Below are 55,209 nucleotides of genomic sequence, written 5' to 3'. Positions count from 1 at the left end.
CAGCGGCGTTTCTCCGCAAGGGATCCCGGCTTTGTTGGAGCGGCATTTTCCGATTGCTTCGTTGCAGGTACAGCAGGTTGAGACGGCGGCTTCCTCCTGACGCTCATGCTGATCCCCCCACGGGCGAGCGGATTTCCCTTGACTTTTCGCTTAATTTTCACTGGTGGCGGGCCACAATTGATGTCCTCACCCCCGTCCCCTCTCCCTCAGGGAGCTATCCCTCACCCCCGTCCCCTCTCCCTCAGGGAGAGGGGAGTTAGGGAGACGCGTTCGCGACAGCGTTGCGCAGCAATAGCGATGTGACGAGAGGTTTTATTGCTGCTTGAAATAAAGGGGTGCAGCAGGAGTTTCCCTGGGGTGAAGCGAGATCCTGATGGCTAGGTAGTACAAGGGATCCTTTCTATGTGATGCTACAAACAGAGGCAGGCTAGGAGAGGGAACAGACCTTGCGGGTGGGGATCATCGGCACCGGCTACGCGGCTCGCTCACGGGCTGAGGCCTTGCGCAAAGATGGGCAAGTGGAGATTGTGGCTGTTGTCGGTCGATCCCCCGAGCGGAGTGCTACTTTTGCCGCCGAGTTTGGGGCTGTTGCCTATTTCGACTGGTCTTCTCTCTTCCGCGAGCAGCGGCTGGATCTGGTTTTTGTCAGCACCATCAATCGGGATCATGGGGCCATTGCCCGCGCTGCGCTGGAAGCAGGGATCCACACTGTCGTTGAATATCCTCTTGCCCTCAGCCTTGCCGAAGCCCGGTCGCTGGTGCAATTGGCAGCTGAGCGGCGGTTGCTGTTGCACGTGGAGCACATCGAGCTCCTCAGCGGCATCCACCTGTTGCTGAGGCGGGAGCTGGAAGGGCTGGGCAAGTTGTTTGCCGTCCGCTACATCACCCTCACCGCCACCCACCCCGCCCCCGACCGCTGGACCTACTGGCCTGAACTGTTTGGCTTCCCCCTCATGGGGGCTGTCTCCCGCATTCACCGCTTGGTGGACTTGCTGGGCAAGGTGGAGCGGGTGAGCTGTCAACTGCGCTACGACGGGCCGGATTTGCCCCAGCGCTACAGCAGTTGCTACTGCACAGCCCAACTGAGTTTTGCCAATGGGTTGCTGGCAGTGTTGACCTATGGCAAGGGAGACTCTCTGTGGTGCTCGCAGCGGCTACTGGAGTTCCACGGCCAGCGGGGGGGCCTGCTGATCAACGGCGAAGAGGCGATGCTGTTGCGCGCCGGCAGTGCCCACCCCTTGGAGACGGGATCCCGCCACGGCCTGTTCGAACAAGACACCCGCATGGTGTTGGATCACCTGCGCCAGGGCAGAGCTCTCTACATTAACACCGAGAACATGCTCCATGCCCTCGCCGTGGCCGAGGCCGCCGAGCGATCCGCCCAAACCCAGCAGGTTGTCCATGTTCAAGATGAGATCCCAACTTGAAAGTGCCGGTGCAAGTCTGGTAGAGAGGAAGTCGCCGAGCGCTTCCAGAGATAGGGTCTGGTCTCTCCCCTCTCCCCCTGGGAGAGGGGCTGGGGGTGAGGGAGAAGAGTCGAGAACTTGAGTGGAAGTGCGTTGTCCCAGTCTCAATTGAAATGGCTATGGCTCCCCTCTTCCTCCGCCAAAAGGGTCGGAGGTGAGATAAGTCAGGGATAGAATCTGGCACCACCCAGTTGGCTGGGATTTGAACAGCCCTAGCCGCTCAGCTCCCAAACACGCCGACAATGCGGCGCATGGCTTCTTCCACGTTGGCGCGGCTGTTAAAAGCCGACAGGCGCAAGTAGCCCTCGCCGGCGCTGCCAAAGCCAGAGCCGGGAGTCCCCACCACATGGCAGGTGTGCAGCAGCTTGTCGAAAAACTCCCAACTGCTCAGCCCAGTGGGCGCCTTTACCCAGACGTAGGGAGCGTTGACGCCGCCGTAGGCCTGGATCCCGGCTTTGGCCAACTGCTCGCGGATGATGCGGGCATTCTCCAGGTAAAACTGCACCAAAGCCCGCACCTGGGCCTGCCCTGCCTCAGAATAGACGGCTTCTGCCCCCCGCTGCACGATGTAGGCCACGCCGTTGAACTTGGTGGACTGGCGGCGATACCACAGGCTCCAGAGATCCACCCAGGAGCCATCGGCAGCTTGGCCCCGCAGCGACTTGGGCACCACTGTAAAGGCGCAGCGGGTGCCGGTAAAGCCGGCTGTCTTGGAAAAGGAGCGGAACTCGATGGCGCATTCCCTTGCCCCCGGGATCTCGTAGATGGAGTGGGGGATCCCAGGCTCCGTAATGTAGGCCTCGTAGGCGGCATCGAAGAGGATGAGCGAGTTGTGGGCGCGGGCATAGTCCACCCAGGCCTGCAGATGCTCCCGGGTTGCTACTGCGCCGGTGGGGTTGTTGGGAAAGCAGAGGTAGATGACATCGACTTTTTGCTCGGGCAGGCTGGCGGTGAAGTGGTTTTCCGCCGTCAGCGGCAGATAGACCAGGCCCTCGTATTCGCCCCGCTCGTTGGCCGGCCCCGTATGGCCCGCCATCACATTGGTGTCGACGTAAACCGGATAGACGGGATCCGTGATGGCAATGGTGTTGTCGTGACCGAGGATATCCAGGATGTTGCCGCAGTCGCACTTGGAGCCGTCGGAGATGAAGATCTCAGAAGCGTCGATGTCGCAGCCGCGAGACTGAAAATCGTGCCGGGCAATGGCCTGGCGCAGCCACTCGTAGCCCTGTTCTGGGCCGTAGCCGCGGAAGGTAGCCCGCTCCCCCATTTCCTCCACGGCCCGGATCATGGCCGTCCGGCAGGCCTCCGGCAGCGGCTCGGTAACATCGCCAATGCCCATCTTGATAATTTGGGCTTCCGGATGGGCGGCAGCAAAGGCCTGTACCCGCCGGGCGATCTCGGGAAAGAGATAGCCGGCCTTGAGCTTGAGGAAGTGGTCGTTGATCCTGGCCATAGGGGTTTGTAGAAGAAGAGGTCATCGGCTTTTCAGTGTAGCTGTTCGCGCTCTAAAGCCTACGGCCCACTCCGTGAACGGGCAGAATCCATAACAGGTTCCGGGCAAAAACTCTGCCTCTGAGTGCTACCCTGGCAAAAGTCCTTGGGAGAGCGAGGATGCAGCAGCAGAAAGGGTGGGCGCTGAGTCTACTGGCAATCTGGGTTTGGCTGAGCTGGGGGATGGGGGTCTGGTCTGCTCCTCTTTGTCAGGATCCCATCTTGCTGCGGCAGATCTTGGCAGCTCTGGGCCGCCCGGACGCGGTGGTGGAGGAGGTGGCTCTTTTTGATTCGGATCAGTGTCTTGTCCAACTGGTATTGGATCGCCAAGGGTTGAGGGGATCCCTCCCTCCCGAAATAGGCCGATTTCGCCGGTTGCGAGCCTTGTCCCTCAGCCTCAACCAACTTTCCGGCCCCATCCCGCCCGAGCTGGGGCAACTGAGCCAGTTGGAAAACCTGTTTCTCGATTACAACGAACTTTCCGGCTCCATCCCACCCGAGCTGGGGCAGTTGCAGAACCTGCGCGGCCTGTTTTTGGATCACAACCAGCTCTCTGGGTCTATTCCCCCCCAACTGGGCCGGCTGATCCGCCTGGAAAACCTCATCCTGCAAAACAACCGCCTCAGCGGCTCCATTCCCGACCAACTGGGCCAGATGAGCTCCCTCAGAGGCCTGTTTTTGGATGGCAATCAACTCTCCGGCCCCCTTCCCCCCCAACTGGGGCAACTGCGCAACCTGGAAAACCTCTACTTGTCGGACAATCGCCTCAGCGGATCCCTGCCCCCCGAGCTGGCACAACTGACCCAGTTACGGGATCTGCGCTTGGCACGCAACCAACTCACGGGAGAACTGCCGACCTTTTTGGCGGAACTGCCCCGGCTGGAGCGGTTGCAGATCGAGGGAAACGCCGGCCTCTGCCTGCCGGCTGCCTTGTCCAAGTGGTTTGCCGGCCTCAACCAAGGGGACCCTCTGCCGGCTCCCATCTGCTCGCGGTAGCTTTCTCGGTTGTCCCTCACCCCCAGCCCCTCTCCCTGAGGGATCCCTCACCCCCAGCCCCTCTCCCTGGGGGATATCCCTCACCCCCAGCCCCTCTCCCTCAGGGAGAGGGGAGTTAGAGCGGCGCGTTCGCGACAGCGTTGCGGAGCAATAACGACGTAACGAATCGTTTCATTGCTATTTGCAATGACTATAACTGTTTGAAATGTCCATAGACTTGACGTCCCGGCTGCCGCGCCATTCTCAAAACACTGCAGATGTTGTCCTGCGGGAGACACTCAAGTTGCCCGCGGGCTATGGGGCTTAGGGCCTGTCATGCTCAAGTGCGGAGCTGATCAGCTTTTCCGGGGTGGAGGGGGAAAGCTGGAGCGACGACCAGGCCACACCTGCTCGGTGGGCCACCACCACACCAACGGCCTCCAGATAGGAAGCTACCGATACACAAGGGATCCCCAACTGGCGGGGGTGCACCTGCATCACGGTGGTGTTTTCCTCGACGGCAATAAACAGCGGCGGGCGGGGACGGCTGGCCAGGTGCAGCAATCCAGGCCCGCCAAAGGCGGTGGCCGGGGCGATGACGCTATCTACCTGCTCTGCCGTCAGGTCGCCCGGCTGGGGAGTTTTGACGAATTGGGGAGCGTAGCTAAGGCCCACCAAAACCGAGGGCAAAAAGGTAAACCCCACCTCTTCGGCGGCAGCGCGGGGGTGAACCGGCTTAGGGTCTGGATCGGGGTAGAAGGCGGGGGCGTGGGCACAAGGGATCCCCAGCTCTCGCACCACCAGGTGGCTGAGGATGGCCTCTGCCCCAGCCAAGGGATCCACCCCCCTCCCCTGCTGGTACTGGCTGAAGTCGAGCTGGTCGGGGAAGCAGGCCACCACGGCAATGGCCTCTGCTCCCAGGCGGACCAGCTCTTGGGCAGTCTCCAACAGAGCATCAGGCTGGGCCAGGGATCCCTGGCTGGCCCCGGAAGGGGAAGAGCAGACGGAAACACCCAGGGGTCGGCCGGTCAAGCGCCAGGGGCCGATGTTAAGCCCTAAGGTGGCCTGGGCAGCCTGCAGCACGTGCAGGTGGCGCTGTTGCAGATCTTCCGGAATGCCGGCATCCAGCACTACCCCGACGCGGTTTTGGCGCACCGGCCTCAAGTTCCACACCCCGGCACAAAATCGATCCAGGCCGTACCCTTCGACGTAGAGCACATTCCCCATCGGCCAATACAAACTGGCCCCGTTTAAGACATTGGGGTGAGTGATGACCCGCTCCGCTGCCGCGGCCAAGACGCGGGCAATGGGCAGGGCATCCCCGGCAAAGCCACCTATGCGGGCACCGATGCCGGTGGGGACAAGCAGCAGCGTGGTGTAGGAATGTGGGGACATTGCTTGCGGATCCCGTCCCGCCGATGCGAACGGATTTGATGTGGATTCAGAACGCTTGCAACAAAAGCTGTTGCGCCAGCGCCTCGGCCCGACGCACACAATCTCCCAACGCCACGCCATCCAGGTAGTTGGCGCACACCCACACACCTGGGGTTTGGGACGCCAGGTAAGCTTGCAACTGGGCCATCCGCTGCCGATGGCCAAGCGTGTATTGTGGGATAGCCCGGGGCCACAGGCGCTCTCCCAGGCGGATGGGCTCGACAGGTCGGGTGAGCAGGATCTGGCTCAGCTCTGCGTGCACAATCTGCGCTCGCTCTTCAGGGGAAAGTGCTGCAATGAGCGGGTCGGTGGCCCCGCCGATGAAGCTGAGGAAGCAGTGATAGCCCTGGGGAGACCGCTCTGGGAAAAGGCAGGAGGCCCAGATGGTGCCCAGGGTGCGCAAACCCTGGGAGCGCGGGATCAAATGGCCAAACCCCCGCAACGGCTGCGGCAGAGCCTCTTGGGGATAGGCCAAAGCCACCACCGCCACCGGCGGATAGGGGATCCCGGCCAAGAGCCGGCTGGCTGGGGGGTTGAGCTCCTGCAACAGCGAGGCAGCTTCAGGCGCGGGAAGAGCCAGCACCACCTGCCGGGCAACCACCCAGCGGGATCCCTCGGCGGTCTTAAAGCCCACCCAATAGCCCATCTCATCCCGCTTGAGCTGCACAGCCCGCCAGCCCAGCCGCAGGCTGTCCCCCAGCTTTTGGGCTATCGCTTCCGGCAACTGCTGCAGCCCTTGGCGCAGGTTGCCCAGTTGGCCACGTTGGGGTGGGGGCTGGATGGCCACAGGAGAGGGCTGGGGTCTGTGGCGCAAAGCCTGCAGCGCGCCGGCAAAAAGGCTGCCGTAGCGCTCTTCCAAGCCGGCCACGCGGGGAAAGGCGGCCAAGGCGCTGAGCTGATCCGGATCCCCCGCATACACCCCTGAGGTGAAAGGTTCCACCAAGCGTTCTGCCACCTCGGATCCCAGTTGTCGCCGGAAGAATTGCCGCACCGTTTCCTCGCGCCCTGGCGGCGGCGGGACAAACCCCAACAACCCCTGCAAAGCCCGCAGCTTGCCGCCCACGCTCAACAGCCGCGAGCCAATGGCTGCAGAAGGGCTGAGGGGCACCGGCAGCAGCTCTTTCTCCCAGTAGATGTAGCGGGGCAACTTAGCATCCGCCAGCACCAGTTGCTCGGCCAGGCCCACCTCGGCAATGAGGTTGAGCAGAGGGGGGACGGGGGTAAAGCTGTTGGGGCCTTCTTCCCAGCGGTAGCCGTTTTTGGATTGGGTGGAGATGCAGCCGCCGACACGAGGGCTGGCCTCGGCCAAGAGCACCGACTGAGCGGAGCGGCCCTGCCGCAGGCGTAGCGCCAGGGTCAGGCCGCTGATGCCCGCTCCAATGACCACCACCTCAGCCCGTTCCCACAAGTGGGTCAGAGGCTCAGTTGAGGGATTGACTGCCGCTTCCAAGCTGTCCATCATCGCGGTTCCTATGGGTTTCCTGAAAGCAATCAACGCAGCACGCGAAACAGGCTGGGGATCGCGGCCACCTGGGGAAGCTGTTGGATCTCGGCCAGCGCCTGCCGACAATCGGCCTCGCGGACGGTGTGGGTGAGGATGACGATCTCCGCCTGCTCCTGGTGACACTCTTTTTGGGTAATGCTCTCCAGGCTAACCCGGTGGCGGCCAAAGCAGGTGCCGATCGCCCCCATCACCCCCGGCTGATCCTGGGCCAACACCCGCACGTAAAACTCCGACTCCAATTCCGCCAGCGGGAGCAAAGCGGCAGCCCTGCCGAAGAACCCCCATAGAGGATTGGGCAGATAGGCCCCGGTTTGCAGGTGGGCCCGGAGGGTGAGCAAATCCCCAACCACGGCGCTGGCGGTCGGCCCCTGTCCCGCCCCTGGGCCGGCGAGCACCACCTGCCCCAGGGGATCCCCCTGCACCCAGACGGCGTTGTCCACGCCGTGGACGTTGGCCAGCGGGTGGGTAACCGGCAGCAGAGTAGGGTGGACGCGCACATCCAAGGCCGTCTCAGATCCCTGGGCGGCGGCCCTTTGGGCGATGGCCAGGAGCTTGAAGGTGTAGCCCCACTCGCGGGCATAGCGGATGTCGGTGGAGCTGATGTTGCGGATCCCTTCGCAGGGGATGGCTTCCCGCGGCACCGCCACCCCAAAGGCGAGGCCGGCCAGAATGGCGATTTTGTCGGCGGCATCCCACCCTTCCACATCGGCGCTGGGATCCGCTTCCGCGTAGCCGCGGGCCTGGGCCTGGGCCAGCGCCTCGGCAAAGGAGCTGCCCTGCTGGGCCATCTGGCTGAGGATGAAATTGGTGGTGCCGTTGACGATGCCCCAGACCGCCTGGATGCGGCTGGCCCGCAGGGAGTGTTGCAAAGCCTGCACAATGGGGATCCCGCCGCCCACCGCCGCTTCCAGCAGCACCGCCACCCCGGCCTGGGCGGCAGCTTGAAAGATCTCTTCCCCATGGCGGGCAATCACCGCTTTGTTGGCCGTGATCACCGGCTTGCCGTGGTCAATGGCCTTCAGGATCAGGCTGCGGGCCGGCTCCAGGCCCCCCATCAGCTCGATCACCGCATCGATTTCCGGATCCGAGACGATCTGCTCCAGATTGGTGGTCAAGCGCTCAGGTGGGATCCGCACTTGCCGCGGCTTATCCAGGGAGCGCACCCCCACTGCCGCAATCTCGACCGCCTGTAGGAGAGGGTGCTGCGGTTGCTGCAGCATTTGCACAACACCCGTGCCGACCGTGCCCAGCCCCAATAGCCCAACTCGATAGACCACAACCGCTCCTCTTGCCTGCTGCCGACCTTGAACCAGAAAACTCCCCTCACCACTACTACGATAAACGGTGCCGATCACCCAGGAGTCGGAGTCTAGCATCTGTCCCCTATGGCACCCACAAAGTGATAGGGGGGCAAAGGGGGGCTCCAGTCCAGTTGCCAATCGGGGTGCTGCGCCAGCCAGGTTTGGGTAAGCTGGGCCGCCGTTTCCCGTTCGGCAGGGGTGAGCAAAATGTAAAGCCGCAAGCGTTCGCCCGGCTGGGGATCCCCCTTTTGCACAGGCCAAGTAGAGGGCCAAAGTTGCTGCAGGGCCGCCAGCTCCTGCTCTTGCTGCGCTTGGGCTTGCTGTTGCTGCAAATAGGCTTGCTTGCGGGCCAACAGATAGGCCGTCCCGCTCAGAGATGGCTGCGGCTCCGGCTGGGGCTGAGGCCGAATCCTTCCCTTCAGACAGTACTCGGCCCTTCCCCCAATGGCCGCGAGGACCTGTTCGTACTCTGCCTGCCGCGCCAGCAGATGGGATCCCAGCTTTTCTGCCGAGAGAAAGCAGGTGCCAAAGCGCAGGGGCAGCAGCGGCATCTGGGCAAACAGCCGGCAGAGCACCTGATCGTGGCGCAGGGCAGAACGCACCAGCACCTCATCCGAAGCTTGCAACGCCTCTGGATCCCGCATCGGCTCCACAGCGGCGGCAATTCGGCTCCCCACCGGGGCAAACACCTGTACCGGCTGATGGATCCCCTCGGTTTGCCGGATGAAGGACAAAAGCTGCGGATCCGGCTGCGGGAAGAAGGCATAGGTGTAGAGAGGGCTGACAACGCTCTGCCCCTTGCCCTGCACTTGGGGTTCCGGCTGGGCTGAGAAGGTCATGGGCTGAGGATGAAGGAAGATAGTCTTTCCTTCCCAGTCTACGCAACCTGGATCAGGCTGCAGAGCGTTCACGGTCGGCCCGGAGATAAGGTAAACTAGCTGCGCACCGGTTCTGCACAGGGCTGTGGTGTTTGGGGCCGCAGCAGGGCCTGGGTTTCAGGCGGGCTCTCCACCCCAGTGCTCCCAGCAGGTGAGGCCATGACCAGCCGCCCAGACTTCAAACCCTTTGAAAAGGAAGAGACCGAACGACTGCGGGATCTGCTTCCCGCCTCCTTCCGACCCTTGGTCAGCGTCGTGCCCAACTTCGGGGGTGAAGCCCTGCTGGTCTCCCGCCGCAAGGCCCCTTGGCAGCCCCAGGGCACGATCGCCATCGATTTTCGCCGTTGGCAACAGATCCCACGTCCCCAGCGGGATCTGTTGTTTCTGCGCGAGGTGGGTTGGCTGGGCAATCGCAACTGGCTGCAGCCGGGATTTTACCAGTCGCTGGCTTTGCTGGGGGGCATCACCACTGTGGCGGAGCTCTCTTTGCAGCACCCTTTTTCCGCTCTCTTGGCGGGTGGCATCACAGCCCTCTCGATTCAGCAGATCTGGCAAAACCTGAACCGGGAGAGCGCCCATTTCGATGCCGATGAATTTGCCCTGCGCCGCGCCCAGTTTCGCGGCTACAGCCGCCAAGAGGCGGCTCAACACCTGGCGGATGCTCTGGAACAGGTTCTCAAGTTGGATCCCAGCGATATCCTGACGGCGCTGCGGCTACAACGGCTGAGAACCATTGCCCGCAACCTTGCCCCCTCAGGCGGAAACTCCTGAGACCAGTTGCACTTGAGTGATGGCCACCCGACCGGAGAAGCAGATGTCGGTATCGGCTTGGGGATCGCGGGCGCGATCCGCATAGCGGCCCTGATAGCGAAACCACAATGACTCTACCCCATTGTCTTCTGCCTCCACGGCGTAATCGAGGGGCAGAGGTTGGGTACAGAGGGGACAGTAAACCCGCTCCGGCAGAGGGGATCCAGGTGGCAGGTGGGGCAAGTTGACATTCCAAAACGCTCCGCTGGGCAGGGGTTGTTCCATCAGCTCCGCCAAAATGGCACAGGTCCAGCGCCGCGCCTGTTCCCAGTCGATGGGTTTGCCCCCTGCTCGGTATTGGGAAATGGCGATCCCCGGGATCCCACGCAGCGCCGCTTCCCGCACCGCTGCCACCGTGCCGGACAAGTACACATCCGTTCCCAGGTTTCCCCCCTCGTTAATGCCGGAAAGCACCCAATCTACGGATGGAGCCAGTTTGAATAGGGCCACCCGCACACAGTCGGCAGGGGATCCCTCAACGGCAAAGGTGCGCTCGCCGCGGGCAGAGGCCCGAAACGGTCGTCGCGTCGTCACCTGGTGGCTGCAGCCGGAAAGCTCCTGGTGGGGGGCCACAATCCAACAGTGTTCTTCTGCAACAAGGGAGCCGAGGGCCAGCTTGAGCTGGGCCAGCCCCGCCGCCTCGATGCCGTCATCGTTGGTCAGCAATACCTTCATCCGGATTTCCTCTGCCGGCAACTTCTTGGGTTAATCTAATCGCAAGTCTCCAGCGCAAATCTGGAGATCTGGGGTGCAAAAGCAGCAGGGATCCCGTTCTTCTTTTACCCTATCTTTGGGAGGTCAGCCTTCCCCTTGCCGCATCCATCAACCCATCATAAGGAACTGACACCGGAGGACTGCGATGACCACACGGGTAGCCATCAACGGATTTGGTCGCATTGGGCGGGCTTTCTTGCGGGTGCTGCTGTCTCAGCCGGAAAGGACTCCGTCCCCCGACCGGGAGCTGGAGGTGGTAGCCGTCAACGATCTGACCGAGCCGGAAAACCTGGCCTATCTGCTTCAGTTCGACTCGGCCTATGGGCGCCTGCCCCAGACCGTCAGCGCCGTGGATGGCCACTTGCAAATCGGCAGCCACAAAGTCCGGGTTTTGGCAGAACGGGATCCGGCCCAACTGCCTTGGAAGGATCTGGGGGTTGACCTGGTGGTGGAATCCACCGGCTTATTCACCAAACGAGATGGGGCCGCCAAACACCTGGAGGCCGGCGCCAAAAAAGTGATCATCTCTGCTCCCGCCAAAGGCCCCGACCTGACGGTGGTGATGGGGGTCAACGACGACCAGTACGACCCGCAGCGGCACCACATCGTCTCCAACGCCTCCTGTACCACCAACTGTCTGGCGCCGTTGGCTAAGGTCTTGCTGGATCGCTTTGGCATCGAGACAGGCTTTCTCACCACCTGCCACGCCTATACCGCCACCCAGGCCATCGTGGATCGTCCGGATCCCAAGGACTACCGGCGGGGCCGCTCGGCGGCGGTGTCGATTGTGCCTTCCACAACCGGGGCGGCCACGGCAGTTGCCGAGGTTTTGCCTGCCCTGAGAGGAAAGATGGACGGGCTGGCGCTGCGGGTGCCCACCCTGACCGGCTCGATCGTGGACTTTGTGGTGCGCACCGAGCAGCCCATCACCAAAGAAGCAGTCAATCAAGCGTTTGTCGAGGCGGCAGAAGGCCCGATGCGCGGCATCCTGGCCATTGCCCCACCGCAGATCGTATCGGCGGATATCGTTGGGGATCCTCACTCCTCGATTGTGGACTTGGAATCCACCCTGACCCTGGGAGATCGCACGGTGAAGGTGCTCTCCTGGTACGACAACGAGTACGGCTATGCCGCGCGGCTGGTGGACCTGGCCGCCAAAATCGGGGCTGCGCTGTAGGCGGCCATCAGTGGTTTGTTACGTCCATCCCTAACTCCTCAGGTGGGCCGAGCCACAGCAAGAGCACCATCGCCGGAGCGGCTGTCATCGCTGTAATCAAATAGAACAGCGGCCAATTGACCGCAGCCGCCAAATAGCCCGACATGGCCCCGGCCAAGGTTCCTCCCACGGCAAACACGCTGGTGAGCAGAGCGTACTGGGTGGCGCTAAATTGCCGATCGCAGAGGCTCATCAAAAAAGCCAGGAAAGCAGCCGTGCCCATGCCCCCGGCCATGTTGTCGAAAAGGGTTGCCCCCACCAGCAGCGGATAGTTTTGCCCCACCAACCCAATGGCTCCCAGGCCCAAATTGCCGATCCCCTGCAGGGCCGCGAAGATGAACAGACAGCGGTAGGTGCCGGCGCGGCTGACCCACTCTCCCCCCACAAAAGCCCCCACCAAGGTGGCCAACAAGCCTATCCAACTGCGGATGATGCCCAGATCGCTGGTGCTGAACCCCGTCTGCAACAAAAACGTGGGGGTCATTTGCCCCGCCAAGCTATCCGGCAACTTGAAGCAGACCACGAACAGCAGGATCGCCCAGGCCAAGCGGTGCCGCCAAAAAGATTGAAACGGCTCGATAATGGCCGCCCGCAGCGAGGTAGGTTTGAGGGCACTGTTTTCCGGCTCGGGGGCCAAAAATGAGGTAACCACCCCAATCGACATTAGCAGCGCCATGATCCCGTACACCTGCCACCAGGGCAAGTAGTCCGCCAAGATCAAACTCACACCACTGCTGACCAGCAGCGCGATGCGATAGCCAAATACGAAAATGGCTACCCCTGCCCCCATCTCCCGCTCTGCCAAAATGTCGGTGCGGTAGGCGTCCACCGCGATGTCCTGAGAGGCGCTCAAAAAAGCCACCAGGAACCCCACCAGAAAGATCGGGCGGGTGAAAACCGTGATGCCCGGCCAAGTCTGGGCCAGCTCCTCCCAGCCCAAGGTTTCTAGCCAGGTTTGGGTGGGATCTTGAAAACCCAGCAGCCCGATGCTGAGCAGCAACAGCACCTGGGTCAGGGCCATCCACCCCCGCCGCCGACTGCCCCGCAGGGATCCCGGTGCCGGCAACAGAAACCGATCCAGAATAGGCGACCAGAGAAACTTGAACGAGTAGGGCAAATTGAGCAGGTTAAACAAGCCGATGGCAATGGTGGTCAAGCCCGCTTGGGTCAGCCAGGCATTGAGGGTGGAGTTGATCAACAGCAGCGGCAAACCCGACGAAAACCCCAGCAGCAGCAAAGTGCCCATCTTGGGGCTGCCGTAGATACCCAACATCCGCCTCAGGACGCTTGTCTCCACCTCCATCCTGGCCAGCCCTCCCATTTCTTCTCAGGGATCCCTGAATTGCCGGTTACTCTAGCAGGTGCCCTGGCCGGCGGCGATCGCTGCTGCTGGGCAGAAGCTCCCTCCCGTTGCCGTAGCAGGAGGGAGTCCTTCTCGGGAAAACCTACAGGCTACTGCGAATCACAAACGAGTAGTTGCTGCCGGGTTCCAGCAGATAGTCCGATTTTTCCAGAAAACGGCTCAAGGGCTCACAAATCAAAGCCCGCCCCACAGAAGGTTCCACCTTCAGCTCCCCGGCCCGAAAGCACCAGCAGAAGCGCCAAACCCAACCGTTGGCGTTGACTTCCCCTTCGATGGCACCCTCCTGCCAAGAGCGGCGGGTAATCTGCACATGGGCGGTGGTTTGAGGCAGTCGGCTCATCCGGCATCTCCGACGGGATCCCTTGTAGGGTAGCGCGTGACCCTCCCGCTGCCACCAGCAGGTCGAACTTGGGCCATGAGGCATCCGGAGCTCCACGCCATTCAAAGTCTCCCAACTGCCTGCTGTGGGGAAAAGCAGCCAGGAACTAGCGGGCGGCAGTTGCAAGAGCCTTCGAGGATTTTTTCTCCGGCTTCTCAGCCGCAACTTCCGCTAGCAAAGCCCGCAGGCTGGGAAAAAGGAAGTGGTTCTCCTCGACATATTGCGCACCAAATAACCCCTTCTCCGCCCAAAAAAACCGATCAATCGTATGCTCATTGCGCCGTACCAAAATCAGCGCAGGCGGCTGAATAGAATTTTCCTGAATATATCTGCGAGCAGCAGTTACAGACTTCTCCTCACCACTGTCCAAATTAAATTGAGGGATATGATCTAAAATCTTGCGCCCTTCCAGACGACGGCGGCTCTTACGCTTTCTTCTCCTAACCAATGTAAGCCTCCTGTAGAGGGATCACCGAACAACCGCAAAGGGAATATATCAGCACTGCTTAAGAAAATCAATAACTTTTACCCATTTTTGTTATTCTTCTTTACAAGAACAATAAACCATGAACCAGCAACTTCCTTTTGCTCGGCGGGAGGGCAACTCGAACACCAGCCCCAAACTCCCATGGGGAAGCGTCCTCTGAGTGAAAATCCCCAAAAACTGCCTGCGAAGAGAGCTGACAAGTTGAGTGGTTGCTAGGCTTAATCTTGAAGCGAATCCACTGCCTCTGGCAACTGTAGAGAAAATCAGCTGCCAACGCAGGAGACTCTCATCAAATCTGAGCTCCAGCTTAACATTAGCAGAAACGGTGCTCAACAGAATATATACCTAAACTCAGTTTCAAATCAACCTCTTTTGGGTTGAAGTGCTGAGTCAGTTGCCGACTTTGCCAGTTTGGAACTGCTCGACCGAGAAGAGGAAGGGTCTGCTCTCGGGCAGTGTACTAAGACTGTACAGCTAACTTCTTGTTTCTACAAGAGATCCACAGCAGATCCATATAGCCCTCTCGCGGGTCTGTCCTGAGTGCCCAGCCAAGGGGTGAGAGGTTCTGGTACCGTAGGGATTGGATCCCGATCCAAGTGACCGGCAAAGAAGCTTGATGAGTTTGCTGGGTTTCCAGGACTGCGCTGAAGCGATCAGACGGAACACAGGCATCTTGCTAGCCTAGCTTTAGCTGCACCTCAAAGGCTCGGGTAAACCTCGTCTAGGTCTAGGGAGTTTTGGGCATGATGAAATTCGCATTGCTGGTGGGTCTGGGACTCAGCTTGGGATCCCTGCCGGTTTGGGCACAGGGAGCAACCCCGCTGCCCAGTCCTGCTGCGACTGCTTCTCCGACTGAGACCCCCGCAACTCCCAGCCCTCTGGCATCTCCGACTCTGACCCCAGAGCAAGTCACCGATGCTCAGGTGGAACAGTTGGTGCGGATTTTGTTGGAGTTGGATCCCCTGATTCGAGAAGCCAGCGCCCAACTGCGGGAAACCCAGAACGAAGAGGAATATGAGCAAATTATGCAGCGCACGGAAACCAAAGCCAGCCGCATTGTCGAGCAGCAAGGGCTGACGGTGCTGCAATACCGCGAATTGATGACCTTAGCGAACGAAAATCCTGCCCTCAACCAGCGGGTTCGCGTGCGCTTGCAAGAAGTTTTGCAAGAATCCAAGCCGGCCACCCCAACACCTACACCCTAGGCTGAGCCGGCTTGTCTTGGTCAAGGGCAGAGAGAACCAGAGGCAGCCGCAAGGTAAAGTAGGTGCGATTTGCCTCGCTGCTGAGGTGAATGCTTCCTTGCAGCAGGTGCACCTGCTGTTGCACAAGGGCCAGCCCCAGCCCCGTCCCCCCTTGTCGCCAGGGATCTGCGCTGGGCACCCGATAGAACTTCTCAAAGACTCGCTTTTGTTCTTCTGGGGGAATGGTGACGCCGGTGTTGAGGATCTGGATTTCTAGGTGATCGGAATGGTTGGTGACCTGTAGGCTGATCTGGTGCTCGGCAGGGGTAAATTTACAAGCATTGCTCAGCAATTCGGCCAGCACCGACTTGAGCACCTCCGGCAGGGTAGAAATGGCGGGCAGTTCGGGAGGGATCCCAAGGCTGAAGTGCTGATGGCGGCGGTAGGCATCTTGAGCGAAGGGCTCCGCGATTGGGGGCAACCACGCTTGCAACGCCAACCAGCAGGGCTGCTGTGAGCCGTTCGCGTTAGCAGGACGGAGTCCTTTGAGCACCTCCAACCGCTGCAGTTCCAGCAGATCCTCGACCAGTTTGATCTCCCGCTCACATTCGTTGTCCAACACTTTCAAGTACTGAGAGATCTTGGCCGGATCCGGGGATTTGGCAGCACCCTGGTCAGGCAGCAGGACAGCGCTGAGCAGGCGGATGGCCATTTTCATGTTGGCAAGAGGGGTGCGCAGCTCGTGGGACACCGTGCTGAGGAAATCATTTTTTAGGTGATCCAGCCACTGCAATTCCTGCACCTGCCGATCCAGTTGGGCAGTGCGGTCTTGTACCTTTTCTTCCAGGGTGCGGTTGAGCTCCTGGATCTGTTGGAACAGTTCTGCCTGCTGAATGGCGATGGAGAGGTGATCGGCCAAGGCCAAGATCAGATCCTGACTGCTGGCTAACCAGCCGGGGCGCGTTGTTTTCAGTTGCAGACACAAGCTGCCCCACAGGGTGAGGTGGGCCGGGCCAAATGCGGGGCTTTCGCCGCCGTAGAGGGGTACCAACAGCCAACTGCCGGGATAGGCTTTGGCCATAGAAGCAATGTAGGCCCAACCTTCAGCCTGGTCGGCTGCTTCCAGCAACACTACCTTCCCTTGCTTCAACTGTTGGGCAATGGGGCTTTCGGCATCGGGAATGAGACAGCCCAAATAGTGATTCGGCTGAGTGGAGTACTCGGAGATGATGCGCCAATGCTGTTGCTGAGGCCGATAGATGCTGATGCTCACCCGATCCGCCTCCAGCAGATGACAAATCTCACGGGTGGCCACAGCAAAGATCTGATCCAACTGCAAAGCAGCGCGAATGGCCCGCACAACCCGGTTCAGAGCTTGTTCGCGGGCCGCCTGTTGGCGCAGGTTTACCAGTGTCTGACGGCCTTTGAGCAGGTAGCGGATGCGCTGACGCATCACGGGCCAGTAAACGGGTTTGGTCACGTAGTCGCTGGCTCCGGCAGCAAAGGCTTTGTCGATGGAATCTTGATCCTCGAGTGAGGTGATCATCAAGCAGGGCAGATCCGCATCCAAAGCCCGTAGTTGGCGGCAACACTCAAACCCGTCTAAGCCGGGCATGAGGGCATCCAGGAGGGCTATCTGGGGTTGAGTTTGAGCAAAAAGCTGCAAGGCTTGCTCACCGTCTTCGGCCTCCGCCACCCAATAGCCCTCATGGCTCAACAAAAGAGCCAAGTACTTTCGTATGAATGGGTCATCGTCCGCCAACAGTACCGTCGGCGAAACATTTGGCAATGGGCGTTCGGAATTGAGAACAACTGGGGATTGCACAACATTCACTCCACAAAGTTGGCCGCTGGCCTGCGAAGCACTTAGGCTTTTTGCGCACAAACCGATCCCTACCCTGACTTCAGCCTAGTCCATCAAAACCGCCAGGGCAAGCGATCCCTGGGATAGGCCTGTTAAAGAGCTCCAACAGCAGCCCTGGCCGTTCCCCGGTGCTGAGTTGCCGGAGTTACTTGCCATCCAACACCTCTAGGATGGCCTTGGCGGCGCGGGCGAGAACGCCGGGTTCTCCCAGGGCCGCCCGCATCGCGGCATAGTCGGCTTGCAGTTGGGCTTGCTTCCGGGTCAGCAGCTCCAGCGCCAGTTGGGCGATCTGCTCCGGCTGGGCCTGCTCCTGTAACAATTCCGGCACAATGGGGCGCATCAGCACCAAGTTGGGGGGAGACATAAAGGGCACCGACACCTTCAGCCAGTGGCGGGCCAGCCAAAAGGTGAGCGGGTTGAGGCGGTAGATCACCACCTGTGGGATCCCCAAGATGGCCGTCTCCAAGTTCACCGTGCCGGACTTGGCCAGCACCAAGTCAGCCGCTGCCAAAGCAAGGTGATGGGCTTTGTGGGGCGAGAAGAAGGGCAGGGCTTGGGGATCCAAAAGGGTGAGGTTGAGCCCAAGACGGCGGGCAGCCCGGGCAATCGGGGCGGCAAAACGGGGCGAGGCCAAGGGCACCCAAAACTGCGCCTGGGGCAGGTGAGCTTTCAACAACTGAGCTGCCTGGAGCAGAACAGGCAAAACCGAGCGCAGCTCTTGCCGCCGCGAAGCCGGCACCACCACCACCACCGTGGCTTCAGCCGGGATCCCCAACTGGGCTCTGGCTTGAGCACGGCTGGGTACAGCGGCCAGAATATCCAACAGGGGATGGCCCACATACTGCACGTGGGCTCCTGCTGCGGCGTAGTAGCGGGCTTCCTCAGGGAAAATCGCCAGCATCAGCCGCATCTGCTGGGCCAGTTGGTAGGTAAGGCGGCTGTTGGGCGACCAGACCCATTCCTGGGGGGCAATGTAGTACACGGCGGGGATCTGCCGCCGCTGCAGCAGAGGGGCAATGCGGCTGTTGACGCCGATGTAGTCCACCAGCACAGCCACATCCGGCGGGTCTTGGGCCAAAAAGCGGCGAATTTTCCACTCTGTCCAGAGGGCAGGGCCGACGAAGGGGAGAGCTTCCAGGATGCCGATGGAGCTGATCTCGGTGGTGCGGTGCAGCAGCCGGGCTCCGGCAGCAGCCATCTCCTCTCCCCCGACCGCGGTGATGCGCAAGTGCGGGCGTTGGCGCAGCAGTTCGCGAATGAGATGGCTGGCCTGCAGATCCCCTGAGACCTCGCCTGTGCACACAAACAGATGGCTCACCTGCGATCCTTAATCACCCAGCTCTGGCAACTCTTCCCCTCTCCCGCGTAGGGCCGGCAGGGGTCCACGCCGTTGGGGTTGGGAAAGGGAATCTTCCAAAAATTGCAGCAGGTGTTGTAAAGATCCCGTCTCATCCACCCATTCTTTGCCCTGCAGGGAACAGATGCAGCACCCCCCCTCGCTGCGGAGGCTGCTGCGCAGGGTTTGCAGCGCTTTTTCTAGGGGCAGACCAGAACGGTATAGCAGCCGATAGGCTTGCCGCAAGGCCGGCAGGGATCCCTCCATCCCTTTGGCTCGCCGCAACCCCACCAAGTTGAGGCCGCGAATGCGGGCCGGATGCCCTTCCACCAACAGGTAAGGCGGCACGTCGCGGTCCACCCGGCTCATTGCCCCCACCATGGCCAGGCGCCCGATGCGGGTGAACTGGTGGATCCCAACCATACCGCCGATGCGGGCTTGCGACTCGATGTGGATGTGGCCGGCCAAGGAAACAGCATTGGTAATCACCACCTGATTTTCGATGACGCAGTTGTGGGCAACATGGGCGTAGGCCATCAGCAGGTTGTTGTCGCCGATCAGGGTGGCCTCCCCCTCATTGGTGGCCCGGTTGATGGTGACGAACTCGCGGATGCGGTTGCCTCTGCCGATCACCACCTGAGAGGGCGCGCCGCTGTACTTCAGATCCTGCGGCTCCGTGCCCAGCACCGCTCCCGGAAAAATCTGGTTGTCCTCGCCAATGTCTGTCCAGCCATCGATCACCACGTGGGCCCCCACCACCGTGTTGGCACCAATGCGCACATGTTCGCCAATAACTGCATAGGGGCCAACCTGAACCGTCTCGTGCAACTCAGCTTTCGGATGGATCACCGCCGTGGGGTGGATGCGTGAGCGGTGCGGCGCACTTGCAGAAACGTTGGGAGTGGATCCCGCTGAAGCCAACGAACTCATGTCCAACCTAGCCAGCAACTGTGGTTACGCTCCCAACCCTGCGAATGATGATTGAGGTTCGGGGGAGATCAGACACTGCCACCTCAACCTTGCGCAGCAACATGTTTACCCGATCTGGACGGGAATGAGCCATCTCCCTATCTCAACACTTTAGCAGGGTCTCCTGGCGACAAGTCGCCGCTGCGCCGTTCGCGCTAGCGGGACGGAGTCCTTTGACAGCCGCGCCCAGAGCCTTCCTCGGCTGGCCGCTGTGATCAATCCACCAAGGAGAACATCAGCTCCCCTTCGGTTACCAGTTGCCCTCCTACCTGAGCGCGGCAAAACATTTTGCCGATGCGTTTTTGCCGGATGGTGAGCAAATCGGCAGAAAGCAGCAGTTGATCCCCCGGCAACACCGGACGGCGAAAGCGAACGCCATCGATGCCGGCAAAGAGGGCCAAGCGCCCGGCCACATCGGGCAACTTGGTCAACACGATCCCCCCCAGCTGCGCCATGGCCTCGACGATGAGAACGCCGGGCATGATCGGTCGGTTGGGGAAATGCCCCTGGAAAAAGGGCTCGTTGAAGGTGACGTTCTTCAGGCCCACCGCCCGTTGCCCAGGTTGGTACTCCACCACGCGATCCACGAGCAAAAAAGGATAGCGGTGGGGCAGGATCTCTAGGATTTGCTCCGTTGTGAAGACGGGGGGAGCGGTTGCCAACTGAGCAGCTGCTTCAGCCGAGAGGAGAGGAGGAGGAGAGACATCAGAAGACATGGTAACCCACAGAACCGGAAGACAAACCTTAAAACCCGCATGGGAGAGCCTTGAAGCAGAAGCAAGGCCGCACAGAGAAATTGCAGCAGGCCCAGGAACTTTTCACCCATCCCAGAAGCCGGGCTCCCTCTCAAAACGAAGAGCGAGATTCCACCCCACCAAGGGGATCCCTTGGTTGCTCTTGAGCTGGCTCCACCTGCAGGGATCCACTCTGGAGCAACTGCTCGGCCAAACGGTGGTGCAGGGCGTGGCCCGCCTTGTAGGCCACAATGTGCCCCTGCAAGCGGCAGCCCAACAAGCTGAGATCTCCTAGTAAATCTATCAGCTTATGGCGCACCGGCTCATCTGGGAAGCGCAACGGCCCCAACCACTCGGTTTGGCTGCAAACGATAGCATTTTCCAGGCTGCCCCCCTGGATCAGCCCCTGTTGGCGGGCCCGCTCTACGTCCTGTTGGCGGGCAAAGGTGCGGGCCGGCGCGATGGACTGGACAAAATCCGCCCTGTTCTCCCGCCAGCTCAGCCACTGTTGGCCAATGGGGCAATCGGCAAAATCGATGCCATAGGTAAAGCGAGTGACGGGGTGGGGCAAGGCGCTGACAAAGGCTTCCCCTGCCCAGACGGTAACCGGCTCCCGGATCACCCCCTGTTGTGCCGGCTGGTCTTGGGCCAGGATCCCGGCCTGGGCGATGGCCTGCACAAAAGGTAAGGCAGAGCCGTCCAAGAGCGGCAGCTCCGGCCCCGCCACTTCGATGCGGCAGTTGTCGATGCCCAAGATGTAGAGGGCGGCCAAGAGGTGCTCCACCGTCTGCACCTGAGCAAATCCCTGCTGCAGCAAGGTGCAGAGAGGGGCAGGAGCCAGGGATCCCAAGCGGGCCGGGATCTCAGGGGATCCCGGTTGATCCACCCGCACAAAGACCCGACCGCTGCCGGCAGGGGCCGGATGCAGGCTACAGCGCACGGGCAGACCGGTGTGCAGGCCCACCCCTTCCAGGGCAATGGAGCTGGCCAAGGTGTGCTGTTGGTCTCTCATAACTGCTCCCCGCTCCTATGGCAGACGCTCTTGGCCCTGGTCGAAAACGCGGTAGTACAGCTCCCGGTAGCCCACCCGCAGGCTGCTGCTGGCATCCGCCAATTTGGCTTTGCGACTACCGTAGCTGCTGAACACCTCGTAGGTATCTCCCTCAAAGAAAAAGGAGGAAACATCAGAAACCTCTTCGCCGCCCAGCAACTGCCAGCGTCCCTCCCGAAACCGCAGCCGGTAGTGGGCCCTGTCCAAGCTGCCGGAGGGGCGGTCGAGGGTGGCGTCGATGCGGCCCTCGTACTCTGGCGACTCGGCTCCTGCCACAGGCCGCACTTCTACCGAGATATCGCGGTAACGGCAGTTAGGACGGCTACACAGGCGGATCGAGCGCATCGCCGCGGCAATTGCTTCCAGCCGTTGTCGCGCTTCTACCAGAGACTGAGAGGATGGAGCCACCTGCGCCGGCTCTGCTGCCGTGGAGAGCAACGAATGGGCAGCCAACGCCGGGGATCCCCAGCAGCATCCCACCAACACCAGACAAATCAAGCTCAGCCAACAGCGGTAGGCGGATCCCATCGGCACAATCTTTATGACAAGATCTAACTCCTCTACTTTAGGGGATCCCTATCTGCGATTCCTTCTGAGCAATGCCGACATCGTCCCACTGGGCTCAAGAGCAATTGGCGCAGGTGCGCATCGTGTTGGTGCAGCCGGCTGGGCCGCGCAACCTCGGCGCCATTGCCCGTGTAATGAAAAACATGGGCCTGCGGCAATGGGTGTTGGTGGATCCCCAATGCGATCCCCTCGACAGGGAAGCGATCACCATGGCCGTGCATGCGGCAGACCTGCTCCATCAAGCCCAGACGGTGCAAACCTTGGCTGAAGCCCTGCAGGGGTGTGTGCAAGTTTTCGGGACAACAGGGCGCAGCCAAGCCTACCCCCCCGAATGGCAAATCCAGTCCCCTCGCCAAGCCTTCCCCGCCTTGCTGGCTGCCGGCCCTGCTGCCCTTGTGTTTGGCCCCGAAGATCGCGGCTTGAGCAACGAGGAGCTGGCCCTCTGCCATCGCCAGATCCAGATCCCCACCGATCCGGTTTACCCGTCTTTAAATCTGGCCCAGGCGGTGGGCATGTGTTGCTACGAGCTGCGCACCCTCATCTGCCAGAACCCTCCCCCCGCCCCTTCTGTGCCCCTCTCCCAAAGGCTCGTTCCCTTCGAGCTGCTGGAAGGCTTTTTTGGACATTTGGAAGCGCTCTTGCTGCAGATCGGCTACCTACACCCCCACACCGCCCGCCGCAAAATGCTCAAATTTCGCGCCCTGTTCCAGCGGGCCGGCTTGACCGTGGCCGAGGTGGCCTTGTTGCGCGGCATCCTACGGCAACTGCAATGGAGCCAGGGTCAGACAAATCCCGTCCCGCCGACGCGGCCAGATTTCACCGGGATCCCACTCGACTGCTAGAGCTTAAGGGCGGCCCGAGGATCGTAGGATTGAACCCGCTGCAGCTTTTCGTAAAGTTCCCGTTCCTCATCAGAGAGACGGGTGGGCAAATGGATCTGCACCACCACGTAAAAATCCCCCCGTTCTCCGTTGCCCTTGGGGAAGCCCCTTTCCGCCAGCCGCAACTTTCGCCCCGGCTGCATGCCAGGCGGGATCCGCAGCTTCACCACCCCATCCAGGGTGGGCACCTCCACCTGGGCACCCAAAACCGCTTCGCTGGGACTGATGGGCAGATCACAGTAAACATCGAATCCCTCCAGGCGATAGAAGGGATGGTCTTTCAGCTCGATCTTGAGGTACAGATCGCCGGCGCCGCCGTTGGGGTTGGGGTGGCCTTGGCCGCGCAGGCGAATCCGCTTCCCTGGCGTAATCCCTGCTGGGATGTTGACCTCGAGCACGCGATCCCCGCCCACCCGCAGGCGGCGCTTACCCCCCTCGAAAGCTTCAGGGATGGTGAGCTGAATGGTGGCCTCAGCATCGTAATTGGCGTTGTCGCTGGATCCGGAAAAGCCGCTGCTGCGGTTTGTGCTTTGGCTGCGCACTCGGCCCAGCAGTTGATCGATAAAATCTTGAAAATCGTCAAATTGGCTGAAATCGACACCCCCCCCACCAAATCCAAAGTCTTCGTTGAAGGGGGCATCGGCAAAAGGGCTGCCGTAGGGCTGGCTATAGGTCTCCCGCCGGGAACGGAACCCACCCTGCTGATAATATTGGCCAAATTGGTCGTATTGCCTGCGTTTGCCGGGATCCGAGAGAACTTCGTAGGCTTCGTTGATCTCCTTAAACTTCTCTTCGGCGGCTTTGTTGTTCGGGTTAACATCCGGGTGATATTTCCGGGCCAAGCGCCGATAGGCCTGCTTGATCTCGTCGGCGGTGGCCGTCTTGCTGACCCCCAGAATCTTGTAGTAGTCCTTGAAGTTTTGCATGGAGGCGTCCGCAGGCAAATTGCTGAGAATGGGCAAAAAACCAAGCAGTTGGCTTCCGACCCGTTGACGAAAAGAGAAGAAGGCGGGCTAGACGCCATCGCCTATCCCGTCCTTCCTCATTATCGGTGCTGTGGATAAGGAGCCCCAGAGGGATCCCACTGCCGTCACTTGGTCTCGGTGAAGTCGGCGTCGATGACGTCGTCGCTGCCGCCAGAGGTCGTCCCAGAGGTGGAGCTGGAAGCGGCGCCGGGCTGTTGATAGAGCTCGCTGCTCATGGCGTAGAGGGCCTCCTGCAGCTCCCGCTCTTTGCTCTGGATGGCGCTGTCGTCCTCCCGTTGAATGGCGTCCCGCAGCTCCCGCACCAAGGTCTCGATTTGGCTGCGCTTGCTGGAGGAGATCTTGTCGCCCAGCTCCTTCAACTGCCGCTCGGCCTGGTAGGCCAGCGAGTCGGCCTTGTTGCGGCGCTCGATTTTCTCGCGGCGGGCGCGGTCTTCGGCAGCGTATTTCTCGGCTTCGGCAATCATCCGCTCCACCTCTTTGCTATCCAGCGTGGAGGCGCCGGTGATGGAGATGCTCTGCTCCTTGCCGCTGCCCTTATCTCTGGCCGTCACCTTGAGGATGCCGTTGGCGTCGATGTCGAAGGTCACCTCGATCTGCGGCACACCGCGGGGAGCCGGCGGGATCCCGTCCAGCTTGAAGCGGCCCAGGGACTTGTTGTCGCGGGCCAGCTCCCGCTCCCCTTGCACCACGTGGATTTCCACCGAGGTCTGCCCATCTTCGGCGGTGGAGAAGATCTCCGACTTGCGGGTGGGCACGGTGGTGTTGCGCGGGATCAGCTTGGTGGCCACGCCGCCCAGGGTTTCCACCCCCAAAGACAAGGGGGTGACATCCAGCAGCAGCACATCTTTAACTTCGCCCGCCAGCACACCGGCCTGGATGGCAGCGCCCACGGCCACCACCTCGTCGGGGTTGACGCTCTGGTTGGGCTCTTTGCCCAGCAGCTCCTTCACCAGCCGCTGCACCGCTGGAATGCGGGTGGAGCCGCCCACCAATACCACTTCGTTGATGTCGGCCTTGGTGAGCTTGGCATCCCGCAGGGCCTGCTCCACCGGCCCTTTGCAGCGCTCCAGCAGGTCGGCGCAGAGGTGTTCAAACTGGGCGCGGGAGAGCTTCAGCTCCAGGTGCTTTGGACCATCGGCAGTGGCAGTGATGAAGGGCAGGTTGATGGTGGTCTCGGAGACACTGGACAGCTCGATCTTGGCTTTTTCGGCGGCTTCCGTCAGCCGCTGCAGGGCCTGCCGGTCTTGCCGCAGGTCGATCCCTTCCATTTGCTTGAACTGCTCAGCCATCCAGTCCACGATCTTCTTGTCGAAGTCGTCGCCTCCCAACTGCGTGTCGCCACTGGTGGATTTCACCTCAAAGACCCCATCGCCCACCTCCAGGATGGACACGTCGAAGGTGCCGCCGCCCAGGTCGAAGACGAGGATGGTCTCGTTGTTGCGCTTGTCCAAGCCATAGGCCAGAGAAGCCGCCGTCGGCTCGTTGATGATGCGCAGCACTTCCAAGCCGGCGATCTTCCCGGCATCTTTGGTGGCCTGCCGCTGCGAGTCGTTGAAGTAAGCAGGTACAGTAATGACGGCTTGGGTAACCGGTTGGCCCAGGTAGCGGCTGGCATCATCCACCAGCTTGCGCAACACCATGGCCGAGATCTCTTCGGGGGCAAATTCCTTGTTCAAGCGGGGTGCATACAACTTGACATTGCCCCGTTCATCCCGCCGCACCTGGTAAGAGACCCGCTTGGAATCGGCATTCAGCTCATCGTACTTGCGCCCGATGAACCGCTTGACCGAATAAAAGGTGTTTTCGGGGTTGAGCACCGCCTGGCGGCGGGCCATCTGCCCTACCAGGCGCTCTCCATCTTTGGTGAAGGCAACCACCGAGGGCGTGGTGCGAGTGCCCTCGGCATTGGCGATGACGGTGGGGACACCCCCTTCCATTACGGCGACAACCGAGTTGGTTGTGCCCAAGTCAATTCCTACAACTTTTCCCATCGGCTCCTTGTTCTCCTCTTGTTCAAGACATTACCTCGGCTACCGCCGCCAGGCTGTATGAAGTAGCTTGGGCAGCCAATCCGTGAAAATTCAGCAGGTATTTAGCTGTTTCCTAGGCTGATCCTAACCAGCAGGGCATTGCGGTCAGGGCGAGAATGCCGCCCATTTCTGGCAACTGGAAGGCAGAGCAGTTACGGATCTCCGTACCTGCCGGGACCTTGCTTCCAGGGCCGCTTGGGGCAAGGGCGGCTAGCTCTGGATAAGCTGCAGGGCTTCCAGGCTGCGGGCCACAACGGTTTCGGCCAGGGGCAGGTAGCCCATTGCTTCGGCCAGAGCCTGTCCTTCGCTGAGGGCCCAGCGCAGCACCGCCCGCAGGGCAGTGGCAATAGCGGGATCCCGGTACTGGCGGTAGGCCAGGATCCAGGTGTAGGTGACGATGGGATAAGCCCCGGCGCCGGACGGATCCGGCTCAAAGGCCCGCAGGTTCTCAGGCAGCTCGATTTCGCTCAGGGCCAGGGCCGAGGCTGCGGGGGTGGGGAGGACAAACTCGCCGCGGCGGTTTTCCAGGGCCGCCACCGATAGATCCAGGTCGCGGGCGTAGACCGATTCCACATAGCCGATCACCCCTTCGCTGTAGAGCATCTGGGCGCTCATGCCTTCGTTGCCCTTGACCCCAATGCCCACCGGCCACTCCAGGGACATGCCGACACCAATCTCGGCGGCCCAAGCGGGGTCGATGGCGGCCAGGTGGCGGGTAAAGGTGTCGGTGGTGCCGCTGCCGTCGGAGCGGTAGCAGACGGCGATGGTCAGGTCGGGGATCTCCAAATCGGGGTTGAGGGCCAAAATCTGCGGATCCCGCCACTGGGTAATCTGGCCGCGGAAGATCTGCACCAAGACGGAGCGGGATAGCTTGAGGCCGGAGCGGATCCCGGGCAGGTTGTAGCCGACGGCAATGCTGCCTGCTGTCATCGGGATCATGACCACGCCCCGCTTCACCTCGGCAATCTCGGCATCGGTCATGGCCACGTCGCTGGCGGCAAAGTCCACCGTCTGGTCGATAAATTGGCGGATCCCGGTGGCACTGCCCACCGGCTGGAAGTTGATTTCCACTTTGGGATCCACCTGGCGGTAGTCGGAAAACCAGCGCAAATACAGAGGGGCCGGGAAGGTAGCCCCAGCCCCGTTGATCAACACAATTTCCCCGGAAGACTGGCTGTCGGCGACGGGGACAGCATCGCCGGCTTGGCCAGAACGGGATCCCTGTTGGCAGGCGCTTAGGCCGGCAGCAGCCAGCAACGACAGCAGCATTTCTCGACGGCGGCAGCGGGGCAGTTGAACCATGGCTGAGGCGCTCCAAGCTCTCCGCCCCGATCCTTAGTCTTGCCCACGGAGTTCTGTCAAGGGCTGCCATCGTTAGCTCTGGCAAGCACCAGAGGGGTCAACTTCCCGCAAAAGTCGGCTTCTTCTCTTCACCAACTGGTCGCCGATCCCCGCAGGGTTCGCTGCGCGCTTCGGCAAAAACGGGGATCCCAACTCTGTCTTTGTCTCAAGACGGAAAACAGAGCTTGCTCGAGAAAAACAAAGAAAAACAGCGAAAGAAAGAGAATGAAAGAGTTGAGTTCTGCAGCAACCGCAGAGGGATCCCCAGGCCAAAGCCTTATCTGGCAAGGCTTAGCCGGTTTCGGGCCGGATCCCCCCTGCCTTGGAAAAATCTTGACATATCTTGGAATAGAGCAATATATTGTGGATTCTGTGCAGAAATCCTGCGCTGTTTACATCTCGGTATCTGGGGGACTACTATGCCGACTTTGACTCGTTCTCCCTGGACACTGCGAGACAGCGAAAAGCTCTATCGCATCTCCGGTTGGGGGGATCCCTACTTCCGTATCAACGCCGCCGGTCATGTGGAGGTAACCCCACAGGGCCTACAGCAGCAGGAACCTGGCATCGACCTGTACCACCTGGTGATGGATCTGGTGGCGCGGGGTTTGCAGTTGCCTTTGTTGATTCGCTTTCCCGAGATCGTGGCCGACCGCATGCGGCGGCTTTGCGAGAGCTTTCAGCAGGCCATCGAGCGCTTTGGCTACCCCAACGTCTATCGGGGGGTTTACCCGGTCAAGGTGAACCAGCAGCGCCACCTGGTGGAAGAGGTGGTCAAGCACGGTCGCGCCTACCACTTTGGGCTGGAGGCAGGCTCCAAGCCGGAGCTGTTGATTGCCCTGGCTCTGCTGGATACGCCTGGGGCTTTGTTGATCTGCAACGGCTACAAAGACCGCGATTTTATGGAGACGGCTCTCTTGGCCCAGCGGCTGGGGCGCACCCCCATCATCGTCCTGGAGCGGCTGCAGGAGCTGGAGCTGGTGCTGCAGGCTGCCGAGCACCTGGGCATTGATCCCATCCTGGGGGTGCGGGCCAAGCTCTCAGCCCAAGGGATCGGGCGTTGGGGCACCTCGGCTGGGGATCGGGCCAAGTTCGGCCTCACGGCCACGGAGATGTTGCAGGTGGTGGAACGGCTGCGGGAGGCCGGCAAGCTGCACTGTCTGCGTCTGTTGCACTACCACATTGGCTCGCAGATCTCGATGGTGAGCGTGCATGGGCGGGCCGTGCGGGAGGCCAGCCAGATCTACATCGAGCTGGTCAAACTGGGGGCGCCGATGGGCTATCTGGATATCGGCGGCGGCTTGGGGGTTGATTACGACGGATCCCAGTCCACCAGCCATTTCTCCCAGAGCTACAGCTTGGAGGATTACGCCGCCACCGTGGTGCAGACGGTGCTGACCACCCTGCAGCCGCACGGGATCCAGCCGCCGGTGCTGGTGACCGAAAGTGGGCGGGCCCTGATGTCCCACCAGTCGGTGCTGGTCTTTGACGTGCAGGATGTCAACGCCGCCAGCCCCTACCCCATGCCCACCCAGCTCACGTCCGATGCCGAGGTGATCCAGAAGCTGAACCAGCTTTACTACCAGATCCAGCCGGAGACCCTGGTGGCCGACTATCGCCGCTGCCAGGAGCTCAAAGAAGCCGCCCTGCGCCAATTTACCGAGGGATCCCTCAGCTTGCAGGAGCGGGCCGAGGTGGAGCGGATGTTCTGGAACTGCTCCGACAAGATCTGCACACTGGCCTACGAGCAGCACCAGGCGGGGCAGCCGGTGGCCGTAGATCTTCTAGATCTGGACGAGATGCTGGCCAGCATCTACTACGGCAATTTCTCCCTCTTCCAATCCCTGCCGGATAGCTGGGCCATCGACCAGGTGTTTCCCATCATGCCCATCCACCGTCTGGACGAGGAGCCGCGCCAATGGGCCACCTTGGCGGATCTGACCTGCGACAGCGACGGCAAGATCAACCGCTTCTTTGGCGAAGACGGGCAGATCACCTCGGTCTTGCCGCTGCACGATCCCGATGGGCAGCCCTACCTGCTGGGGGTGTTTCTGGGGGGCGCCTACCAGGAGATCCTGGGGGATCTGCACAACCTGTTTGGCGACACCAACGCCGTGCACATCCGCACCCGTCCCGGCGGCTACCAAGTCACCCAAGTTATCAAGGGGGACACCATCGGCGAAGTGCTGAGCTGGGTGCAGTACAACAGCGAAGATCTGGTGGAAACCCTGCACCACGCCACCGAAGCCGCCCTGCAACGGGGGCAGATTAGCCTGGATCAGGCCCGCGCTTTGCAGCAGCACTTCGAAGACAACCTGCGGGCCTACACCTACTTGCACCGCTAGCCGGTCAGAGACGGCCCCAAAGCCCAGGTCAAAACAGAAAAGGATCCCGGTTTTGGGCCGGGATCCTTATGCTGCCTTTTTTCTGGTCAACTCAAGAAGATTCGGCACAATGGGGAAAGCCATTTCACCCTTACCAAGCAGTTGAGGACATCGCTATGGCCTACAAACTCTGGATCGACGGCCAATGGGTCGATAGCCAAGGGGGGGGCTTGATGACCATCGAGAACCCGGCTACTGGCGAGGAACTAGCAGAGGTGGTGGATGCCAGCCCGGCCGATGTGGATCGGGCGGTGCAGGCTGCCCAGACGGCCTTTTACGATGGCCGTTGGTCGAAACTCACGCCTGGCGAGCGCTCCCTGGCCCTCTGGAAATTGGCGGATCTCATCGAAGCTCGCGCCGCCGAATTGGCACGTGTAGAGTCGGAAAACACCGGCAAGCCCTACGAGCTGGTGAGCTTGGGGGGAGATTTGCCGTTTGCGGTCGACAATCTGCGTTTCTTCGCTGCCGCCGCCCGCGACATCCATGGCTTCAGCGCCGGAGAATACGCCAAGGGTTACACCTCGCTATTTCGCAAAGAGCCGGTGGGGGTGTGCGCGCAAATTACCCCCTGGAACTACCCGCTGCTGATGGCCGTCTGGAAGATCGGCCCTGCTCTGGCTGCTGGCTGTACGGTGGTGCTCAAGCCTGCTCCCACCACCCCTCTGACCACTCTGATGCTGGGGGAACTGATCGCTGAAGCCGGGATCCCGCCGGGGGTTGTGAACATTGTTACCGGGGGCAATGCCACCGGCCAAGCTTTGGTGGAGCACCCGCAGGTGCGCATGGTCAGCCTTACCGGCTCTACCGCCACCGGCAAGCAGGTGATGCGCACCGCCGCCGATACCCTGAAGCGGGTGCATTTGGAGTTGGGGGGGAAAGCGCCCTTCCTGGTTTTTGCAGATGCTGACGTGGAAAGCGTGGCCGCCAAGGCCGCCTTCGCCGCCACGTTCAACACCGGCCAGGACTGTACGGCAGCCACCCGCGTCTATGTGCACGAGAGCAAGCTGGCGCAGGTGCAGGAGGCCATTGTGGAGGCGATGCGCAAAGTGACACTGGGATCCCCTTTTGAGGCGGGGGTGGAGATGGGTCCTTTGGTCTCGGCAGCCCAGCGGGAGCGGGTGATGGGATTTGTGGAGCGGGCCAAAGCCGAAGGGGCCAAAGTGCTGACCGGCGGGCGGATCCCTTCCCAGTTTGACCGGGGCTACTACTACGAACCCACAGTGATTGCCAATGTCGATCAAAAAGCGGAGATCGTGCAGAGTGAGGTTTTTGGGCCGGTTCTCACGCTCGGCTCGTTCCGCGAAGAAGCGGAGGCGCTACGCCTGGGCAATGACGTCCTATACGGGTTGGCGGCTTCTGTGTGGACTCAAGACATCGGACGAGCCATGAAACTAGCCGCTGAGCTGGAGGTGGGCACCGTCTGGATCAACGACCACATTCCCATTGCCTCTGAGGCTCCCCATGGCGGCTTCAAACAATCGGGATTTGGCAAAGATCTTTCCGCCGAGGCGGTGCGCGACTATCAGATTACCAAGCATGTGATGATCGCCACCCCCTGAAGCTACGACCATCCTGAGCAGCCATAAAACGAAACAGCAGCAGTTCAACAGGGACATCTCCAGTTTTCCGGAAACCCTTTGCTGCCTCGTTCGCCCCGGCAGCGCGGAGCGCTATCTCAATCTCCCCTCTCCCTTTGGGAGAGGGGCTGGGGGTGAGGGAGCAGAGCGGTCTGGGAACGTCCCTAGAAATCTCGGTCGCGCAAGCGGTGCGTCGCTTGAAAACGATAGACTGGGGTGTACAGCTCTCAATCTGCCCTGGATCTGGGAAGATCCTCAAAAGATCGCCAAGATCTAACCGTCGATGACCCACCTCCCTAAGTCCCCTTCGGGATCTGCAACCCTGGCCCCTCCCCGCACCTTCCCTCTTACCGCCGTGGTCGGACAGCAAACCGCTAAGCTGGCTCTATTGTTGGCGGCGGTGGATCCCGGCTTGGGAGGGGTGGTGCTGGTGGGGCCACGGGGCACGGCCAAGTCGGTTTTAGCCCGAGGGATCCACGCCCTGCTGCCTCCTATCGAGGTGATTGCCGGCTCCTATTGCAACGACGACCCGGCGCGGCCCGAGACCTGGTCAGACTGGGCCAAGGCCCGCTACCCCCAGGGAACAACGCCCCCCACCCGGGTGATGGCCCCTCCCTTTGTCCAGATTCCCTTGGGGGTGACGGAGGATCGGCTCTTGGGATCCGTGGATGTGGAGGCCTCGGTGAGGCAGGGGGAAACGGTTTTCCAACCGGGGCTCTTGGCCGCCGCCCACCGGGGCGTGCTCTATGTGGACGACATCAACCTCTTAGACGACGCCATCGTCAACCTGCTGCTGACGGTGGTAGGGGAGGGGGTAAACCGCCTGGAACGGGAAGGGCTAAGCCTGCAGCACCCCTGCCGGCCTCTCTTGGTGGCCACCTACAACCCCGAAGAGGGATCCCTGCGCCCCCACCTGCTGGATCGCCTAGCGCTGGTGGTGCCGCTGGAGCGGGAGCTGAGCCTGGAGGAACGGCGGGAGATCGCCCAGCGGGCCAACCAATTCGGCGATGCCCCCGACCCTTTTCTGGCGGAACACCAGGCGGAACTGGAGGAAATCCGCACCCAGATTATCCTGGCGCGGGAGTGGCTGCCCCAGGTTAAACCGCGGCGGGAACAGATCGACTACCTGGTGCAAGAGGCCATCCGCGGCAACGTCCAAGGCCATCGAGGGGAGCAGTTTGCCCTGCGGGCCGCCTGTGCCCTGGCCGCGCTGGAGGGACGGGATCGCCTGGTAGCCGAAGATCTACAACAGGCGGTACAACTGGTGCTGCTGCCCCGCGCCCGCTACGACCCCGAGCAACCCCCGCCGCCACCCCAATCGCAACAGCCGGATCCCCCGCCGCCAGACCCCGACAACGCCGGTGAGGACAAGGAGGAAACGGATCCCCAGCCGGAAAATCTCAGCCTGCCGCAGGAGTTTTTCTTCGATCCTGAGCAGGTGGCCCTCGACCCGCGCCTCTTGGCCTTCGCCCAATCTCTGAACCAGCAGGGAAAAACGGGATCCCGCAGCCTGGTGTTCAGCGCCGACCGGGGCCGTTACATCAAGCCGATTCTGCCCCAGGGCGCCAACCCCCGCATCGCCGTCGATGCCACCCTGCGGGCTGCTGCCCCCTACCAGAAAAGTCGCCGCCTGCGGCAGCCGGGGCGGGCCGTCATCGTCGAGCCCGGCGACATCCGCGCCAAAAAGCTGGCCCGCAAAGCTGGAGCCTTGGTGATCTTTGTGGTGGATGCCTCCGGCTCCATGGCCCTCAACCGCATGCAAGCGGCCAAAGGCGCCGCCCTGCGCCTGCTGACCGAGGCCTACCAAAACCGCGACAAGGTTGCCCTCATCGCCTTTCGTGGCGAGGCTGCCGAAGTGCTGCTGCCCCCCACCCGCTCCATCGAGCTGGCCCGCCGCCGCCTGGAATCCCTGCCCTGTGGCGGGGGATCCCCACTGGCCCATGCCCTCACCCAAGCGGTGCGCCTAGGGGTCAACGCCCGCGCCAGCGGCGACGTGGGTCAGGTGATGCTGGTGGCCCTCACCGATGGCCGGGGCAACATCCCCCTCAGCCGCTCCCTGGGACGCAGCGAAGGCGATCCCATCGACCTGAAGCAGGAGCTGCGGGAGATCGCCCTGCGCATCCGTGCCCTGGGATTGAAGCTGCTTTTCATCGACTCGCAGAGCCGCTTTGTAACCACCGGCTTTGGCGCCGAGCTGGCGGAACTGGCGGGCGGGCGGTACTTTCATCTGCCCCGCGCCACCGACCAGGGAATTGCAGCCGTGGCCCGCTCGGCCATTCAAGAAGGACGCACTTCTCTCTGAAGGAGCAGCCGCGGCGGTGTTTGTAACTTTTCTTAATGGTTGGTTATGATCTCTGTAGGCGCTCTTCACCTTGCCCTATGACTACAGGACTCCTGCCGGAACTGCTCCTTGAGAATCCTATGGCTGTTGACTGGGTCAGTCGGGGCGTGAGCGCAGCCATTCGCGCTCTCTTCAAGCAGGTAGAGCGGCTGGAGGCGCGTGTGCGAGTCGAGCCTGTCGCCAAGCTGTTGCAAGGACGCATCGACAGCTTTGAGCTGTTGGGCCAGCACCTGCAGATGTACAACGGCCTGAGGCTTTCGGCCCTAGAGCTGTTTTGCAATGCTGTGGCCATTGATTTCAGCCAAATCTGGCAGGGGAAGATCAAGCTGCGCCAGCCGGTACAGGCCACGATGCGGGTGGTGCTGAGCGAAGCCGATCTGGCCCAATCCTTCAACACGCCTTTTGTGCTGAACAGGCTGGCCTTGGTAGGGCAGGATGGCAAATCCCTATCCTTCCACCACGTTCGTATCGCCATCACTCCGGCGCGTCGACTGGAATTGCAGGCAAACGTACAGCAAGCAGAGGCCAGGTCTCTCCGCGTTGGTTTTTCCGCCCAGGTTGAGGTGGTGGAGCAGCGTCGCATCCGCTTTACAGATCCGATGTTTGTGGGTGATACAGAGGCGGAGCTGGCGTTGAGCCGGGCCTTGGTCGATCACCTGAATGGGCTTCTGGACTTGGATCAGTTGGCCTTGCGGGGTACGGAGCTGCGGGTAGATCGGGTGAACCTACAGCCCCGGCAGATGGTTCTGTACGGCAGCGCCACCCTGGCGCACTTTCCCATGCGCCAACCGCAATGGGAAAATGCTTGACAACCTTTCGGCGGGCAGCTACGCTCAATAGTGGTGAGGAGTGAAGAGAAGAAGCCTCTGGGGTCGAAACACGGACAGACTCCCAGAGGTTTTTTCATGGCCTATTCACGCGATCCCAATCCCGACGGGGACGCCGCGCCCATGCCCAGGCCCGCTGGGTTTTATAGTCATTTCAAATGGCAATGCAACGTTTCTCTACGTCGTTGTTGCTACACAACGCTGTTTTAACTCCCCTCTCCCTCTGGGAGAGGGGTTGGGGGTGAGGGTAGCGGCGCGGAGCGCTTGGGTTGGCGACAAAGTGTCTCAATCCTGTTTGAAACGACTATAACCCTAGGGGCTGGAAGACTTCTCTCAGCACTCCAGGCGTCCCAATCAGCTCTGGATTTGAATTCAGGCTGGAACAGAGCGCCTGGCGCAACTCTTTGCCCGGCAGGGATCGGGTGTCAGGGATCCCAGTTCAGTTGGGAGTGCCCCTGTTTTTCGCCGGCCCTCTTGACCCCTCTGCTGGTCTCTGGCCTAATTCAAGTTAAGCCTCTCTTCCATTCCCCCTTGAGACACCGCCTCCTTGAGTTTTGGCGTCGCCGCTTTCCCCACAGCTTGCGCACGCAGGTGGCGCTGGTGATTGCCAGCCTTTCCTTTGTCCCCAACTTGGTGTTCATCCTGTCGGTGCAGTGGATCTGGCCCGACACGCAATTTAGTGCCGAAGGGATCATTCTGCTGCTGCTGTGGATCCCGTTGCTGGCGGTACTATCCGCGGTGGTGGGCTATGTCCTGTCTTCTTTGATCCTGCGCCCCCTCACCTTGCTGGCCCGCGAGTTGGCCCACCTAGAAACCTTGATCAACCAGCCGGCCCGTTGGAATTTGCTGCTTCGTACCCAGGATCCCCAAGAGGCCCTAATCCTGCGGCAGGCTTTTGCCCATTTGCTGCGCCAGATCCAGATCGACCAGTTGCGGCGGGAGGCCTTCATCGCCACCTTGGTGCATGACTTGAAAACTCCCCTCATCGCCTTTGGACATCTGCTGAGCGCCTTCAAGCAGGAGCAGCAGTTGGATCCCCGGGAACGGCTTGCCCTGCTGGATCGCATCCTGGAGGAGAACCAACACAACCTGGCACTGGTGCAAAAAATGGTGGAGGCCCACCGCCTGGAGCGGGGCGAGATCGAGCTGCACCCTCGTCTTTGCGATCTGGGATCCTTGGCCAGAAGAGTGGCCGAACGCATGGGATCCCTGGCCCAAGAACGGGGGATCGACCTGCGCGTGGAAGGAGAGGGCTGGGGCAACGCCGATGAGGCCGAGCTGGAACGGGCGCTGGTGAATCTCGTGGACAACGCCTTGCGCTACGCCCGCCATGCGGTGGTGCTGACCGTCAGCCCTCGCCAGATCCAGGTGCGGGATGATGGCCCTGGCCTGCCGGCTCCCCTGGAAGAGCTGGCCCAGCCCTACATCGCCCAGCCCATCCACATCGCCGGCCAGCGCTACCCAACCGGATCGGGAGGTCTGGGACTGTACATTGCCAAGCGCATCCTGCAAGCCCACGGGGGTGACTTGCGGTTGATCGAGACGGGATCCCAGGGCGCCACCCTAGCCCTGGTGCTGAGTTAAGGCCCCACCAACAGGGCGGCCCCGATACATCAATCGGTACTTCATCTGTGGGGTCGAGTCTTTTTGCCCTGGTTTTTCTTCTGCTGTGATGGGTTGTAAAGAGGCAGTGGGAGGATGCGCCTGAGTGGAGGAAGAGGATGTACGGCTGACCTTGCCAGGCCACAAACCCGCTTGCTCCAGAGCCCTGTAGAGTGCCTCCGTGTCAATAGGCCAGAACCATCTGGCAGCCTCGTAAACTCGCTCGAGGGAGTGGAGAATATCCCCGGCCTCGGCCAAGCCAGGGATTACATCCGCTGCCCCCTGATAAATTGCCCAGCGTCGCTCTGCCGGCTCGATGTGGCGACCGGGATAATGAGTCAGGATCACAGGGATGTTGGGCAGCTTGCTTTGGCACTCTCGGCAAAAGGCATAGGGGTTAAACAGCCCCGTCGTCATGTCCACCACCATCAGATCCAGATCCAGAGGCTGACTGGTTGCCACCTCCAGCAACGCTTCACAGGGGGAAACCAGCACCACAGAATGTCCCTGCGACTCCAGTCCCAACTTCCAGAGATGAACTTGTGAGGCTTGGCCCTGAGCCAGCAGTATGGCTTTGCTCATAGGGGATGAAAATGTAGAAGGAAAGTTAAAGGCTTGCTCTACTCGCTGATCCGTCATACGTCAGAATCGCGCACGGAGCGTAATATAGCATTCTCAAGAGGAGCAAATAGTAACCGGATATACAAGTGCTGCTGTGGAAACCCAACCTTCTGGGCGCCCACCCCGGAGCCCCACCAGCGAACTTTTGGGCGCGGCCTGTCCGGTGGCCTCAATTTTTGTCTTGCTCAACCCCATCAGGGATCCCTTCTGGCTCGGTTGCCAATTCAGCTTGTAGGGCCTGCCACTCTTCCGCAGAGAGCGAATGGAGCTTCTCTTGGATTTGCTGGGTTTCGAAGCTGGCCCACTGAGCCTTCAAGGTCATTTCCCCACGCAGCACCCGCCTCAGGTAGCCCAAAGTCCAGCCCAAGCACGCCAGCAAAAGCACCACGCTGGATATCTGCTGCGCAGCCCCCGTGTCTAAGCCCGCCCAAAGCAGCAGGCCGTAGAGGCCGCCGCCCCCCAACAGCAGGCCTAGGCCGACGCCAAGAACATCCAATCTGCGCATGACCCGGTAATCGACAAATGGCCGGCCTCACAGCGACCGAGGCTTGGGTCGAAATGTCATGAAGGGAGCCACCAGCACCATGCCGGGAAAGAAAAACAAGACTAAGAAAAACATCAGCACCTTTTCCCAAGCGCCAGCCGAAGTCCAGCGTTTGTCCACATACAGCAAAGACAACAGCGGCAACACCAGCAGATAGAGTATTGCCAAACCGGCATAAGTTGCCCAAATCAACGATGGGGTAGAAGCCATGTCGAGTATGTCCCGCAGCTATTTGACCGTGTCAAACAAATCTAACAGCATTGTAAAGGGATTTGTCGGCTTGCGGGAGTCGGCAACTCGGCCAACTGATCACAGGCTCGCGCTGATCGCCCCAACAGGGCAGGTGGGAACGCATTGTTCGCACATGACACAGCGGTTGCGGGAGAACTCCAGTTTCCAGTCGGGAGCGGAAATCCTGAGGGCCTCTGTGGGGCAGACTCCGGTACACAAGCCGCAGTCCACACACAAATCGGGGTCGATCTGAATTGCCTCGGCCCGTTCGGCCACCTCAATGCCCAGAGACTGTACCCACTCCAATCCAGCCTCCACCTGGTCGATGTCCCCTGAGAGCTCCACCACCAAGGTTCCCACTTCGTTGGGGGTTACCCTGGCGCGCACAATATTGGCGGCCACATCAAAATCTTTGGCCAATCGATAGGTGACGGGGACATTCACCAAATGGCGGGGAAAGATTAGGGTGACTCGTTTGCGCACGAGTTTGGCCTGAGTATCTGAGGTGCCGTGACTCTTCCAGTATGGCAGGCTGCTGGCGGCATCCTCCCGTCCTGCATGGGCAGAAGCAGGGAGGCGGGATCCCACGGAAGCTGTGAAGGGCGTCCCGCAGCCTGTCACAATGGGATCAGAGCGTTTTTGTTGATCCCCATGAACTCGGCCCAGCCCTGCCTCAACTCCGAGCACTATCGGCAGATGTTGGTGCGTGATGGCGAGCGTCGCTTCCGCGAGTGGCACACTGCTTTCCTCAACTATCAGCGGCAGTTTTTGCAAGAGATGAAGCGATTGCAGCTCCGTTCTTCCCGGAATCGTTGATCTGGAATCGCCAATGGGTTCAGTAATGCCTACGGCCAGCCCTTTGTGCCCTCTTCCGGTCTCTTCTCAGCCTGATTCCTCCCTCCGCCAAGAAACTTTGGAACTGCTGGAGTGGCCCCGCCTCTGTCAGCACTTGGCCACCTTTGCCGCCACGCCGCTGGGCCGCCGCGCCTGCTTGGAGCTGGATCCCTGGCAGAGTCGCGCCGACAGCGAAGCCTATCTTGAGCAGACTGAAGAGGCGATCCGCCTCGAGCGCTCGCAGGCGGGCGGAGTTTCCATGGCAGGGATCCACAACTTGCTGCCGGCCTTGGAACGAGCCGAACGGGGAGGGATCCTGAGCGGGGAAGAGCTGGTGCAGGTTGCTACAACTCTAGGATCCGCCCGCCGCATCCGCCGTCTGATCGATGACCAGGACTGTCTGCCACGCCTGCAGGCTTGGGTGAGTGACCTACGCACCTACCCGGAGCTGGAGCAGGAGATCTTTCGCTGTCTGGAGGAGCAGGGCGAGGTGCGGGACAGTGCCAGCCCCGTCCTTGCCGATCTGCGCCGGCAGCAACGGCAGCAACGCAGCCAGATCCAAGAGCGCCTGCAACAGTTGATGAGCCAGTACCCCCAGGCGCTACAGGATACCCTGATCGGCCAGCGGCAGGGGCGGTTTGTGCTGATGGTGAAGGCCGCCCAGCGGGATCTCATCCGCGGCATTGTGCACGACAGCTCTGCCAGCGGGGCCACCCTCTATGTGGAGCCCTATGCGGTGGTGGAACTGGGCAACCGCTTGCGGGAAACCCAAGCTCAGATTCAGGCAGAGGAAGAGCGGATCTTGGCCGCCCTCTCGGCCCAGGTGGGATCTGTTGCCGAGGATTTGGAGCATCTGCAGGCGGTGATGGTGGGGCTGGATGTGGCCTTGGCCCGTGGCCGCTACAGTCTCTGGCTGGACGGCCATCGCCCCCAGTTTGTCTCGGCAGGACTGCGCCTGCGGCAGGCCCGCCACCCTCTGCTGTTGTGGCAGTGCCGCGCAGAAGGCCAGGGCGCGGAGGTGATCCCCATCGACTTCACCCTCTCGGAGTCCATTCGTGTCGTGGTTATCACCGGCCCCAACACCGGCGGCAAAACCGTTGCCTTGAAAACCTTGGGGCTGTTGGCGCTGATGGCCAAGGCGGGGATCTTCCTGCCGGCTCAGGATCCGCCCCAACTGCCCTGGTTCGATGGCGTTTATGCCGACATCGGCGACGAGCAATCCCTGCAACAAAATCTCTCCACCTTTTCGGGGCACATCCACCGCATCAGCCGCATGGTGCGGGTTCTGCAGTCCGACCCGGCGCCGGCCCTTGTCCTGCTGGATGAGGTGGGGGCGGGCACGGATCCCACAGAAGGCGCCGCCCTGGCGGCTGGGCTGTTGGAGTATCTCTCGGAAAAGGCGTTGCTCACCTTGGCCACCACCCACTACGGCGAGCTGAAGGCCCTGAAGTACCAACATCCCGGCTTTGAAAATGCTTCGGTGGAGTTTGACGAGACCACCCTGGCCCCCACCTATCGCCTGTTGTGGGGGATCCCCGGTCGCTCCAATGCCTTGGCCATCGCCCGACGGCTGCACCTGGATCCCGAGATCCTGCAACGGGCCCAGCAGCACCTGCAGGGAGAAAGCCAGGTGGATCAGGTGATTGCCGGGCTGGAAGCGCAGCGGGCCCAATTGGAAGCGCGGGCAGCCCAGGTGGGAGCCCTGCATCGAGAGCTGGAGAGCTTATATCAGCAAATGCAGCAGCGCAGCCGCCAAATGGCCGAGCGGGAAGCCCAACTGGAGCACAAGCAAAACCAAGGTCTGCAAGCCCTGTTGGCTGCCGCCCGTCAGGAAGTGGCCGCCGCCATCCGCAAATTGCAGCAGGGAGAGGATCCCCAGCGCATCACGGCCGAGCTGGCGCAAATCCAGCAGCGCTACTCTCCCTCGCCGCCGCCTGCGGATAGGGAGTTTGTGCCAGAGGTGGGGGATCGGGTGCGGCTGAGAGGCCTGGGGCAGACGGGAGAGGTGATCGCCGTCACAGGGGATGTGTATGTGGTGCGCAGCGGCATCCTCAAATTCACGGTGCCGCGGGAGCAGTTGGATCCCATTGACGAGCAGCAGGCCCAGCAGCGCCAACGCCCCAAGGCCCCACCTCCCGCCCCAGCAGCCACCGCTCCCCTCAACCTGCGCACCAGCCAGAACACCCTCGATCTGCGGGGGAAAACCGTGGCCGATGCCGAGGCCATTCTGGAACAGCACTTTGCCCAAGCTCCCCCCGGCCCTGTCTGGATCATCCACGGCCACGGCACCGGGCGCTTGCGGGCCGGCGTACAAGCTTACTTACAAAATCACCCCCGCGTCCAGAGGTTTGCCCCAGCGGATCCCCAAGACGGCGGCACCGGCGCGACCGTGGCCCACTTGCGGTGAGGGTTGGGCTGTTTCAAACTCACTTACGGTCGTTTCCCACAAGGTTAAGACACTTTGCCGCCGGCCCAAGCGCTCCCCGCCCCCTCTCCCTCAGGGGGAGAGGGGAGCTGAAGATCCACGACCAGGCTGTTTGGTAACCGTTCAAACTTGACTTTGGAGCGCTGCTGCCGAGCCGACGGGCTGGGATCCCACCTGTTGCCGCCGGCTTTGCCAAAGCCAGTAGCCCCGCAGCAGTTGGCTATCCCCGATGAGCTTCAACATCACCGCCACCGTCATACTTGTCCAACTGAGAGGGCCAAAGGCAGCGCCTGCTGCAGCCAGCAGCGCCAACCCCGAAAGATTGAGCCCCAAGCCTTGCACCCACATCCACCAGACGGTCTCGCGCTCCGACATTGGCCGGCTCCTAGAAACGGAAGAATTGGATAGCCCTACTCTCCTGGATCTGAGGCGAGGTGGGGATATGGCCAAGCCTCAGCCCAGATGCCCAAAGCTGCATACTTCGGGGGGCGTTATGTCCAGGCCTAGCCCAGCCACGCCTGCAACCGCGCCAGAGCCAGCCGCTTTTGGGCAGCAGAGCTTACCGTACCTTCTGTGAGCCGATTGAAGCCGTGCACCAGCCCCTTGCCTCCCAAAGCCACCAGCGTCACCCGATGGGTTTGCCCCGGCTCAAAGCGCACCGCTTGGCCGGAAGGAATGTTGAGGCGCATGCCAAAGCTGGCGGCGCGATCGAACACCAGAGCCCGGTTCACCTCGAAAAAGTGAAAATGGGATCCCACCTGAATGGGCCGATCCCCTCGGTTGGTCACCTCCAGGGTCACGCTGGCCCGTCCGACATTGGCTTGGATGGGATCCTCTGCCAGCAGCAGCTCCCCCGGGATCAGAACCGGTGCAGGGTCCGCAGCAGGCGGGGTTTTGGGTTGGCGAGCCATGGTGGCAACCTCCTGAAGTCTGTGAGTCGTTGGGGGATCCTTAGAAAGCAGCTAGCGAATGGGGTGGTGCAGGGTCACCAGCTTGGTTCCGTCGGGGAAGGTGGCTTCCACTTGAATTTCCGGGATCATCTCCGGGATCCCAGGCATCACGTCCTCTCGGCTCAGCCAGGTTAGCCCCTCGCTCATCAACTGGGCAACCGTTTTCCCTTCCCGTGCCCCCTCCAAAACGGCTGCGCTCAGGTAGGCCACCGCCTCGGGGTAGTTGAGTTTGAGGCCTCGTTGCCGCCGATCCCGAGCCAACTGGGCCGCCAGGTAGATCAACAACTTGTCTTTCTCCTGGGGAGACAGGTACATGAGGTCACCTCAAAGATACAAAACGATACAGAAGAGACGGCAGGGCGCCACGTTAGCCTAGAGTTGATTTAACTTGTACCACCTCTGGGCCAACAAGAGGCTCCCAAGTTGTATGAGGAACCACCCGCCCTTCTCCAGCACTGACGGTCTCGGTACCCGATGTTGCATCTTCCTTCCTGGGCAGCCTCTCCTGAAAGAGTAACAATAGATAAATAGGTGTAGTAGTCGTCAAGGTTTGTTTAGATTTGTATCTCGGCCCTGAGTTGGTTTATCTTGGAGCAATTTACCGGCTTTGTTTAGCAGTTTCCTTTGATATGGATTGACTAGGTTCTTTTGATGAGCTATGAAACTCGAACTGACTCCCAGACAGCGCAAGATTCTCTGGGCGACGGTGCGCAGCTACATTGCGACGGCTGAACCTGTCGGTTCCAAAACCTTGGCTCAGTCCTATAACTTTGGGGTGAGCACGGCCACCATTCGTAACGACTTGGCCACCCTTGAGCAGGTTGGGTTACTGTTTCAGCCCCACACCTCCGCCGGTCGGGTTCCTTCCGACTTTGGCTATCGGGTCTATGTAAACGATCTGTTGACCTCTGCCAACATGGATGGGATCCCCTGCGATGCTCCTCAGCCGGATCCCCATCCTGCTCTGCAGCAGTTGCTGGATCAGCTTGGCCGCGAGCTGGGCGACGACCTGGACAGTCTTCTCCAGAGGGTGGCCCAGCTTTTGGCCCATCTGAGCGGCTGCATTGCTCTGATCACCCCACCCCAGGGGCCGGTGGTGGCCATTCACCACGTGCAGTTGGTGTCGGTGGCGCCAGGGCGGGTGATGGTGTTGGTGGTTACCGATTCTTATCAAACCCATTCGGCCTTGGTCAGCCCACCCGAGTGGCCCAGCGACTGCCAAGAGGATCTGGAAGATGAATTGCGATTGCTCAGCAACTTCCTCACCCTGAAGCTGCGGGGCAAGACTTTTGCCGAGTTGCAGGATTTGAGCTGGCTGAAGCTGGATGAAGAGTTTCGCGCCTACAGCCATTGGCTGCAGCAACTGCTGCGCTCGGTGGTACAACGCTATCTGCGGCCATCTCTCGGGCAGGTGTTCAGTGCCGGCATGACAGAGCTGATGCGTCAACCGGAGTTTTCCCAAGCCCGGCAGGTGCAGGCGGTGATGCAGTTGATCGAGGAAGGGGCGGAGCAACTCCAGGGAATGATTGGGCTCCATTTGGCCGATGGGGGCTCAAGGGGGAACGATTCAGGACAGCCCGACCGCAATATCCCGGTGATCATCTACATTGGCAGCGAGAACCCGCTGGAGTCTTTGCACCACTGTACGGTTATCGCTGCCACTTACCACCGCCGCTCGGCTCCTCTGGGTACTGTCACCTTGCTGGGGCCGACCCGAATGGCCTACGAGCGCAGCATTGCGGCTGTGCAGGCGGTGGCCTCTCACCTGACTCGGGCTCTTGCTTAGGGGGGCAGGGAAGCAATAGCAAGCTGTGACCAGGCTCTCTTCTTTTCACCTGCGGGTACAACACGCCATCCGGCAGCGGCAGCTTCTTCACCCCGGCGAGCGCTTGCTGGTGGCTTTTTCCGGCGGTCAAGATTCCTTTTGCCTGCTCCAGATCCTGCGGGATCTGCAGCCTCGCTGGGACTGGAAGCTGTTTGTCCTGCATTGTGATCACCGTTGGTCGGCGGACGAAACGGAGTGTGCCCGCTTTTTGCAGCGATGGCTGCAGCAGCAGGGGCTAATCCATGCCGTTGCAACTGCGGATCCCATCCGCCGAGATGAGGCAGGGGCCAGGGCTTGGCGCTACCAACAGTTGGACAAATGGGCCCGCATTTGGGAGTGCAGCGCCGTGGTGATGGGGCATACGGCCAGCGATCGCGCAGAGACGTTGTTGTGGAATTTGCTGCGGGGGACAGGAGCCGCCGGGCTGAGCAGCCTAGATTGGCAGCGCCGCCTGGACGAGTGGGATCCCACCTCTGCCCGGTTGGTGCGCCCCCTGCTGGGACTTTTTCGTTGGGAAACCGAGCAATTTTGCCGGCAGCACCAGTTGCCGGTCTGGCCGGATCGCAGCAACCAAGATCTGGCCCATGGCCGCAACCGCCTCCGCCTAGAGGTGATGCCCTACCTGAAGCAACACTTTAACCCCCAACTGGAAGTGGCTCTGAACCGAGCTGCCACGCTGCTACAAGCAGAACACGAGCTGGTGGTAGCCCAGGCAGATCAGCTCTGGGCGCAGGTGTATGAGCCCACTTTGCCAGGGCTGCGACGGGATCCCTTGCGGGCCGCCCCCTTAGCCCTGCAGCGACAGGTGATGTTCCGATTTTTGTCCCTGGTGCTGCCCCACCACCCCACCTTTGATCAGGTGGAAGCCGGGATCCAGCTCTTAAAAGCAGGCCGCGGCAGCCGCAGCCCCGACTATCCAGGTGGGAGCTGGCTAGAAGTGAAAGAGGATCACATTTGTTTTGTTTCCATTAATTCCACTTCCCCGAAAGGAAGCAACTCTCCCCGACTATAGCCCTTACCCAATCCAGGGGCCCAGATCGACAGGGTCTCGTTTTGGGCTGTAATTTCCCCTCACTTTTTGTCGCCGAGGGGCCTGAAACCCTTGCCCAGCAAGGGATCGACCGGGTCAACGGAAGAATCAGGGCTTGAGGGTTGTCGCCGACCCTGTCGCTGAATTTTGGGTATAAAGCTTTACAAGGATCCCGGTGCTGCTGTTGAGGTGGCCTGGGATGGGCTCCTGAGGGGTGGGCTAAGACGGTCTTTCTAGGGATCCAGGACATAGCGATCCTGGGAGAGGAGCTTGTTGCCGCGATAGACGCTCACCTGCAAATGCTGGGGATCCAGCCGCTGCTGCTCCACGCGGATGGGGGAGATCTGGAGGGCGTGGCGGGATCCCCGTCCCAGCACCGACACGATGAGATTTTGGCCGCGGATCTGAAGGCGCAGGCGCACCGGCCAAGGGAAGGGGTTGCGCAGCTTGAGGTCGGCCAAGCCGTACCAAACGGTGGCATCCAGGCCGGGGGGCACCGACTCCACGGGGCGGTAATGGGGGTGCCTTTCCACCACTTCCAGCCCCGCCAGCAGAGCAGCGTTGTATAGGCTGGAGGAGACTTGACAGATCCCGCCCCCAACCGAATCCAGGGTTTCGGCCACCATGAATACCGGCGCAGGCAGATAGCCCCGCTCGAGGGTGCGCGGCCCTACCACCTGGTTGAAAGAAAAAACTGCCCTTGGCTGAATGTAAACCCCATCCAGGCTTTGGGCAGCCTGGCGAATGTTGTGGAGCTGCGAGGGAGTGCGCTCCTGCAAGGAAGTGGTGTATCGGCTCAGGGTGGTTGGGGTGGGATCCGTCCACCACAGAGCCAGCAGGGCCAACCCCACCGACAAAGCCAATCCCCGCATCTTCCCTTTCACTTTTCCCAAGACACCTTGGCTTTCAAGAGAACCTCACCCTGGGGTTGGCGAGGGACGGCAGCGGCTTGGGCCGTAACCAGCACCTCTTGGGGGCGAGCGCCCTCTGGCAGCGGGTGTGGCGGGCGCAAGGCCACAAGTGCGGATCCCTGGGCATCCACCTGAAAGGTGCCGCAGTGGAGGATCTCGCCGTCGTCCAGCTTGAGCCAGAGGTGGTAACGCTCTCCAGGGGCCGGTTGGGGCAGATCCCTTGCCGCCAAGACCACCTCCTGCCACTCTCCTGGGCGCAACAGCAGGTTGGCCGACCCCACCTCTCCCTGCAAGTTCACCAGACGGGATCCCGGCTGTTGCAAGAGATGGGACAATGTCTGCACCGATTCTAGCCGGGCCAGTTGCAGCGCCTGTCGCAGTCGCCAGTTGTCGAAAACCAGCAAAGCCAAGGCCCCTGCCGCCAAGCTCCCTACCCAGCGCCACTCAGCCGTGAGGCGACCGAACCCCAGAGAGGACAGTGCCGGCTGAAGAGGGGTCAGCGCCTCCTCAATGCCCGCCTCTGCCATCACCTTGCCCCGCAAGCTGGCCGGCGGAATCACCCCTGGCAACCCATAGGGCAGCAGATGCAGGGTTTCTTGCAGGGCCTGCAACTCTGCCAGCAACCGCGGGTCTTGGGTTAGGCGTGCCTCCAGGGCGCTTGCCTGTTCAGGAGACAAGTCCCCCAGCAGATAGCCGGCCAGTTCTTCCTGTGCTTCTGATGAAGGGGGCGAGGCGGCTTCAGACCCAGAACTTAACTCCAAGGAGAGCGATTCCCGCAACTTGCAGAGGGCCTGGCGAGTGCGGGCTTTAACCGCCTCCAGCGGGATCCCCCAGTGTTGGGCAATGTCCGCCTGGCTCAACCCCTGGTAGTAGAGCAGCTCGAGAACCTGCCGTTGGCTTTCCGGCAGTTGGCTGAGGGCCTCCTGCACCGCTTGCCGTCGCTCCTCGAGGGAGAGCTGCTCAAAAGGGATCGGAGCACTGCCATCGGCGGCGAGCAGGGGTTGCCAGTGTTTCAAAAAACGTTGATGGCTATCCTGGGAGCGCAGACGCTCAATGGCTCGCGAACGGGTCAACGCACACAAAAAACTGCTCACGGATCCCTGCCGCGGATCATAGTCGGGCTTGTGCCACAGTTCGACAAACACCGCCTGAGTCAGATCTTCCGCCTCGGCCGCATGGCCCAGGATCTTAAGGGCCAGCCCACAGATCAAGCCGGCATAGCGATCGTAGAGTACAGCCAGGGCAACAGAATGCCCTGCTGTGAGCGCTTCCATCAGCTCCACATCGCTGCGGGATGGCCAATCCCTCACCCGCTCGCGCCAGGGAGACGGAGTCCTTGGTTGCTCAGCCATGCTACACCCAGCGTCGTCCCACAGAAACGAAGATAGACCTGATGAAAGCCTATCCCCTCAGCCGCGGCGAGCCGCCCACTCCAGCCCCAGCAGAGCCGTGTTCACCAGCAAGGCCAGGGATCCCACCGCTAGAGATCCAGCCCAGATTTTGTCGTAGCGACCGGCCTGGGCAATGCCCTCAAAAAGCAGGGTGCCCAGCCCCCCTGCCCCAAACTTGGCCCCCACCGTGGCAATGGCAATGGCCACAATTGCCGCCAGCCGCAAGCCGGCCAGGGCAACCGGCAGCATCAGGGGTAGCTGCACCTGCCACCACCGCTGCCAGAGGTTCATCCCCAGACCCTTGGCTGCCTCCAGAAGAGCCGGCTCCACTGATTGCAAACCCACGTACAGGTGGCGCACCAAGATCACCTGCGAGTAGAGCACCATCGCCACCACCACCGAGCGGGCATTGAGCCCGAACCAAGGGATCAACAAAATGATTAGAGCCAGGCTGGGCACCGTGTACAGGATGCTGAGGATCCCCATCAGCGGTAGAGCTAGCCAGCGCACGTGGTGAACCAGCAAAGCCAACGGCAGCGCCAGCACCAGCGCAATCCCCAAGGCCGTCGCCACCATTGCTAGGTGCTCTTGGGTAAGCTGCCACACCAAGCCGGGATGGCGGAGAAGGTAGCTCATGCGGATCCCCCCTCCAGCATGGCCAGATGGCGGATGTGATCCAGGGTAACGATGCCGATAGCCCGCCCGTCTTCCCACACCGTGAGAGCCGCCGCCCCCGTGCGCAGCAGCAGCGACAAGGCCCGCCGTAGGGTTTCGTGGGGCTTTACCACCGCCCCCTCCTGGATCTGGTGGTTGTGCGGGATCCGCTCCATCGCCGTTTCCACCCGCAGCACGCTCAGTTGCCGCACCATGTCGTCTGCCCCCAATAGCTCTCTGACAAAGGGGGTGGCCGGCTGGGTGAGCAGTCGAAAGGGAGTATCGAACTGCACCACCCGCCCCTGCTGCATCACCAAGATGCGATCTGCCAGGCGCAGCGCCTCTTCCACGTCGTGGGAGACGAAGAGGATGGTCTTTCTCAGTTGCCGCTGCAGGCGCAGGATCTCATCTTGTAGCTTGCTACGGGTGATGGCGTCGAGGGCCCCAAAGGGTTCGTCCATCAGCAGCAGATCCGGATCCCCGGCCAGCGCCCGCGCCAGCCCCACCCGCTGCTGTTGGCCGCCTGAGAGTTGAGCCGGGTAGCGACGTCGGTATTCTTGGGGGGGCAAGTTGACCAAGCTGAGCAGCTCGTCCACTCGCTCGCGGATGCGCTCCCTTGGCCAGCCCAAAAGTCGCGGCACCACCGCCACATTCTGGGCCACCGTCATGTGGGGAAACAACCCCACCTGCTGGATGACATAGCCGATGCGCTGGCGCAGCGCCGTCACCGGAAAGTGGCGGATATCCTGCCCATCCAGGCGAATCTGTCCTTGGGTGGGCTCCAGCAGCCGGTTCACCATCTTCAGAAGGGTGGTTTTGCCGCAGCCGGAAGGGCCGAGGATGACCACCAACTGCCCTGAGGCCACAGAAAAACTGCACTCCTCCACAGCCGGACGGGAACTGTGGGGGAAGCGCAGCGATACCCGCTCAAATTCAAGGGTGCTCACGCCGGGGCCTCGGGCAACGGCTATTCCTTCAAAATACCGGCCTCCACCAAGAAGGATCTCGCCACCTCTGCCGGCTCCTTGCGCTTGCCGCTCACCTCGTAGTTCAGCCGCTGCATCACCTCGTCCGTCAGCAACGGAGCAAGGGCGTTCAAAGCAGTGGCGATGCCGGGGTTGGCCTCCAGGGTATCTTTGCGCACCACCGGCGCCACCTGGTAAGGGGGGAAAAGCTGCTTGTCGTCCTTGAGCACTACCAGGTCAAAGGCGGCAATTTCCCCGTCAGTGCCAAAGGCCACCGCCACATCCGCCTCCCCATTGACCAAGCCCTGGTAGCGCAGGCCGGGATCCACCGCCTTGTAGGTTTTGAGGCGAAAGTTGCCGTAGACCGCTCGCAGTCCCGGCAGGCCGTCTTCGCGGGCTTGAAACTCCGGCGGCCCGATCATCACCAGCTCGCCTGCTCTGGCCACCATGTCTGAGAGGGTAGTGATGCCCAGCTCCGCCGCTCTGGCGCGGGTCATGGCCAGGGCCTGGGTGTTGTTCATGGGGGCCGGATCCAGCCAAACCAGTTGGAACTGGCGCTCGTACTCGCGGGCCACCGTCGCGTATACCTGGGCCGGGTCACTGCTGCTGGGCAGCTTGAGCACCGTCAGCAGGCCGGTGCCAGTGTACTCCGGGTAGAGATCGATCTCGCCGCTCAGCAGGCCGGCATGGGCCACCGGCGTTCCCCCCAGGTTGAGCTTGCGCTCCACCGCCAACCCCGCCGCCTCCAGAGCCAAGGCGTACATTTCCCCCAAGATAAACTGCTCGGTGAAGTCCTTAGAGCCGACCACAATCGGTTTGGCAAGGCCCGCTTGAGGGGCAAGAACAAGGGCGGCCAGCCCCGAGAGAGCCAGCAGAGCCAGGCGACGAGTGGTTTTGAGCATGGCAAAGGGGATCCCCAACTCGAGACAAGCGGCCCTGCCGAGAGTGTTCCGGCCTGGGCCAGGAAGTTGCGACTGTTAAGCCACCATTAAACCATTATTGTCCCCGATCCGTAACTGCAAGAGTGACAGCGGCACTACCGGCATTGCCCCGCCCCAGAGCCTCAACCCCATCCCATTAGCCTCTGCCGGGGGCCGGGAACGATCCGGTGACGGCCCGGATCTTCTGCCGCCGCCCAGCTCGCTCGATCTCCAGCTCCAGGGTGCTGCCCACCTCGGTGCGCTCCACCTCCTGTTGCACTTGGTCGGCGGTGGTGACGGCGCGGCCATTGATGGCAAGAATGATGTCTCCGGCGCGCAGGCCCGCCCGCTCTGCCGGGGATCCCTGGATCACCTCGCCGATGAGCACCCCCTGATCCACCGTCACGAAAATGCGGCTGTTGGGATCCTGGTTGAGACGTTCCTTCAGGTCGGGGGTGAGGGTGAGCATACGGATGCCCAGGTAGGGGTGATCCACCTTGCCGCGGGCGATCAACTGGTTGGCCACCCGCTGGGCTGTCTCGATGGGAATGGCAAAGCCCAGCCCTTGCGCCCCTTGGATGATAGCCGTGTTCACCCCGATCACCTCCCCTTGAGCATTGAGCAGGGGGCCGCCTGAGTTGCCGGGGTTGATGGCCGCATCCGTCTGGATAAAAGACACCCGCTTGTCGGGCACGCGGATCTCGCCGCTGGAGCGGCCCAAAGCGCTGATGATCCCAGCGGTTACGGTGTTGTCCAGCCCCAGGGGGTTGCCGATGGCAATGGCCCACTGGCCCGGCTCCAGCAGTTCGGAGCGGCCCAGCTTCACCGTCGGCAGGTTCTGGGCCTCGATCTTCACCACCGCAATGTCCGTCACCGGATCGGTGCCAATTACTTTGCCGTCAAAGCTGCGGGTATCCTTGAGCGTCACCGTCACCTTGTCGGATCCCTCGACCACATGGGCGTTGGTGATGATCTGGCCGTCCGGGCTGATGATAAAGCCGGAGCCAGTGCCCTGTTGCCGCCGTTGGCGGGGGATGGAAGGGATCGCTTGGCCAAAGAAATCCCGGAAGAAGGGATCGCTAAAGAACTCCTCTGGAAAAGCGCCCGGGACGCGTACCGTCCGCTCGGAGTCGATGCGCACCACCGCCGGCCCCACCTTTTGCGCCACCTCGGCGATAAAATTCAGGTTCAGTTGGGGCGGGGTTGCCGTCGTTTGCGCAGATACTCCGTTGCTTCCCATGAGAGCTGCTCCTAGCCCAATGCCCAAGAGCACCAGCAGCAGCGGCGAGAGAAGAGACTTAAGAACGGCCAAAGGCTCAAAAAAGGAACGAACTCCGTCCTGCTGATGCAAACGGGCAGGTTGAGCAGAAGCTTCTGAACTGGGAGAAGGTTGGCCCGGCATGGATGTGCTGCGCTTCATAGCTACCTGAGTCAAGGAAGAGAAGAGCTGGGAGCGCAGAAATACCTTGGCCCCCTGCGAAACCTAGGGCCTAATCTAGCATGGACAGCAGGGATCCCAAGGCGGCAGCCGCGGCGCTTTTCCGTACTTCCATCTGGGTTGAAGAGCAGCGGAATCTGCTTGCCTGGAGTAGCCACCCTATATCCAACTGGCTTTGATGGGGATAGAAGGCCAGACAGGGCTGTTGTCCCCAGCTTTGGCCGGCTTACAGCTAACGTAGAAGTGGTAGATCGGGGGTAAGACCATGACCAACCCAGCCCGTCGTCTGTTGGCTCCTCTACTTGCCGGTTTTCTCTGGCTACCGGCAGCCACCCCGGTTTTGGCGCAAAGGGATCCCTTGCCGCCACCGCCCCCCGGCCAGGGATGGCGCCCGGTGAACCCCCTTCCCCCTGATGAGCCAAGCCAGCCCTTTCAACTGCAAACCACCTTGCTGTTGCGCTCTGGGGATCTCATCCAAGCCGTGCATCGCTCTCCGGAAGCCCTCTTGATTGCCCCTGGCGAAACCCGCGCCGTCAGCCTTAGCCTGGAGACTCCCCTGCGGGATATCTACGGCAACATGGTCGTGCCGGCGGGAGCTATCCTAGAAGGCCAATTCCAGCCGGTGAGCGGCGGCACCCAGTTTGTCTCGCGGGCCTTGATCTTCAACGGCCAATCCTATCCTCTCTACGCCCAAAGCCAGGTAATCCCGCTGCGCAAGGATCCCCGCCACACTTCTGGGGAAGCGATCGTGCAAGATGCCCTGATCGGGGCGGCGGCAGGGGCGATCTTGGGCGGCCTGTTCGGCGACCGGGTGATCTCGACGGAGAAGGTGCTAGGTGGAGCGGCAGCAGGGGCCGTGATCGGCAATGTGACGGCGCCGGAGGTGGCGGTGATCGATCCCAACGCCAACTTGACCCTGACGGTCACCCAAGATTTCCAACCCTACCTGCCCTAGCCAGCTTTTGAAAACCCTGCTGGCCAGGGCTAGGAACCGGCGGCCAGCCGATCCCAAATCTCCTCGTGGGAGAGGCCCCTGCGCACCCATTCTTCGCAATTGTGCAGCCGCTGAGCCGTGCCGATGAGGAAGCGGTTGCAGTCGGCTCCCAGGGATTCACAGGTGGTTTGCACACAGACCAGATCCCGGCCCGAGAGCAACGAGAAGAGGCCGGCCAGCATTCCTGCCTCTAGATAGCCGGCAGGCTCCCGCTGCGCAGACAGCTCCTCTGGGCTGAGGCTGGCACGAGCAGCCAGGGCAAAGCCGGAGTTGCGGATCCTAGCCTCCACCAGGCCGCGGTCAGCAGCGGAAAAATCCAGCTCCAGGCGGCCCCAGCCGTGGGTGGCCCAGAGATCGCTGAGGGCATCCAGGAAGATCCCCAGCGGCAATTCCTGCAGCGGTTGCTGGTAGTAGCGGGAGAGTTCGTCTTCGATGCGGCGGAAAAATGCTTCTCCCCACTCGCGGCCACAGTTGTAGAGGATGACACGGGTGGCTTGCCCGGTCTCGTAGCGCAAGCCGGCGTAGATGGCTTCCAGGAGAGGCATGGGAAAGGCCGCCAGGCGGTATCCTCCCCGGCTGTAGAGCAGGCCGCTGTGGATGTCGGGACGGATGTAGTAAGCAGGGCTAAAGCAGTGCCCGGGCAGGATCTCTTGCAGGGTGATCATGGCTTTCCTCTCGGGGAGATGGACGGACTTGAGGGCGGCTGAAACTTAAGCTTTTATGGTCGTTTCAAATAAGTTGGTTGCCTGGATCCCAGCTCCCCTCTCCCTGAGGGAGAGGGGCTGGGGGTGAGGGCGAGCTCCCTCAGGGAGAGGGGCTGGGGGTGGTCGCGTTAGCGGCGCGGAGCGCTTGGGCGAGCAGCACGGACCACTGGGATAGTAGGGAGTGCCTTTATCTGGCCATAGGGGGCAAGGAATGGATGAGCAGGGAGTGGGCTGTATACAGTAATTGGTGGATGGATCGAGAGTCCATTGACTTCAGTTGACCAGCATCGACTTGGCCAAGAGCACGTAGGGGCGGATGGCCTCGCTCTCTTCGGGGCCGAAGACAGCGCTGAGGGAGTCGAGCATCAACTTATAGGCAGGCTGGCACTGGTCACGCATCTTGAAGGACTTCAGGATCGTCTCCAGCCAGTAGAGCAACTTATCCCGCAGGTAATCCTCATCGTTGAGCAGCATGGCCAGGCAGCAGTAGCGCCACACCATGCTTAGATCGCGGCGGCAACGCTCCCAGGCCAGGTGCCCATGTTGGCGGGGCAAATTCGGCATCATCGGCTGGAACTTCTCCATCACCCGCTCCACCAGCTCTTGCTCTTTGGCCTGCAGGACTTGATAGAGGCGGACTCGTTTGGGGATCCCTTCCACATAGGCGTGTAGGGTTTTCAACTCGTCCGGGCGCAGATAGCGGCCCTCACTTTGTTGCATCAGCTCGGCGACCATTGAATTCATAGGAAGCCCCCTTGGTTTAGACGAACATTTGCATCAGGGTGAGCGCTTCTTCCGACGGAGCTGCAGTCTCGGTTTGAGGAGCAAATTCCGGCTCAAGCCGCTCTGGGGAAGGGGCGCAGACAGCCTGTAGCGCTTGCCAGTAGGGGACAAGCAAACCCTGCTGCTCCGCCGGCAGGGATCCCTGCACCACCGCCTGCAACTGCTGGAGCGCTTCCGGCAAACCCAGATACCGTTCCATCGCCCCACACCTCCATTGCTGCAGGGGCAAGGGATCCCCCAACAACAAGCTCAGGCTCAGGGAGCGCAAGCAGAAGGCCAGTTGCCGGGCCAAGAGGCGCTGAGTGGGGGTGAGAGAGGATTCTGCCTCACCGCTGTACCCGTGCTGTTGCAGAACCTTCTCGATCCATGCCATCTCCTGCTGTTGCAAAACCTGGTAGAGATGCAGCCGCTCTTGAAAGGAGAGAGCGTAGCGGATGAGATCCTGCAGATCGTCGGGCGTCAGGTAATCCCCTTCTCGATCGGCAATGCGCTCCGGCCAAGGGTAAAGGTCATTCATGGGTGAGGTCTCCTTAAAAAACCCGATTCAAAACCAGTCTCAAAACGAGTCAAAAGATCGAGCGGCTCGAGGAAGCAAAACCCAAGTTGGGGCAAAGCAGGGCTAGAGCAAGGCTCCACCAAACAAAGCGGCAAAATCCTCAAGCGTAAAGGGATCCTCTGGCGGCAGCTCCGGCGGTGGCTCAGGGCGCGGGCGGACGCCCGACCAATTGCAGCCGGCAAAAAACTGCCCTACCGACTGGGCCAAGAACAGGGGGGAGTCCGACAGCGATTCTGGAGCGAAGGGAGCTTTGGCCAAGGGCCGGTTATCCCAGTTCAACCCCTGTAAAAACACCGCCAGCGGCTGGGTTAAGTCCAGATCGGTGTCTAGGTTGAGGGTGACCATGGGCGTTTCTCCAAAGTGGCGGGGGAAGGACTGCAAAAGCCACAGGCAGACCTCACAGTTGGTGCAAACGCTGCTCGATTTCGCGGGCGCTGGCCCCTTCGCTCACCCAGAAATTGGCGGCATCGATGCGCTCTTGCCCGCCCAGCAAAAACTTGCAATAGGTCTCCCCCATGGCGTAGCACTGGATTTCGATGCAGGCCAGCTCGCGGGAAGTCATAGCAGAGAAAAATCCGGCAAATAGCCCGGCATAGAGGTGACAAACCGGCTTGCCCACATCGCCCAAGGTGCGGGCCACCAGCGAGTCAAACAGGTTGATGAATAGGAACCCTTTTTGTTTGGACTCGGTTTCCACCTCCCACTTGCCCCACCCTTGCGCCGTAAAAGGCCACCACCAGGTCTCCAGCAAAAACAGAAGGTTGGACTGCTTGACCCCAACTCCGTACTCCCGCTCATACCACTGGGAAAAATGCTGGGCATCGCGGCTGCCCCAGTCTCTGCCGATGGTGTACATCACCGCCGCAGAGGCATCGCCCACTTCCCGCTCTAGGCCCGCCTGCAGGCCGACAATGAAGTCTTCGCTGAGCAGCAGGTTTTGGGTGTTGTTCCAGTCGATGATCGTGCCTTGCTCTCGGTTAAAGCGGAAGAAATCGCGGTAGCTGTAGTGGGCGTGCTTGTCGCGGCCCACCGGCATGGTGACTGCGGGACGGGGATCCGGTCGAGTGGTAACGCTGGCCATGGCTTTCTCCTCAACAAAACTGAGCCGTGATCCACTGCAGCAGGAACCCAAGCAGAGTGTTGGGATCCCTTAGGCCTCGCGGGTCTGGGCAAGGGTGCTGCCGATGATGCGGAAGTCTTCGTTTTCCAGTTGCTTGATCGTGGAACGGGTGATGATCTTGCCCTCCTCCACCAAAACGCGCCCTGTTCGGGGGTGCAGCAAGTCTTGTTCGGCCCGCCGACCGATGAGCACCTCGATATCCTTCAGCGAGTTCACGTACATCCCCGGCGGCAGCTCCACCACCACCCCATCGGCCACCACCCGTGCCTGACAGGCCAAGCGGGAATTGCTGCGGGCGCTGGTGATCGTCTCCAGGGTTTTGGCCTCGCGGGGGGTGATGGGGGTGAGGCTCTCCATGCCCTCCTTGACGTAGACATGACAGGTGGCGCAGAGGCCGCGGCCGTTACATTCCTTGGAGACATGGAGCTCCTCCGACAAAATGGCCGACAGCAGATTGCTGTAGGTATCCACCTCCGAGACACGGGATAGAGGATCTAGCCGGATTTGTTTCACCATAGGTGGGATCCCCAACTTCAAGGCAGACAAAAACTCTGCCGGCAGATACGCCCTGCCGCAAAAGCAATGCAAGCGAAAAATCAGTTCCTACTCGTATTCTGG

General features: G+C 61.2%; 54 protein-coding genes (1 of these 54 cut by a window edge). 17 read left to right on the top strand and 37 right to left on the bottom strand.

The window, feature by feature from the left end:
* Both NW826_RS02955 and NW826_RS02950 read left to right on the top strand, forming a co-directional pair.
* A protein-coding gene (locus tag NW826_RS02955; RefSeq protein ID WP_414509392.1) for a (2Fe-2S) ferredoxin domain-containing protein crosses the window boundary here: on the top strand, positions 1–100 show its 3' end. 506 nt of this gene lie to the left of the window's left edge; only the last 100 of its 606 coding nucleotides appear in the window; its start codon lies beyond the left edge, outside the window; its stop codon occupies positions 98–100.
* A 352-nt stretch (positions 101–452) separates the two neighbouring features.
* Positions 453–1,427: a Gfo/Idh/MocA family protein gene (locus NW826_RS02950; protein WP_414509435.1), complete on the top strand. Its 975-nt coding sequence runs from the start codon at positions 453–455 to the stop codon at positions 1,425–1,427.
* 259 nt (positions 1,428–1,686) lie between these two features.
* On the opposite strand, the gene NW826_RS02945 is transcribed toward NW826_RS02950, so the two are convergent.
* Positions 1,687–2,922, bottom strand: coding sequence for an LL-diaminopimelate aminotransferase (locus NW826_RS02945; RefSeq protein ID WP_414509391.1), 1,236 nt, complete (start codon positions 2,920–2,922; stop codon positions 1,687–1,689).
* A gap of 158 nt (positions 2,923–3,080) precedes the next feature.
* Here NW826_RS02945 and NW826_RS02940 point away from each other — a divergent pair, with 158 nt between their 5' ends.
* Positions 3,081–3,956: a leucine-rich repeat domain-containing protein gene (locus NW826_RS02940; protein ID WP_414336084.1), complete on the top strand. Its 876-nt coding sequence runs from the start codon at positions 3,081–3,083 to the stop codon at positions 3,954–3,956.
* 303 nt (positions 3,957–4,259) lie between these two features.
* On the opposite strand, the gene NW826_RS02935 is transcribed toward NW826_RS02940, so the two are convergent.
* The 4 genes from NW826_RS02935 to NW826_RS02920 form a co-directional block, all read right to left on the bottom strand.
* The gene (locus NW826_RS02935) at positions 4,260–5,330 is read right to left on the bottom strand and encodes a DUF3326 domain-containing protein (RefSeq protein ID WP_414509390.1); all 1,071 of its coding nucleotides are present in this window, start codon (positions 5,328–5,330) and stop codon (positions 4,260–4,262) included.
* Between the two features lie 46 nt (positions 5,331–5,376).
* Positions 5,377–6,831: a protoporphyrinogen oxidase gene (gene hemG, locus NW826_RS02930; protein ID WP_414509389.1), complete on the bottom strand. Its 1,455-nt coding sequence runs from the start codon at positions 6,829–6,831 to the stop codon at positions 5,377–5,379.
* A gap of 29 nt (positions 6,832–6,860) precedes the next feature.
* A complete protein-coding gene (locus NW826_RS02925) occupies positions 6,861–8,150 on the bottom strand; it encodes a homoserine dehydrogenase (RefSeq protein WP_414334813.1) in 1,290 nt (429 codons plus the stop codon).
* Between the two features lie 92 nt (positions 8,151–8,242).
* Positions 8,243–9,013, bottom strand: coding sequence for a GvpL/GvpF family gas vesicle protein (locus tag NW826_RS02920; protein WP_414334798.1), 771 nt, complete (start codon positions 9,011–9,013; stop codon positions 8,243–8,245).
* A 198-nt stretch (positions 9,014–9,211) separates the two neighbouring features.
* Here NW826_RS02920 and NW826_RS02915 point away from each other — a divergent pair, with 198 nt between their 5' ends.
* The gene (locus NW826_RS02915) at positions 9,212–9,823 is read left to right on the top strand and encodes a DUF3318 domain-containing protein (protein ID WP_414334799.1); all 612 of its coding nucleotides are present in this window, start codon (positions 9,212–9,214) and stop codon (positions 9,821–9,823) included.
* Here the strand turns inward: NW826_RS02915 and surE are convergent.
* Entirely contained in the window at positions 9,806–10,537 is a 732-nt protein-coding gene (gene surE / locus NW826_RS02910) for a 5'/3'-nucleotidase SurE (RefSeq protein WP_414334800.1), read from the bottom strand. The two genes, NW826_RS02915 and surE, sit on opposite strands and share 18 nt — an antisense overlap.
* A gap of 184 nt (positions 10,538–10,721) precedes the next feature.
* Here surE and gap point away from each other — a divergent pair, with 184 nt between their 5' ends.
* Positions 10,722–11,753, top strand: a complete 1,032-nt coding sequence (gap, locus tag NW826_RS02905) for a type I glyceraldehyde-3-phosphate dehydrogenase (RefSeq protein ID WP_414334801.1) — start codon at positions 10,722–10,724, stop codon at positions 11,751–11,753.
* A 7-nt stretch (positions 11,754–11,760) separates the two neighbouring features.
* Here gap and NW826_RS02900 read toward each other — a convergent pair whose 3' ends face one another.
* The 3 genes from NW826_RS02900 to NW826_RS02890 all read right to left on the bottom strand — a co-directional run bounded on the left by NW826_RS02900 (position 11,761) and on the right by NW826_RS02890 (position 13,982).
* Positions 11,761–13,095, bottom strand: a complete 1,335-nt coding sequence (locus NW826_RS02900; protein ID WP_414334802.1) for an AmpG family muropeptide MFS transporter — start codon at positions 13,093–13,095, stop codon at positions 11,761–11,763.
* A 142-nt stretch (positions 13,096–13,237) separates the two neighbouring features.
* Positions 13,238–13,495 carry a DUF3146 family protein gene (locus tag NW826_RS02895; protein WP_414334803.1) on the bottom strand — a complete coding sequence of 86 codons (258 nt, stop codon included), beginning with the start codon at positions 13,493–13,495 and terminating at the stop codon, positions 13,238–13,240.
* Positions 13,496–13,640: 145 nt separating this feature from the next.
* Entirely contained in the window at positions 13,641–13,982 is a 342-nt protein-coding gene (locus NW826_RS02890; protein ID WP_414334804.1) for a DUF3155 domain-containing protein, read from the bottom strand.
* Between the two features lie 782 nt (positions 13,983–14,764).
* Here NW826_RS02890 and NW826_RS02885 point away from each other — a divergent pair.
* On the top strand, positions 14,765–15,226 hold the full coding sequence (locus NW826_RS02885; protein WP_414509388.1) for a DUF4168 domain-containing protein: 462 nt from the start codon (positions 14,765–14,767) through the stop codon (positions 15,224–15,226).
* Here NW826_RS02885 and NW826_RS02880 read toward each other — a convergent pair.
* From NW826_RS02880 to NW826_RS02855, 6 genes are all read right to left on the bottom strand, one after another.
* Complete coding sequence (locus tag NW826_RS02880; protein WP_414509387.1) at positions 15,216–17,030, bottom strand: response regulator; 1,815 nt, start codon at positions 17,028–17,030, stop codon at positions 15,216–15,218. The two genes, NW826_RS02885 and NW826_RS02880, sit on opposite strands and share 11 nt — an antisense overlap.
* A gap of 184 nt (positions 17,031–17,214) precedes the next feature.
* Entirely contained in the window at positions 17,215–18,387 is a 1,173-nt protein-coding gene (gene lpxB / locus NW826_RS02875) for a lipid-A-disaccharide synthase (RefSeq protein WP_414509386.1), read from the bottom strand.
* A 9-nt stretch (positions 18,388–18,396) separates the two neighbouring features.
* Positions 18,397–19,335 carry an acyl-ACP--UDP-N-acetylglucosamine O-acyltransferase gene (lpxA, locus tag NW826_RS02870; protein ID WP_414334808.1) on the bottom strand — a complete coding sequence of 313 codons (939 nt, stop codon included), beginning with the start codon at positions 19,333–19,335 and terminating at the stop codon, positions 18,397–18,399.
* A gap of 254 nt (positions 19,336–19,589) precedes the next feature.
* On the bottom strand, positions 19,590–20,090 hold the full coding sequence (fabZ, locus tag NW826_RS02865) for a 3-hydroxyacyl-ACP dehydratase FabZ (protein ID WP_414334809.1): 501 nt from the start codon (positions 20,088–20,090) through the stop codon (positions 19,590–19,592).
* A 130-nt stretch (positions 20,091–20,220) separates the two neighbouring features.
* On the bottom strand, positions 20,221–21,120 hold the full coding sequence (lpxC, locus tag NW826_RS02860) for a UDP-3-O-acyl-N-acetylglucosamine deacetylase (protein WP_414509385.1): 900 nt from the start codon (positions 21,118–21,120) through the stop codon (positions 20,221–20,223).
* 15 nt (positions 21,121–21,135) lie between these two features.
* Positions 21,136–21,687 carry a hypothetical protein gene (locus tag NW826_RS02855; protein WP_414334811.1) on the bottom strand — a complete coding sequence of 184 codons (552 nt, stop codon included), beginning with the start codon at positions 21,685–21,687 and terminating at the stop codon, positions 21,136–21,138.
* Positions 21,688–21,758: 71 nt separating this feature from the next.
* Here NW826_RS02855 and NW826_RS02850 point away from each other — a divergent pair, with 71 nt between their 5' ends.
* Positions 21,759–22,568, top strand: a complete 810-nt coding sequence (locus NW826_RS02850; protein WP_414338859.1) for an RNA methyltransferase — start codon at positions 21,759–21,761, stop codon at positions 22,566–22,568.
* Here NW826_RS02850 and NW826_RS02845 read toward each other — a convergent pair.
* The 3 genes from NW826_RS02845 to pstS form a co-directional block, all read right to left on the bottom strand.
* Complete coding sequence (locus NW826_RS02845; protein ID WP_414335691.1) at positions 22,565–23,533, bottom strand: DnaJ C-terminal domain-containing protein; 969 nt, start codon at positions 23,531–23,533, stop codon at positions 22,565–22,567. The genes NW826_RS02850 and NW826_RS02845 overlap by 4 nt on opposite strands.
* A gap of 164 nt (positions 23,534–23,697) precedes the next feature.
* Positions 23,698–25,584, bottom strand: a complete 1,887-nt coding sequence (dnaK, locus tag NW826_RS02840; protein WP_414335690.1) for a molecular chaperone DnaK — start codon at positions 25,582–25,584, stop codon at positions 23,698–23,700.
* Between the two features lie 249 nt (positions 25,585–25,833).
* Positions 25,834–26,925 (bottom strand): phosphate ABC transporter substrate-binding protein PstS, encoded by a 1,092-nt coding sequence (gene pstS, locus NW826_RS02835; protein WP_414335689.1) that lies wholly within the window; start codon positions 26,923–26,925, stop codon positions 25,834–25,836.
* Between the two features lie 458 nt (positions 26,926–27,383).
* Here pstS and speA point away from each other — a divergent pair, with 458 nt between their 5' ends.
* From speA to NW826_RS02810, 5 genes are all read left to right on the top strand, one after another.
* Positions 27,384–29,309 (top strand): biosynthetic arginine decarboxylase, encoded by a 1,926-nt coding sequence (gene speA, locus NW826_RS02830; RefSeq protein ID WP_414509384.1) that lies wholly within the window; start codon positions 27,384–27,386, stop codon positions 29,307–29,309.
* Positions 29,310–29,464: 155 nt separating this feature from the next.
* Positions 29,465–30,907, top strand: a complete 1,443-nt coding sequence (locus tag NW826_RS02825) for a gamma-aminobutyraldehyde dehydrogenase (protein WP_414509383.1) — start codon at positions 29,465–29,467, stop codon at positions 30,905–30,907.
* Positions 30,908–31,208: 301 nt separating this feature from the next.
* Positions 31,209–33,227 carry a magnesium chelatase ATPase subunit D gene (gene bchD / locus NW826_RS02820; RefSeq protein ID WP_414509382.1) on the top strand — a complete coding sequence of 673 codons (2,019 nt, stop codon included), beginning with the start codon at positions 31,209–31,211 and terminating at the stop codon, positions 33,225–33,227.
* 119 nt (positions 33,228–33,346) lie between these two features.
* Entirely contained in the window at positions 33,347–34,075 is a 729-nt protein-coding gene (locus NW826_RS02815) for a DUF2993 domain-containing protein (RefSeq protein WP_414334337.1), read from the top strand.
* A 549-nt stretch (positions 34,076–34,624) separates the two neighbouring features.
* Entirely contained in the window at positions 34,625–35,677 is a 1,053-nt protein-coding gene (locus tag NW826_RS02810; RefSeq protein ID WP_414334339.1) for a sensor histidine kinase, read from the top strand.
* Here the strand turns inward: NW826_RS02810 and NW826_RS02805 are convergent.
* From NW826_RS02805 to NW826_RS02790, 4 genes are all read right to left on the bottom strand, one after another.
* Entirely contained in the window at positions 35,657–36,277 is a 621-nt protein-coding gene (locus tag NW826_RS02805; RefSeq protein WP_414334341.1) for a response regulator, read from the bottom strand. The two genes, NW826_RS02810 and NW826_RS02805, sit on opposite strands and share 21 nt — an antisense overlap.
* Positions 36,278–36,485: 208 nt before the next feature.
* Entirely contained in the window at positions 36,486–36,821 is a 336-nt protein-coding gene (locus NW826_RS02800; protein WP_414509381.1) for a DUF3007 family protein, read from the bottom strand.
* A 27-nt stretch (positions 36,822–36,848) separates the two neighbouring features.
* Positions 36,849–37,070, bottom strand: a complete 222-nt coding sequence (gene ndhL / locus NW826_RS02795; protein ID WP_414334345.1) for an NAD(P)H-quinone oxidoreductase subunit L — start codon at positions 37,068–37,070, stop codon at positions 36,849–36,851.
* A gap of 99 nt (positions 37,071–37,169) precedes the next feature.
* Positions 37,170–37,574: an NIL domain-containing protein gene (locus NW826_RS02790; RefSeq protein ID WP_414509434.1), complete on the bottom strand. Its 405-nt coding sequence runs from the start codon at positions 37,572–37,574 to the stop codon at positions 37,170–37,172.
* A 156-nt stretch (positions 37,575–37,730) separates the two neighbouring features.
* Between NW826_RS02790 and NW826_RS02785 the strand changes: the two genes are divergently transcribed.
* A complete protein-coding gene (locus tag NW826_RS02785) occupies positions 37,731–37,907 on the top strand; it encodes a hypothetical protein (protein WP_414341549.1) in 177 nt (58 codons plus the stop codon).
* Positions 37,908–37,932: 25 nt separating this feature from the next.
* Positions 37,933–40,332, top strand: a complete 2,400-nt coding sequence (locus NW826_RS02780; RefSeq protein ID WP_414509380.1) for an endonuclease MutS2 — start codon at positions 37,933–37,935, stop codon at positions 40,330–40,332.
* A gap of 141 nt (positions 40,333–40,473) precedes the next feature.
* Here NW826_RS02780 and NW826_RS02775 read toward each other — a convergent pair whose 3' ends face one another.
* The 3 genes from NW826_RS02775 to NW826_RS02765 form a co-directional block, all read right to left on the bottom strand.
* Positions 40,474–40,725: a hypothetical protein gene (locus tag NW826_RS02775; RefSeq protein WP_414334351.1), complete on the bottom strand. Its 252-nt coding sequence runs from the start codon at positions 40,723–40,725 to the stop codon at positions 40,474–40,476.
* 128 nt (positions 40,726–40,853) lie between these two features.
* Positions 40,854–41,213, bottom strand: a complete 360-nt coding sequence (locus tag NW826_RS02770; protein WP_414334374.1) for an urease subunit beta — start codon at positions 41,211–41,213, stop codon at positions 40,854–40,856.
* Between the two features lie 99 nt (positions 41,214–41,312).
* Positions 41,313–41,615 carry an urease subunit gamma gene (locus NW826_RS02765; protein ID WP_414334353.1) on the bottom strand — a complete coding sequence of 101 codons (303 nt, stop codon included), beginning with the start codon at positions 41,613–41,615 and terminating at the stop codon, positions 41,313–41,315.
* A 343-nt stretch (positions 41,616–41,958) separates the two neighbouring features.
* On the opposite strand from NW826_RS02765, the gene hrcA reads away from it, so the two are divergent.
* Together hrcA and tilS are read left to right on the top strand one after the other, a co-directional pair.
* Positions 41,959–43,086, top strand: a complete 1,128-nt coding sequence (gene hrcA / locus NW826_RS02760) for a heat-inducible transcriptional repressor HrcA (protein WP_414509379.1) — start codon at positions 41,959–41,961, stop codon at positions 43,084–43,086.
* 25 nt (positions 43,087–43,111) lie between these two features.
* The gene (tilS, locus tag NW826_RS02755) at positions 43,112–44,137 is read left to right on the top strand and encodes a tRNA lysidine(34) synthetase TilS (RefSeq protein ID WP_414509378.1); all 1,026 of its coding nucleotides are present in this window, start codon (positions 43,112–43,114) and stop codon (positions 44,135–44,137) included.
* A gap of 251 nt (positions 44,138–44,388) precedes the next feature.
* On the opposite strand, the gene NW826_RS02750 is transcribed toward tilS, so the two are convergent.
* From NW826_RS02750 to NW826_RS02725, 6 genes are all read right to left on the bottom strand, one after another.
* Entirely contained in the window at positions 44,389–45,027 is a 639-nt protein-coding gene (locus NW826_RS02750) for a VanW family protein (protein WP_414334359.1), read from the bottom strand.
* An 8-nt stretch (positions 45,028–45,035) separates the two neighbouring features.
* A complete protein-coding gene (locus NW826_RS02745; RefSeq protein WP_414509377.1) occupies positions 45,036–46,418 on the bottom strand; it encodes a sigma-70 family RNA polymerase sigma factor in 1,383 nt (460 codons plus the stop codon).
* 57 nt (positions 46,419–46,475) lie between these two features.
* The gene (locus tag NW826_RS02740; RefSeq protein ID WP_414334363.1) at positions 46,476–47,093 is read right to left on the bottom strand and encodes an ABC transporter permease; all 618 of its coding nucleotides are present in this window, start codon (positions 47,091–47,093) and stop codon (positions 46,476–46,478) included.
* Positions 47,090–48,058 carry an ABC transporter ATP-binding protein gene (locus tag NW826_RS02735; protein ID WP_414348773.1) on the bottom strand — a complete coding sequence of 323 codons (969 nt, stop codon included), beginning with the start codon at positions 48,056–48,058 and terminating at the stop codon, positions 47,090–47,092. The genes NW826_RS02740 and NW826_RS02735 overlap by 4 nt, the downstream gene beginning before the upstream one ends.
* A 20-nt stretch (positions 48,059–48,078) precedes the next feature.
* A complete protein-coding gene (locus NW826_RS02730; RefSeq protein ID WP_414509376.1) occupies positions 48,079–48,978 on the bottom strand; it encodes a glycine betaine ABC transporter substrate-binding protein in 900 nt (299 codons plus the stop codon).
* A gap of 175 nt (positions 48,979–49,153) precedes the next feature.
* Positions 49,154–50,398 carry an HhoA/HhoB/HtrA family serine endopeptidase gene (locus NW826_RS02725; RefSeq protein WP_414334376.1) on the bottom strand — a complete coding sequence of 415 codons (1,245 nt, stop codon included), beginning with the start codon at positions 50,396–50,398 and terminating at the stop codon, positions 49,154–49,156.
* Between the two features lie 301 nt (positions 50,399–50,699).
* Between NW826_RS02725 and NW826_RS02720 the strand changes: the two genes are divergently transcribed.
* Positions 50,700–51,389 (top strand): hypothetical protein, encoded by a 690-nt coding sequence (locus tag NW826_RS02720; RefSeq protein ID WP_414334368.1) that lies wholly within the window; start codon positions 50,700–50,702, stop codon positions 51,387–51,389.
* Positions 51,390–51,418: 29 nt separating this feature from the next.
* Here the strand turns inward: NW826_RS02720 and NW826_RS02715 are convergent, their stop codons facing one another.
* From NW826_RS02715 to NW826_RS02690, 6 genes are all read right to left on the bottom strand, one after another.
* Positions 51,419–52,093: a V4R domain-containing protein gene (locus tag NW826_RS02715; protein WP_414334370.1), complete on the bottom strand. Its 675-nt coding sequence runs from the start codon at positions 52,091–52,093 to the stop codon at positions 51,419–51,421.
* A gap of 312 nt (positions 52,094–52,405) precedes the next feature.
* A complete protein-coding gene (locus tag NW826_RS02710) occupies positions 52,406–52,876 on the bottom strand; it encodes a phycobilisome protein (protein WP_414509375.1) in 471 nt (156 codons plus the stop codon).
* 16 nt (positions 52,877–52,892) lie between these two features.
* Positions 52,893–53,432 carry a hypothetical protein gene (locus NW826_RS02705; protein ID WP_414509374.1) on the bottom strand — a complete coding sequence of 180 codons (540 nt, stop codon included), beginning with the start codon at positions 53,430–53,432 and terminating at the stop codon, positions 52,893–52,895.
* A gap of 102 nt (positions 53,433–53,534) precedes the next feature.
* A complete protein-coding gene (locus NW826_RS02700; protein ID WP_414332444.1) occupies positions 53,535–53,816 on the bottom strand; it encodes a hypothetical protein in 282 nt (93 codons plus the stop codon).
* A 52-nt stretch (positions 53,817–53,868) separates the two neighbouring features.
* Positions 53,869–54,552, bottom strand: coding sequence for a V4R domain-containing protein (locus NW826_RS02695; protein ID WP_414332442.1), 684 nt, complete (start codon positions 54,550–54,552; stop codon positions 53,869–53,871).
* A 69-nt stretch (positions 54,553–54,621) separates the two neighbouring features.
* A complete protein-coding gene (locus NW826_RS02690) occupies positions 54,622–55,107 on the bottom strand; it encodes a 2Fe-2S iron-sulfur cluster-binding protein (RefSeq protein WP_414332440.1) in 486 nt (161 codons plus the stop codon).
* Positions 55,108–55,209: the final 102 nt, after the last annotated feature.

This window comes from Synechococcus sp. OH20 (assembly GCF_047502685.1).
GTDB lineage: Bacteria > Cyanobacteriota > Cyanobacteriia > Thermostichales > Thermostichaceae > Thermostichus.
The sequence above is the reverse complement of the archived record's forward strand: the minus strand, read 5'-3'. Positions and strand labels throughout refer to the sequence as shown.

What these genes read in the sequence shown, in the direction of transcription:
- hemG (WP_414509389.1), bottom strand. Translation starts at nt 6,831, where the DNA reads ATGATGGACAGCTTGGAAGCGGCAGTCAATCCCTCAACTGAGCCTCTG.
- NW826_RS02815 (WP_414334337.1), top strand. Translation starts at nt 33,347, where the DNA reads ATGGCTGTTGACTGGGTCAGTCGGGGCGTGAGCGCAGCCATTCGCGCT.
- bchD (WP_414509382.1), top strand. Translation starts at nt 31,209, where the DNA reads ATGACCCACCTCCCTAAGTCCCCTTCGGGATCTGCAACCCTGGCCCCT.
- pstS (WP_414335689.1), bottom strand. Translation starts at nt 26,925, where the DNA reads ATGGTTCAACTGCCCCGCTGCCGCCGTCGAGAAATGCTGCTGTCGTTG.
- lpxA (WP_414334808.1), bottom strand. Translation starts at nt 19,335, where the DNA reads ATGAGTTCGTTGGCTTCAGCGGGATCCACTCCCAACGTTTCTGCAAGT.
- NW826_RS02780 (WP_414509380.1), top strand. Translation starts at nt 37,933, where the DNA reads ATGCCTACGGCCAGCCCTTTGTGCCCTCTTCCGGTCTCTTCTCAGCCT.
- NW826_RS02920 (WP_414334798.1), bottom strand. Translation starts at nt 9,013, where the DNA reads ATGACCTTCTCAGCCCAGCCGGAACCCCAAGTGCAGGGCAAGGGGCAG.
- NW826_RS02900 (WP_414334802.1), bottom strand. Translation starts at nt 13,095, where the DNA reads ATGGAGGTGGAGACAAGCGTCCTGAGGCGGATGTTGGGTATCTACGGC.
- NW826_RS02825 (WP_414509383.1), top strand. Translation starts at nt 29,465, where the DNA reads ATGGCCTACAAACTCTGGATCGACGGCCAATGGGTCGATAGCCAAGGG.
- NW826_RS02725 (WP_414334376.1), bottom strand. Translation starts at nt 50,398, where the DNA reads ATGCCGGGCCAACCTTCTCCCAGTTCAGAAGCTTCTGCTCAACCTGCC.
- NW826_RS02915 (WP_414334799.1), top strand. Translation starts at nt 9,212, where the DNA reads ATGACCAGCCGCCCAGACTTCAAACCCTTTGAAAAGGAAGAGACCGAA.
- NW826_RS02935 (WP_414509390.1), bottom strand. Translation starts at nt 5,330, where the DNA reads ATGTCCCCACATTCCTACACCACGCTGCTGCTTGTCCCCACCGGCATC.
- NW826_RS02850 (WP_414338859.1), top strand. Translation starts at nt 21,759, where the DNA reads ATGCCGACATCGTCCCACTGGGCTCAAGAGCAATTGGCGCAGGTGCGC.
- NW826_RS02895 (WP_414334803.1), bottom strand. Translation starts at nt 13,495, where the DNA reads ATGAGCCGACTGCCTCAAACCACCGCCCATGTGCAGATTACCCGCCGC.
- gap (WP_414334801.1), top strand. Translation starts at nt 10,722, where the DNA reads ATGACCACACGGGTAGCCATCAACGGATTTGGTCGCATTGGGCGGGCT.
- NW826_RS02690 (WP_414332440.1), bottom strand. Translation starts at nt 55,107, where the DNA reads ATGGTGAAACAAATCCGGCTAGATCCTCTATCCCGTGTCTCGGAGGTG.
- NW826_RS02705 (WP_414509374.1), bottom strand. Translation starts at nt 53,432, where the DNA reads ATGAATGACCTTTACCCTTGGCCGGAGCGCATTGCCGATCGAGAAGGG.
- NW826_RS02720 (WP_414334368.1), top strand. Translation starts at nt 50,700, where the DNA reads ATGACCAACCCAGCCCGTCGTCTGTTGGCTCCTCTACTTGCCGGTTTT.
- NW826_RS02885 (WP_414509388.1), top strand. Translation starts at nt 14,765, where the DNA reads ATGATGAAATTCGCATTGCTGGTGGGTCTGGGACTCAGCTTGGGATCC.
- NW826_RS02775 (WP_414334351.1), bottom strand. Translation starts at nt 40,725, where the DNA reads ATGTCGGAGCGCGAGACCGTCTGGTGGATGTGGGTGCAAGGCTTGGGG.
- NW826_RS02765 (WP_414334353.1), bottom strand. Translation starts at nt 41,615, where the DNA reads ATGTACCTGTCTCCCCAGGAGAAAGACAAGTTGTTGATCTACCTGGCG.
- dnaK (WP_414335690.1), bottom strand. Translation starts at nt 25,584, where the DNA reads ATGGGAAAAGTTGTAGGAATTGACTTGGGCACAACCAACTCGGTTGTC.
- NW826_RS02745 (WP_414509377.1), bottom strand. Translation starts at nt 46,418, where the DNA reads ATGGCTGAGCAACCAAGGACTCCGTCTCCCTGGCGCGAGCGGGTGAGG.
- NW826_RS02940 (WP_414336084.1), top strand. Translation starts at nt 3,081, where the DNA reads ATGCAGCAGCAGAAAGGGTGGGCGCTGAGTCTACTGGCAATCTGGGTT.
- NW826_RS02700 (WP_414332444.1), bottom strand. Translation starts at nt 53,816, where the DNA reads ATGGTCACCCTCAACCTAGACACCGATCTGGACTTAACCCAGCCGCTG.
- ndhL (WP_414334345.1), bottom strand. Translation starts at nt 37,070, where the DNA reads ATGGCTTCTACCCCATCGTTGATTTGGGCAACTTATGCCGGTTTGGCA.
- NW826_RS02710 (WP_414509375.1), bottom strand. Translation starts at nt 52,876, where the DNA reads ATGAATTCAATGGTCGCCGAGCTGATGCAACAAAGTGAGGGCCGCTAT.
- fabZ (WP_414334809.1), bottom strand. Translation starts at nt 20,090, where the DNA reads ATGTCTTCTGATGTCTCTCCTCCTCCTCTCCTCTCGGCTGAAGCAGCT.
- NW826_RS02845 (WP_414335691.1), bottom strand. Translation starts at nt 23,533, where the DNA reads ATGCAAAACTTCAAGGACTACTACAAGATTCTGGGGGTCAGCAAGACG.
- NW826_RS02730 (WP_414509376.1), bottom strand. Translation starts at nt 48,978, where the DNA reads ATGCTCAAAACCACTCGTCGCCTGGCTCTGCTGGCTCTCTCGGGGCTG.
- NW826_RS02715 (WP_414334370.1), bottom strand. Translation starts at nt 52,093, where the DNA reads ATGATCACCCTGCAAGAGATCCTGCCCGGGCACTGCTTTAGCCCTGCT.
- NW826_RS02855 (WP_414334811.1), bottom strand. Translation starts at nt 21,687, where the DNA reads ATGGGATCCGCCTACCGCTGTTGGCTGAGCTTGATTTGTCTGGTGTTG.
- NW826_RS02800 (WP_414509381.1), bottom strand. Translation starts at nt 36,821, where the DNA reads ATGCGCAGATTGGATGTTCTTGGCGTCGGCCTAGGCCTGCTGTTGGGG.
- NW826_RS02695 (WP_414332442.1), bottom strand. Translation starts at nt 54,552, where the DNA reads ATGGCCAGCGTTACCACTCGACCGGATCCCCGTCCCGCAGTCACCATG.
- speA (WP_414509384.1), top strand. Translation starts at nt 27,384, where the DNA reads ATGCCGACTTTGACTCGTTCTCCCTGGACACTGCGAGACAGCGAAAAG.
- NW826_RS02945 (WP_414509391.1), bottom strand. Translation starts at nt 2,922, where the DNA reads ATGGCCAGGATCAACGACCACTTCCTCAAGCTCAAGGCCGGCTATCTC.
- hrcA (WP_414509379.1), top strand. Translation starts at nt 41,959, where the DNA reads ATGAAACTCGAACTGACTCCCAGACAGCGCAAGATTCTCTGGGCGACG.
- lpxC (WP_414509385.1), bottom strand. Translation starts at nt 21,120, where the DNA reads ATGAGAGACCAACAGCACACCTTGGCCAGCTCCATTGCCCTGGAAGGG.
- surE (WP_414334800.1), bottom strand. Translation starts at nt 10,537, where the DNA reads ATGAAGGTATTGCTGACCAACGATGACGGCATCGAGGCGGCGGGGCTG.
- NW826_RS02740 (WP_414334363.1), bottom strand. Translation starts at nt 47,093, where the DNA reads ATGAGCTACCTTCTCCGCCATCCCGGCTTGGTGTGGCAGCTTACCCAA.
- NW826_RS02750 (WP_414334359.1), bottom strand. Translation starts at nt 45,027, where the DNA reads ATGCGGGGATTGGCTTTGTCGGTGGGGTTGGCCCTGCTGGCTCTGTGG.
- NW826_RS02805 (WP_414334341.1), bottom strand. Translation starts at nt 36,277, where the DNA reads ATGAGCAAAGCCATACTGCTGGCTCAGGGCCAAGCCTCACAAGTTCAT.